The sequence below is a fragment of the Bacillus cereus group sp. N6 genome (assembly GCF_016483705.1).
In the GTDB taxonomy this organism is placed as follows: domain Bacteria; phylum Bacillota; class Bacilli; order Bacillales; family Bacillaceae_G; genus Bacillus_A; species Bacillus_A wiedmannii.
The window spans coordinates 57,672-99,105 of the sequence record NZ_JAEHBI010000016.1 but is presented as its reverse complement, the minus strand read 5'-3'; the positions used below and the strand labels follow the sequence as shown (position 1 = coordinate 99,105).

Sequence of the window (41,434 nt, the reverse complement as noted above, 5' to 3'; positions counted from 1 at the left end):
TACTCAGTATTTACAAATGAGAGGCATATGAAACTAGTAAAATTAAAAAAGCTTCCGTGAGGAAGCTGAGTAGTTACTAAAATTTGTCGTTCCATTTACAATTCCCATTACTTTCGTAATAAGATCTGAAGAAAGTCCTTCTACGATACTTCGTAAAATCGGAATCCCTCCGGCTACACTTGCTTCATAAAACAAATCTGCTTTATTATCTTTTGCTACCGCTAAGAGTTCCGCCCCATGTAACGCCATTAAATCTTTATTGGCAGTCACAACATGCTTCCCGCTCTGTAAGGCTTGCAAAATATATGCTTTTGCATCATCAATGCCACCCATCACTTCGATGACAACGTCAATATTTGGATTATCTAAAATTTCATTTGCATCTTGTGTTAATAGAGTAGAAGGTACCTCTACTTCTCTCTCTTTTTCAATATTTTGTACTAGTACTTTCGTTACTTTTACAGGACAACCTACTTGGTGGATAAGTCGCTCTTGATGATCTGTAATGATACGAACTACACCACTCCCAACTGTCCCAAGACCTAATAAACCAACTTGAATTTCTTTCATAATACTGTCCACCCCTCAAAAATTGTGTTTAGATGAAATTATATGAGTAAAAAATCTGAAAAACAATGTTTTTTGAACATTCGGAAAAATATGAGTTAATCTTTACAAAGAAAACGTTGCCACGTGTTACACAATCTTTTTTTATAATACATAAGGGGTTTCTTGATACACGTAATAATTCAGCCAATTAGAGAATAATAGATTCCCATGGCTTCTCCACCTTACAAGTGGTTTCTCATTTGGATTATTATGCTTAAAATAATTTTTCGGCACATCAATATTTAACCCTTTTTGGCGGTCCCGTTCGTATTCTTGCTTTAACGTATCACAACTATATTCACTATGCCCGAGCGCAAACACTTGCCTTCCTTCTTGCCCAATGACAAGGTGAACACCTGCTTCCTCAGAATTTGCTAATAATGTTAAGTCTGTCACCTTTCTAATATCACTCTCTCGTACTTCTGTATGACGAGAATGCGGGGCAAAAAACAATTCATCAAACCCTTGTAACAATTTCACATGTTGCTCACGAACTTCATGTTCAAATACACCGAACATTTTTTCCTTAAGAGGATACTTTGGAACACCATAATGATGATACAAGCCAGCCTGTGCCCCCCAGCAAATATGAAGCGTAGATGTTACATTCTTTTTTGAATACTCCATAATACGTTTAAGCTCTTCCCAATAATCTACCTCTTCAAAAGAAAGAGTTTCAACTGGTGCTCCTGTAATAATAAGTCCATCAAATTTCTCATTCTCAATATCACGAAATGTTTTATAGAAACTCGTTAAATGGTCCTGCGCTACATTGCGAGACAAATGTGATTCCATATGAAGTAGGTGAACATCTAATTGCAACGGTGTGTTGCCAATTAAACGAAGTAATTGCGCTTCTGTTTCTTGCTTTGTAGGCATTAAATTTAAGATAGCAATTTTCAATGCCCGGATATCTTGTGTTTCTGCTCGCTCCTTCGTCATTACAAAAATATTTTCCTTCTGCAACACTTTGCGAGCTGGTAAATCTCTATCAATTATGATCGGCATGTTCTTTGCCTCCGACTAGCGCTGCTTCTAAATCTGCAATAATATCAGAAACATCTTCTATACCAACCGATAAACGAATTAAATCTGATGTAACTCCAGCTAGACGCTGATCTTCAGCACTTAATTGTCTATGCGTTGTGCTAGCAGGATGTATAACACAAGTTCGTGCATCCGCTACATGCGTTACGAGAGTTGCTAGTTTTACATTTGCGATAAATTCTTTCGCTGCTTCTAATCCGCCCTTAATGCCGAATGTTAAAACACCACTAGCACCTTTTTTCAAATACGTTTGTGCTAACGAGTAATTTTCATTGCTATCTAATCCCGGATAATTCACCCATTCAATACGTTCATGGTTAGCAAGCCACTTAGCAACTGCGAGAGCATTTTCACTATGACGCTCCATTCTTAAATGTAGCGTTTCTAAGCCGATATTGCTAATATACGCATTGAATGGGCTCATACAGTTTCCATAGTCTCTTAATAATTGAACACGTGCCTTCACAATATACGCTGCTGCACCAAAATTTTGAACGTAACTTACGCCGTGATAACTTGGATCCGGTTCAACAAGTTCAGGATATTTCCCATTTGTCCAATCAAAGTTCCCTCCGTCAATGACAATGCCGCCTAAAGAGCTTGCATGACCATCAATATATTTCGTCGTAGAATGAACGATAATATTTGCTCCGTGCTCAAATGCTTGGCATAAATAAGGAGTTGCTAATGTATTATCCACGATAAAAGGTACTTCTAACTCTTTCGCTGCATCTGAAAATTCTTTGAAATTTAAAACGTTCATCGCTGGATTTCCTAACGACTCTGCATAAACAAGTTTCGTCTTATCATTAGCAAGGGCCACAATTTCATCAGCACTTAAATTCGGATTAAAGAACGTAACGTCAATACCAAGCTTACGCAAACTTACTCCAAATAAATTAAACGTTCCGCCATAAACTGTGGAAGAACAAAGCAAGTGGTCTCCGCTACTACAAATATTTAAAACAGCAAGCATAATAGCAGCCTGCCCAGAAGCCGTTGCAACAGCTCCTACACCACCCTCTAAATCCGCTAACTTTTGCTCAAATGCAGCTAAAGTAGGATTTCCAATACGCGTATATATATATCCTTCTGCCTCTAAATTAAATAGCGCTGCTAAATCATCTGAAGTATCGTATTTATACGTTGTACTTTGATAAAGTGGCAAAACACGCGGTTCACCATTCTTTGGTGTATAGCCACCTTGCACACAAATTGTTCCTTTTCCCCATGATTCTCCCATCTCTCATTCTCCTTTCTTTTATACAAAATAAAAAACTGCTCCTTTCCTGAAAACAAGAAAGGAGCAGTTTGAAAACACGCTCTAAAGGCTCTTTCTTATCTTTCAGGATTATTACCTGCAGGATTTGGCACAATTCCGTTATACGGCTGTTGCCAAGGTTTCATCGGGCCTGTCCCTCCACCTTTTCTTGATAAGACTATGCAATTACCGTTGATTTTATAGCAATAATTTCCTAATGTCAAACAGTTTTTCTGAATGTTCTAAATTAAATACAAAGAATTTGACATGCATAACAAAAGAAATATATTCCATATCCATTTGAAAAAGACCTTTTAAAACCCACGATTACTATATAAAATTAAGTAAGTAGTTTAACTGTATACATTTCAAATTCTCACGAGACCTCAATATATTGAATAAGCCCACCTCTCAAAAAGATACTATACATATTCCTTTCACAGTAGCATATTTAATCCTTTCGACATTAAAACTTACATAACGGAGGTATAACATGACAAACACAAAGGACATGCACTATATACTCGTCCTATACGGCATTCTTTTAGGCTCTATAGTAGGAGCTACAGTCTGGCTATTTTTAGTTACAATAAATATCGGCATTCACTTTATTTGGGGATACTTACCTACTATTTTCTCTTCTCCCCCGTATTACACTATTTGTGTAACAACTATCGGTGGTATTCTCGTTGGTTTAACCCAAAAATACTTCGGCATATATCCACGTCTTATGCCGGAAGTGATGGGTGAATATAAAAAAACTGGTAGAATTGAATACCGTTTTGTACATAAAGCTACTTTAACTGCGATTATCGTTTTAATATTTGGAGCTAGCTTAGGTCCCGAAGCAGCACTTGTTGGAATTATCGGTGGACTTTGTACATGGGTAGGGGATCGCTTTACATTTGCCTTAAAAGGAATGAACGAACTAACAGAGGTTGGAATTGGCGCTACTTTAAGTGTAATTTTTAACGCGCCATTATTCGGTTATTTAGCTCCAAATGAAAATGAGGGTGAGCAAATTAACGAATTTTCTAAAGGAAAAAAAGCAATTGTATATTTAGCTACCACTTTCGCTGGCTTTTCCGTTTATTTATTACTTAGTAAATTCGATAATCGCGGATCCTTTATCGTTGATTTTGGGGAAGGTTCCCTTTCTCTTAATGAATGGATCGCCTTTCTACCACTCGCTAGTATTGGTGCTATAGTTGGTTTCTTTTATTTCAAATTTGAATTCACATTAGAGAAATTAATCCATCCCTTCAGGGAATACAAACTATCACTTGGAATTATCGGTGGTATTTTATTAGGAATTACAGGAACTTTTCTCCCGTACACGTTATTCTCAGGAGAACACCAATTAAAAGATTTAGTCGTTGAATGGAGTCATTTATCTTTCTGGGTACTACTTCTTTCAGGTGTTTTAAAATTATGTATTACTGCCGTTTGTTTAAATACAGGTTGGCGCGGTGGACATATTTTCCCAATTATATTTGCTGGATCTAGTATCGGATATGCTATAGCTTCCATTGTCCCGATAGATCCAATCGCTTCGGTAGCCATCGTCACGACAGCAATTTCAAGCTATGCATTAAGAAAACCAATTGCTATAACATTACTATTACTCATGTTTTTCCCGCTCAATTTACTATTACCGATGCTTGGAGCGGCAGCGATTGGTAATGCATTTCCACTTCCTAAAAATAACGAAGCTGCAAACGAATAAAAATAGGCAGTAGGGACAAAAGTTCCACTGCCTATTTTTATTACACACGTTGCTTCAATAACGCGTATAACTCTTCAAAATTTTGTACTTCATATGTTGGCACAATCTCGCTATTATTTGATTTCTTTTCTGGATTAAACCAACAAGTATCAATTCCCGCTACATATCCACCTTTCATATCAGCACTTAACGAATCCCCAATAATGAGCCCTTCTTCAGGGGAAAAATTAGGAATTCGTTCAAAAACATAATCAAAATACTCTTTCATCGGCTTTTGGAATCCCGTATCTTCAGAAACGAAAATATCTTTAAACAAGGCATGTAATCCTGCATTACGTAAACGTTTATCTTGCGTCTTAGAAATACCGTTTGTCACTATATATAAATCGTACTCACTTTGAATTTGACTTATAAATTCAAACGCACCTTGCATAAGTTGGTCTCCTTCTTCTAAGTAGCTACGATAATTATTTTCGAATAATACTCCATCTACTTCTTCCCCGTACTCTTTAAACAAAATTGAAAACCGCGTATTTACAACTTCATCACGGTTCATTTCACCTTCCTCAAAAGCATCCCAAAGACTTTTATTAATTTTTTTATAGTGCCCTTCAACCTCGCTAGTTAGAGGAATCCCTTTCTCTTCAAACAGCATACGTAACGCCATTTTCTCCGCCTTCTGAAAATCTAACAATGTATCATCTACATCAAATAGCAATGTTTTATATTTTTTCATAAGCCCTTCACACTCTCTTTTCTACAAAAACAAATTTACGTAAATCGTATCATTCCTTCTTGTAAACATAATAGGAGATATCTCATACTAAACATGAGGTGAAAATATGAAAGTCAGCAAAAATAGCGAAGAAATCTCTCATTACATGCAAACTTACAACGTCCATACTCTTTTTTCTTTTAATGTCTTACCGTATGCTGAACTACATTCCTTTCAAAAGAGAGAAAGGATATGTAATGAAGGCGTTGATGTTCCTTATCTTTATTACTTAATTTCCGGAAAAGCGAAAATATATATGAGTCACAAAAACGGGAAGGTCTCCTTAATTAACTTTATTCAAGCACCTTCGTTCATTGGAGAATTAGGGTTAATTGGCGTTGAATCCGTTACGAAAACGGTGGAAGTGATTGAAGATTGTATGTGCTTAGCGCTCCCTCTTAAAGATTGTCAGCATCTTTTATTGCAAGATGCTACCTTTCTACAGAAACTATGTAAATTTATCGGCGAAAAAACAATTAGCCGAACAGAAAGTTACGCCAAAAACAATAGTTATCCGTTCGAAAATCGATTAGCGGCTTTTATTCTATTAACAGAACAAAATAACAGTTATACAGAAAAACATACCGAGGCTTCGGAATACTTAAATGTCAGCTACCGCCATCTTTTATACGTATTAAACCAGTTTTGCCAGCAAAATTACTTAAAAAAAGACGGAAGAACCTATTACATACAAGATCGAATTCAATTAGAAAAACTGGCTGATGAACTTAAAATATAAAAAAGTAGCATTAACGTTTACCTGTTAATGCTACTTTTTTCGAGTGACGATTCGATTTTCAATTAAAATTTACTTGCCACTTTAGCTGCTTCTTCAAGACCAGCTGTAATGATTTCTTCTGCTTTATCTGGGAATTGGTTATGTCCTTCAATAACTACTGTTTCCATATTTGTTGCACCGAAGAAGCCCATCATGCTTGCTACATATTTAACAGCCATTTCTACTTCAGCTGCTGGACCTTCAGAATATACGCCGCCGCGCGCGTTTAATAATGCAATCTTCTTATCTCCAATTAGACCAACTGGACCTTCTGGCGTATATTTAAACGTTTTGCCAGCTCGGTTTAAATAATCAATATATGTGTGTAGCACTGCTGGAATCGTTAAGTTCCATAATGGGAAACCGAAAACGACTTTATCAGCTTCTAAAAATTGATTTAAATACTTATCAGCAACTGCTACTGCTTTTGCTTCCTCTTCAGTTAAATCAAATCCTTTACCTGCTTTGAATGTACCATTAATCATATCTACGCCTACATATGGTAATTCTTCTTTATATAAATCAAGTTCTACTACTGTATCATTTGGATGTGCTTCTTTATAGTTTGCTAAAAATGCCTCGTATAATTTCACACTAACTGCTTGTTCCGCTGGGCGGTTGTTTGCTTTTACAAATAAAACTGTTGCCATTGTTTTTCCTCCTAGTACTCACTCTTCTGTTGTTATATGCTTTCAAAAAAGGTATCCCTTGTAATTGTTGTTTTGTTGCTTACAAACATATTTTATCTTTATATCAAGACAATTTCGTCCTCACATAGACGTATTTTTCCATAAAAAAAGTCCACCTTCTAAAGGCGAACTAGGTCTTACGACTTTTGTCTTATACAATTCCATTTTTCACTGCATATAATGCTGCTTGCGTGCGATCAGATAAATTCAACTTACTCAAAATACTACTTACATGAGCTTTTACCGTTTTTTCTGTAATAACTAAAACAGAAGCGACCTCTTTATTACTCATTCCTTTCGCTAATAGCTGCAACACTTCATTTTCTCTCGCCGTTAGCACATCCACTTGAATAGAAGGTTCTTCTTCCTTTTCTTCCACAGGTAATGTTTGAGAGAGAAGAGTATTTGCTATATCTGGATGTAATTGAATATTACCTTTATATGCGCTTCGAATAGCTTCAACAAGCTGATCGGGTTCTACATCTTTTAAAATATACCCACTTGCCCCCGCCCTTAACGCTGGTAAAACATGCGCCTGATCAGAAAAGCTAGTTAATACAATTACTTTCACATTTGGATATTCTTTTTTGATGCACGCCGTCGCCTCGACACCATCCATTTCGGGCATATATAAATCCATTAATACAACATCAGGATTCGTCTCCCCTACTTTCACTAACGCTTCTTTCCCATTATTTGCTTCTCCAACTAACGCTAAATCTTCCTGTGTACTTAAGAAAAATGCTAATCCTTTTAAAACAACTGTATGATCATCAACTAACAATACTTTTATTTTCACAAACTTCCCTCATTTTCACATCATAATGGTACATTTACTTTTACACTTGTTCTTTTCTTATCACTTACAATTTTAATTGTTCCACCGACTAATTCTACTCTTTCGCGCATCGTAGTCATACCGAGTGATTTCTTCTCTTTTATATCCTTCTCTACAAAGCCGTTTCCTTGATCGACTATTTCTAATGATACATTCTTCTCCGTCACTTTGAAATAAATCGCCGCTTCTCTGACATTCGCATGTTTACTTACGTTATTTAAAGCTTCTTGTCCAATTCGCCATAACGCTTCCTCTACTACGCGTGGCAAATCACGAACACCTGTAACTTGTTCCCGAATTTTCAATCCCAAACTTTCACCATATTGTTTTAAAGCTGGTAATAGTCCTTTCTCTAATCCCGCTGGACGTAGTTGCCAAATTAACGTCCTCATTTCTTTTAAAGCACCTTGCGATAACTCACGTATCTCATGCAAAGACTGATCTACCTTTTCGTTTTTCCCCTTTAAGACGGCTTCGGCACCTTTCGTCATAAAAGTTAATGAAAACAACTTTTGTGAAACAGAATCATGCAAATCTCTAGCTAAACGATTACGTTCTTCCAGTCGTACAAGTTCTCGGCGCTTTTCATTTAACCTTAAGTTCTCTATCATTAACGATATATGATTGGCTAACGCCTGTACTACATCTATCGTATTTATATCAAATTCTCCATTATTCGAACTTACACTTAGTACGCCAAATATATGATCTTGAATATGTATGGGAATGGCAATAACCGCACGATTAGGATGTACGATATTCCCAACCTGACTCTTTAACAAAACAGGCTCTTCTTTTTTCAGAGCTTCCTGTGCCGCTGACTTCAAATCCTCTTGTATCTCATCTATCTTACATGAGGCTCTTACAGCAAGTTCATTTTCTTCTCTAATAAAGAATACAACTTGCTCCCATAAAAATAACTTCCCTATTTGCTTTACAATCTCCTCTGGCAATGCATTAAATTTATGAATCGTCCTTAAAGCTTGAATAAAGCGGTCTAACTTTACATAATAATGAGCCCTTCTCTTTTCATTTTCATACAATTTTGTACGTTTTAATGCTGTTCCAATTTGGAAAGCAACTGATTGTAATAGCACTAACTCTTCTTCAGAAAAATGCGTTTTACCTGGACTAGCCACATTTAATACGCCAAATTCATCTCCCCCCGCTTTTAGCGGCACTGTCGCATGATGCACAATCCCTTCTGTATCTCCCCAGTTATATTCAATCGCATTATTAATTCTCTTACATTCAATAATATTAACGGCTTTCTCTAGTTTCCCTTCCACAAATCGGTGTAAACACCAACAATTCCCCTCACACATCGGTCGTTTATTTTCAAATCTTAATCCCTCTGGTAATTGATAATCAATTAATTTTGTATATCTGCCATTTTCATCCGCAAGAAATATCCATCCTGTCGTTAAACCTGTTACATTCAACAGTTTTTCCAACACAGCTTGCAGCACATGATATGTATCATTTGAGGTGTTCAACGTCTCTGCAATCTCTTTTAATATAACTAATTCATTTGTACGATTCTCTTGAAACATAATTCGTCTCCTACATACAAGATTTTAAATCGCCCCTAAAGTAAATCATCTACTTTTCACTTTGTACTTATTCGTAACATTGATATAATGGTGAAAACATAGTTTTCATTATATCACTTGAGGGGGATTTCATAATGACATTAAATAAAGCACTTACTATCGCTGGTTCTGACACAAGTGGCGGTGCTGGTATACAAGCAGATTTAAAAACATTCCAAGAACTTGGTGTATACGGAATGACATCTCTTACGACAATCGTAACGATGGATCCACATAACGGTTGGGCACATAACGTATTCCCAATCCCAGCTTCTACATTAAAACCACAATTAGAAACGACAATTGATGGTGTTGGAGTAGATGCTTTAAAAACAGGTATGCTTGGATCAGTAGAAATTATTGAAATGGTTGCTGAAACAATCGAAAAACATAATTTCAAAAATGTAGTAGTGGACCCTGTTATGGTATGTAAAGGTGCTGATGAAGCATTACATCCTGAAACGAACGATTGCTTACGTGACGTTCTTGTTCCAAAGGCATTAGTTGTAACACCAAACTTGTTTGAAGCTTACCAATTAAGTGGCGTAAAGATTAGTTCTCTTGAAGACATGAAAGAAGCAGCAAAAAAAATCCACGCTTTAGGTGCGAAATACGTCCTAATTAAAGGCGGTAGCAAGCTTGGTACGGAAACTGCAATCGACGTCCTATATGATGGAGAAACATTCGATCTTCTAGAATCAGAAAAAATTGATACGACAAATACACACGGCGCAGGTTGCACATATTCTGCTGCAATTACAGCAGAACTTGCAAAAGGAAAAACTGTGAAAGAAGCAGTAAAAACTGCTAAAGAATTTATCACAGCTGCTATCCGTTATTCATTCAAGATCAACGAATACGTAGGCCCAACACATCACGGTGCATATCGTAAATTCGTTGCATCAAAAGAACTTGTCTAACATATAAATGAAAACACCCACAGAGTTTATATATTTCCTCTCTGTGGGTGTTTTTTTATAAGCTCTTCTGGTCATCTTATCTTTAAGATGCAGAACTAACCTGATTTCTACCATTTCTTTTGGAGTAATATAATGCATCATCAGCAGCTTGAATAAATCGCTCTGGTGATTCTTCATACACTGAAATTCCTACTGAAACTGTAATTTTTATTTTAGTTCCATTTAGCAATTGAAATGGATGGTTTTCAACAGCCGTGCGAACTTTTTCCCCCATACGCATTCCATAAGCTAATCCTTTCTGCGGTATCAAAAGCGCAAACTCTTCCCCACCCTTTCGAAAAGCCAAATCTGGAAACATTGAAACTTCTCGTAAAATATGCCCCATTTGTTTTAATACTTCATCTCCCGCAGGATGCCCATACGTATCATTTACACACTTAAAGTGATCAATATCTATAAGTAGTAAACAAAGTGAATCATTTTTCATACGCTTATTACCAATATGACGATTCATCTCTAAATCAAACTGTCTTACGTTTCCTAAACCTGTCAGTGCATCTATCGTTGCGTATTGCTTCATCGTTTGAAATAACTCATTGGATTGCAATACATAATTTGCGCTTATAAATGTGATATATGCTGCAACACCACTACAAACTAAATATAATGCTACTATAGACATATCCTTAAATAAAATAGAAAGTGGAACCGTTAAAATAGATAAACTATATACATTAAACCAGATCCATCTTTTAAATATAGAAGCTTTCATCCGCCAAATGAAAATAATTCCAAAACCTATCAATACAATTGTATAACAAGCCAATTCAGAGGCTAAAGAGTACTCAGTAAAAAATAATCGGGTAATTAATATAATAGTAACTGTTATACTGCTAGCTATCGGACCTCCAATTATAATTGCCAAAATAACAGCTAAATAACGTAGATCCAACATAATATCTTCAATATGTACACCAAAATGCATCAACAGTACACTTAATATTCCAGTAAGAATACCTACTACACATTTCTGCCAAAAAGAGAACCCTCCTTTTAACGGTTTATCTCTTAAAAGCTGACCTCCAACAAAAATAAAGGAAAGAATAATTGTTGTGTTTACAAATAAGTCCCTTAACATAAAATAATCTCCCTACTTTTCTATCTATCCCTTTCCTTATTTTATTGTATACGAAATACCTATAATTCCCAAAGCTTTTTATTTATTTTTTGCTGTTCCACGTGAAACAGCAAAAAATAAAAAAGGACGAAAACTCGCCCTTTTCCTCAACAACACCTTGATATCTTTCCACCCTTTGCATTAAATCTAGCTTCTTGCGCTTCTGCAAAAAACTGTTTTTGACATACCACTTCTTCTTCTGGATGATGCTTTTTCATATGCTCTACATATGTTTCATAGCTTGGTACCCCAACGAGTAAACTAATAAAGTGTTTCCTTTTTCCCCATACTTTCCGTAGTCGTTTAAGCATAATAGTTCCTCGACTCACTTTCATCTCTAGAAATATATGGTGCCTCTTTTAGCGGCATCGGCTTATTTCTTAATACTTGAATCCAAATTCGAATCGCAGAAATTAATACAGCGATTACAACTATCATAAAAATTCCACAAAGCGCTGCATCAATATAATCATTGAAAATAATTTGTTTCATTTGAGCGACATTTTTAGCTGGTGCTAACACTTTCCCCTCATCTAATGCTCCCTGAAACACCTTTGCATGAGATAGAAATCCTATTTTAGGATTTTCATGAAATAGCTTTTGATAACCCGCTGTCATCGTTACAATAAGCAATCCGACAGTTGGAATAAGTGTCACCCAAACATATGCCTTTTTCCCCATTTTGAACAAAATTGTCGTTCCAAGTAATAATGCAATACCTGCTAACATTTGATTTGCAATACCGAAAAGTGGCCATAATGTATTAATTCCACCAAGCGGATCAACTACCCCTTGGTATAAGAAATAACCCCATCCTAATACGCATAACGTTGTAGCTATCACATTCGCTAATGTAGAATCCGTTTTCCCAAATGGCTTATATACATGTCCTAAAATATCTTGAATCATAAATCGGCCTACACGCGTTCCAGCATCAATTGTTGTTAAAATGAATAGAGCTTCAAAGAGGATTGCAAAATGATACCAAAAGGCCATCATGGCTGTTCCACCTATTACTTGTGAGAAAATATACGCCATACCTATCGCTAACGTTGGTGCACCACCTGTGCGTGATAAAATCGTTTGCTCTCCAACGTTTACAGCGAGATCTTTTAGTTCATTTGGTGTAATAGCAAATCCCCATGAGGAAATAACTTGAGCTGCCTGCGAGACATCCGTACCGATAAGCGCTGCGGGACTATTAATCGCAAAATAAGTTCCTGGTGTTAATACACAAGCTGCAATCATCGCCATCGCAGCTACAAATGATTCCATTAACATTGCCCCATAACCGATTGGCTGTGCGTGTCCCTCTTGTTCAATCATCTTTGGTGTCGTACCTGATGAAACGAGAGCATGGAATCCAGACACCGCACCACAAGCAATTGTAATAAATAAGAACGGGAATAAGTTTCCAGAGAAAACAGGACCTGTTCCATCGATAAATTTCGAAACTGCTGGCATTTGTAAATCTGGTGCTACAATTAAAATACCAATTGCTAATCCAACAATTGTTCCGACTTTTAAAAATGTGCTTAAATAATCACGTGGTGCTAAAAGCATCCAAACTGGTAAGGCCGATGCGATAAATCCATATACAATAAGCATAATAGCAATCGTTTCACCGCTAAACGTGAACATGCTTGCAAGCGTTGGATGCTCTGCTACATACTGTCCCCCAATAAGAGACAGTATAAGTAGAATAATTCCGATTACTGACCCTTCACCAACCCGGCCAGGCCTAATGTAGCGCATGTACACTCCCATTAAAATAGCAATAGGAATCGTTGCTGCTATTGTAAACATTCCCCAAGGACTTCCGACAAGCGCCTTTACTACCACTAATGCTAATACCGCTAATAAAATAATCATAATGCCTAAAATGCCTATCATTGCAATAAGCCCTGTAACAGGACCGATCTCATCTTTAATCATTTCTCCTAAAGATTTACCATTCCGTCTCATCGAAGCAAATAAAATTACAAAATCTTGTACAGCTCCAGCGACAACTACCCCAACAATAATCCATATTGTCCCTGGTAAATATCCCATTTGCGCTGCCAAAATCGGTCCTACTAAAGGGCCTGCCCCAGCAATTGCTGCAAAATGGTGCCCAAATAATACCCACTTATTTGTCGGAACATAATCTTTTCCATCGTTTAATGTATGGGCTGGCGTTTGCCGATTATTATCTAAACCAAATACCTTTCTCGCTATAAATCTACTATAAAAGCGGTAAGCAACTGCATACACACATACCGCAGCTACTAAGAGCCACACGGCATTAATAGTTTCACCTTGTGATAAAGCTATTACACCAAAAGCACCTGCGCCTACTGCTGCAATAACTCCCCATAGTAAAATCGACTTCAATGTTTTCACATACAATCCCCCCAATACTATCGCTTAGTGGGATTGTACTAAATTTTCTGAATATTTAATTTGAATCCTCCTTATCATGAAGGATTTTTAGTTTATCATGTTAAAAAATTCGCATTACCTACTATAATTCAATCTTATTTCGAAGTCGTTTCACATAATTACGACTAACTGGAATCGGTTGCTCATCATATTTATCTAAATACAGATTATATGTGCCATTATAATAAGGTTTTAGTTCTTGTACATATGACATATTAATTAAATAACTTTTATGCACACGTAAAAAATCATATACATTTAGCTTATTTTCCAGCTCTTGAAGTGTATATGTTGAAATATACTGATTATTTGTTGTATAAATTGAAACCGTTTTGTTTTCCTTATTTTTGCTTACATATACAATATCTTCAGGGAAAATATACCGAATTCCCTCTTGACCTTCTATCGGTAGTTTTCGCAAATAACTCTTTGCTTTCTCGCCTTGCTCTTTACACATTCTATATAAAAGGAATTGCAAATCTTCCTCACGAAATGGGCGTAGTAAATAATAAAATGCTTGAAACCGAAATGCCGTAATCGACTCTTCTATATCTTCACCCATAAAAATCAATTTCGTATAACAATTTACTTCCCGTAATAAACTCGCATATTCAAAACCAGTTCCATCTAGTAATTTTGAGTTCAAGAAAACAAAATCTGGTGTATGCTTTTTCATGATCAATAATGATTCTGTTCCCGTATTCGCTTCAAAACATTCTACATTCCTTATATTTTCAGTAAATTTTTCAGCTAAACTTCTTCGCTCTTCTGCTTCTTCCATGATCAGTAAAATTTTCATTTCTTCAACCACCTAATTCTTTTGTCCATATGTCTTGTTGTATACATTCGCTTTTATAAGAAACATTCCCTTTTTCTTACTATACCATTATTTATCTAAAAAAACAGAAAAAAGGAAACCACAACGGTTCCCCCTACCCTTTCATTCCATTATTTGTAGGAAGTAACACCCACTGAATGCGAAGAAATGATTGTTACTTCCCCAAAAACACAATTGGTGCTGGCTAATAATCAGTGGGGATAAATCCCTCACCGATTAAACTTTCACCTTATATTAATTCTCGTTGCTTCGTTTCTTGCCCAAGTACAATTACAGCAACTACGCCAATTAAAATTGATCCACAGAAAATCGTAAATATTAGTGATAGTGAAGCCTGTGAAGCAACTAAATATCCTACTAATAGCGGCCCAAGAATACCACCAATACGACCGAATGCTGCTGCCATCCCTGCACCTGTACCACGAATAACCGTTGGATACTGTTCCGGTGTATAAGCGTATAATGCACCCCAAGCACCTAAATTAAAGAAGGATAGTAACATGCCTGCTACGATTAATATCGTTAATGACTCTGCCACTCCAAACAAGTAAGCACTACATGCTGTACCGATTAAATACGTAACTAAAACGAACTTACGACCAAGTCGTTCAATAAACCAAGCAGCCGTGAAATATCCTGGCAATTGAGCTAACGTCATAATAAGTACGTACTGAAAACTTTTTATTAAACTAAATCCTTTTAATACCATTACACTAGGTAACCAAAGGAACATCCCATAGTAAGAAAAGACAACAGAAAACCATAGAATCCATAACATAATTGTTGCCTTACGATATTCACCAGACCAAACTAACTTTACATTTTCGATAACAGATGGTCTTTTTTCAGCCTTTTGAAATTTGGGAGAATCCGGTAAATTCCATCTTAAATATAAAGCATATAGTGCCGGAACCGCGCTCAATACCATTGCAACTTCCCAACCATATTTCGGAATAACAAAATACGAGATAAGGGCTGCAATTAGCCATCCACCTGCCCAAAAGCTTTCTAATAGCACAACTATTTTGCCACGTTCATGCGCTTCAACGCTCTCTGATACTAATGTAGATGCGACTGGAAGCTCTCCGCCAAGCCCCATACCAATTAAAAATCGTAAAACAAGGAACATCGCAAGTGTCGTCGTTAAAGCAGTTAAACCACTACCGATAGAAAATAGTAATAATGTAATAATAAAGACTGATTTCCGCCCTATTTTATCTGATAGTATTCCAAAAACGAGCGCTCCGACTGCCATACCAATCGAATTAACGCTGCCTATCCAGCCCATTTCTTGCGTACTTAATCCCCAATCTTTTTGCAGTGCTACCATTACAAATGAAAGCATTCCAACATCCATTGCATCAAATAACCATCCAAGCCCTGCTATACCAAGTAGCTTTCGCTTCGAAATTTCTTTCACCTTGCCCACAAGAAGTCCTCCTTACACAGCTGTCTTTACACATCATTTTACATGTGTGAATTGTATAAGTAAAATACTTTCGTTCAAAAAATTCTCCTTCATCATTCCCCAAAAGTAAAATACTTATCACACTATTTGAGGGCAGTAAGACTCCTACCTCAAAATTCAGCTGAAACAAAAAGGTTAAATTGAAGACCAACTGCCATTAAACGTCCAATTGGTGAGAGTTAACCATCAGTGGTGGATGAGCAAAACCTCACTTTATTAAAAATGACCAAATAAAAAAGTAGCGATATTCCGCTACTTTTTCGAACGCATGACTTCTTTTAAAAATTCCGCTAATACTAACTGACGACGCCAGCGCGTTGGATTACTACACAATCTATAAAACCACTCTAAGTTAATCGCTTGAATCCATTTTGGTGCACGTTTTACCTCTCCAGCCCATACATCTAAACTTCCGCCCACTCCAACAGCCATCTTCGTTTCTAAACGATGCTTATTAGTTTGGATAAAATTCTCTTGTCTTGGGAAACCAAGCGCGACAAGTAATAAATCTGGTTTTGCTTCTTGAATGCGAGAAACGATACTCTCTTCTTCTTCTTGTTTAAAGTACCCATCTTGTGTACCCACAATAGATACAGCTGAATATGTCTTCGTTAAATGATCTGCTGCAGCTTGTACAACATGCGGTTTTGCACCAAGTAAGAAAACAGATACCGGTTTATTCTCCTCTGATAACTTTGCAAATAGATTACACATTAAATCAAAACCTGCTACACGTTCCTTTACAGGTGTACCTAACATACCACTTGCTTTTACAACTCCAATACCGTCAGGTGTAATTAAATCTGTATTTAATAATGTTTTATGGAATGTTTCATCCTTTTTTGCACACATAACAATTTCAGGATTTGCTGTTACTACCTGAAAAGTATGAGTTCGCTCCAATTCTAGTTGTCCCTTCAAATATTGGATCGTTTCATCCATTGTCATTGTAGAAAAAGGAACACCTAGAATATCAACCGTTTTTACTTCCATGATTAACTATCCTCTCTATTTCAGTAAAAGTTTTTTATATGCATTATAAGTATCTTCATACAAATTCTTTAGCGAGAAATGAGTAGATGCATGATTATATAAACGATTTCCCATCGCTTCTAATTCACCATTCAACCATTTTTCATAAGCATTTTCTAACGCGTTTGCTAACGAATCCGCATCACCAATCGGTACAATCCATCCATACGTATCATCAACTATTAACTTTTTCATATCACCTACATTTGTTGCAATAGATGTTAAGCGTTGATTAGCCGCCTCTAATAAAACAAGAGGGAAGCTTTCGCTATAAGAGGTTAACAAATTAATGTGTGCAGATGCATATAATTCTTTTGAATCTGTACGAAAACCTAGAAAAATCACCTTATCCTCTAAGCCCTTTTGTTTCACCATCTCTTTTAATTCTGCTTCTATAGGTCCATCACCAAGCAAGAGCACCTTTATATTTGGAATTTTAATTTTTTGTAACGCTTCAAATAAAATATCATGACCTTTAACAGGATGAAGACGCGCTACTTGAACAGCTGTAAATACTCCTTCATCAATGCCAAATTCACTTTTATCATAAGGTTTTGCTGGAGTATTATCATACTCGATTCCATTATAAACCGTACAAATCTTCTCTTCTGGTACACCTAGTTTTATTATGTTTCTCTTAAAGTTTTCCGTAATTGCAAAGAATAAATCTACCTTCCTGAAAGAACGTAAATTTAACTTCGTAAATACCCATCCTTTTAATCCCCTCTTCATAAAATCCAAAGTTGGATCACTGTGGACAGTCATTATCCATTTCGCTTTTATACCTTTTTTCAAGAGGGAGAGATAGAAATTTGCTCGTGCGCCATGTGTATGCACAATGTCAAATTGATTTTCATTAATAAATGCTTTTATTTTTGAAAGAATTGATAGGTCGTACCGAGATGATTGGGTAAAAACATGCACTTGAATACCAAGGTTTCTCGCCTCTCTAGCAATCGCACCTTCTTCAAATACCATTAATTCCACTTCTTCCTTTGAAAATTGAGATAAAAGTGAAATAATATGTGTTTTCCCCCCACCTTCTTCTGCACCAGCATTCATATGCAACACTTTCATTTCTTACATCCCCCATTTTTTCTTTTTATTTACTATAACAAAATAAAAGCTAACATATGCTAGCTTTTATTTTTCTATCATTCAATTTCCAAGTCAACTATTAAATATGCCATGATTATTACTAAGTAGAAACTCACTCCAGGTGCAATTAAAATATGACCAGCCATGAATGAGATACCTAATCCGAGAAGTATTGCTGCAATCATCATTGCATATTTCACTGTGAATATTTGTTTAAATTTAGTAAATATACATGCAATAAATTTAATACCAAAGTATAAGAATGGAATTACAAGTAAAATGAACCCTATGATTCCGAAAGAATAGAACCAATCGTGGAAGTCACGTTCAATTAATTTCGGCTGTTCTTTATAGTTACCAGCATAACCCATTCCTAATAATTTTTGAGACATTGGGGCTTCATTATAGAAATCTTTATACATCTGTTCAAATAATTGACGCCCACTAAAAATAAGAGCTTGCGTTTCTTCTTTCTTCTCCGCTACTTTTTCTTTTGCTTTTTCTTTCTCTTTTTCTTGCTCTGTCACAGGAGGTTTGTGCTCTTTAGCTTCCTCCTTCTTTTTCTCTTCCTTTTTCGCACTCTGTTCTTGTTCAATTAATTGGAAATGGAATCCCATATTTTTCATAAACGGTGAAAAAGGTGTATATGCCAATATGCCTACAAATACAGTTATTGCAAGAAAACCATTTAATAAATAGGCATGTTTCTTTCCATCTTTACGCTGTGTGAATGCCTGAATAAAGCACATAACAACTGCGATAGCCATTGATCCAAAGATTGCTCCTACGCCAACCTTTGTCCCAATTGCAAATAGTGAATAAACAACTAAAATTGAAGGAATCCAATAGTACGCTTTACCTATACTTTTTGTTCTTTCAATTGAATACAAAATAACAATTGGACACATGATGGCTAAAATAGATCCTAGCTCGTTACCTGCATAAAACCAACCGCGTGATCCTAACTTTACCCATTCATAACTATTATAATCTGTTCCAGTAGTAATCGAAGCTACCATGACTACTCCTATAATTAGCGATGCATACGTAACATAGTCACGCATTTTTGAATTTGAATGGCTTTTCTCTTTTAAAGACTTAAATACAAATACATAACAAGTAAGCATAACAAACGGATATAATGCTTTTGCTATAAACTTAATTTCCTCTGTAAGTACCATAGGATCTTTTGTAAGCTTGTTATTTACCAATCCGATGGTGAAGACTATTCCTACTAAGATTATATACAATATATATTTTATATTTCCTTGTTTCTTCGTTTGAATTAAAATATATATCCCGCTTAGGAACATAACGAATAAGCGTGTAATAACTCCAATGGTCGTATCAATTTTTAAAACCATTATACAGAATGCCGTGAGCAAATCTAAAATTGGTTGCAACAAAATAAAGATTAATAGAAAATTTTCAAATTTATTACTTTTACTATTTTCGCTTAACATCTAGAACCTCCATAACTATTACCTAATTTCAATCTATACTGTTAATATTTTTTTCTTATCTCAAATATTTATTATAACATATATTTTTTAATTAAACGCCTCACATTTCTCCCCAGCCTTACCTTATAGAAAAAAGCATATTTGCATTTTCAAGCGCTTTCTTTCCTCATTTTTTCTTTTTTTCTACATGTAAAGAAAATGCATTGTTATTTACATAACTTTAGTGTATATTTTTTCTCTGGAACATCTTTAGGAGGAAGGGATTACAGCAATGTTATTAATCGACATATTTACGTTTCTTGGCATTATCGCCGCTGCTATTTCCGGTACATTAGTTGGTTTAAAAAAAGATTTAGATTTATTCGGTGTCCTTTGTTTAGCTGTAGCTACAGCGCTCGGTGGCGGTATTATTCGTGATATTATGATCGGTAACCTGCCTCCTGTCGCATTTGTTAAACCCATTTACTTTTTCGTAAGCGTATTATCAGCATTATTTACTTGTATGTTTTTTGAGCGTATCAATAAACTGCAAGTCGTTATTATGCTTTCTGATGCTGTTGGCTTAGGTGTTTTTACAGCTATTGGTGCAAATGCAGCAATGTCACATCATGTTGACGCCTCATTTTTAGTTGTTTCAATGGGAGTCATTACAGGTATTGGAGGCGGTATTTTACGTGACATTTGCGCTCAAGATATCCCCTACGTATTCCGAAAAGAGATTTACGCAATCGCTTCTATCTTAGGAGCAATTAGTTTCCTAATCACATATGCAATGGGGGCACACGTACTAGCTTTCTATGTTTGTTTATTAGTAACATTTATTATTCGTGTTGTCACTGTAATATATAATGTACATTTCCCTGTTTTCTTTAAAACACATGCTAAAATTAATAAAGGCCATTAAGAGAATTCTACACAGAATTCTCTTAATTTATATACTATTCTACACACTAATATAGAGTAATTGTATATAAAAATATATAATTATATTAGAACCAAAAATGAAAACGCTTTATACACAGGGGGAAGAACGATGCTTCGGTTTTTTAAAAAACATACAAATAAAACAAACGCCAGTATACTTGAATTAAGTAAGGATCAAAAAATCACTTTTAACGTGCCTACTAATTCTGAACTGAAAATTCAAATGGATATGCTACATATTTCAAAAGAAGATTTACAAATCGTAAAGGTACTACAGCCCTTTATTTATGAAGAAATTGATTGGATTACGGAAAAATTCTATGCCAATATTACAAAGCAGCCTAATTTAACTACTATTATTGAACGTTATAGCTCTATTCCAAAACTAAAGCAAACTTTAAAAACACATATAAAGGAATTATTCAGCAGAGATATGCACGAAGATTTTATTGAACAACGTGTTAGAATTGCCAAAAGACATGTACAAATTGGTTTACATAGAAAATGGTATACTGCCGCTTATCAAGAATTATTCCGCTCTATCATGAAGATTTTGCAAACAAAAATTACAACAATTGACGATTTTTCTTATTCTATAAACGTAATAAACAAATTATTCACCCTTGAACAAGAGCTCGTTATTGCGGCTTATGAATCTGAATATGAAAGAATGCAAAAAGAACATGAAAAAGAAAAAGAAATAACAGCTATGACCATTACGCATATTGCAACAGAACTAGCATCTGTATCTGAAAAAACGAGTGCTTCTATTCAACAGTTAACCGCTAAATCTGAAACTATTGTAGAAATTGCCAAAACAGGTACATCATTAGCTACAACATCAGAAGAAAAAGCGAATAAAGGGAAAGAACAATTAAATCAACAGAATAAACGAATGGAATATATTCAAACAAACATGGAAACGATTATTACAGATACTCATGAACTTCTCGATATTTCTAATAAAATTAACGAGATTATAGACATTGTAAAATCAATTGCAGAGCAAACAAATTTGCTCGCACTAAATGCTGCTATTGAATCTGCACGTGCTGGGGAATTTGGCAAAGGCTTTTCTGTTGTAGCTGGAGAAATTCGCAAGTTATCAGAGCAAACGAAAGAATCTATATTCAACGTTACAAAGCTCGTTGAAAAAACAAATGAACAAATTGTTCGTGTCTCTTCTTCAGTGAAACAAATTAGCTCCCTCGTATCTGAAGGAACGGATAGTATGTCTGCAACAGATCAATACTTCCAAGAAATTGTAAAAGACATGTCTAACTCGAAAGAACAGAATAAAAAAATTGAAAATGAGTTAGAAACCATTTCACAAGTAATGAAAGGAATTCAAGACGATTCCTCAAAAATGGCTCTAACAGCTGATAGTTTACAACTAGAACTGAATAGATAGGGTGAAGCTTATGTCAGTAGAGATTCTTCATCTCTGCTGACTCTTAGTCCTCATCTTCCATCCATAAAAAAAGAATCCAAACTGGATTCTTTTTATTTTCTGAAGAATATTTTTTGACAATAAACATAACTCATATAAACACCAAAGCTTTGCAAAATAAACAAGGCTGGCACAATAAGATTGTAATATGCCATATCTACTTGGAAGAGCCTTAACAATACGTATCCGCCAATTAACAAAACGAACAACATATATCCTTCGTTTTGTTGTTTCTTAATAAGAAAGTGTAATAAAGCTATCGACATAAATAATGTTACCGCTATATATATAAGTTTTTCACATTTAAATAGAATAGAATGTATTCCCTCACCTGAGAATTGATTAATTACTGGCTTTAAAAGTTTAAATCTTTCTTCTTCAATCTCTTTTAGCTTTTGATCAATATGCTCTGTTACGTTTTGATTCTTTGTTATTTTTTCCTCATTTTTACTTTTTCCAATTAAAACAGATTGAACATACGTCTCATTTGAAATTGTATATTGTGACATTCCCATTGTCTGAATTCCATAACTCACACCAAAATGAGCACTATAAAATAGAATAAGTATCCCTATCATCTTTAATAGTACTTTTTGCTTCATTGCTGATTGAAAGAGTTCAATTAACAACACATATACAGCAATAAAAATAGGAAGAAATAATCCTATTGGGAAAATCATATTACTGCATGCAAATAAAATTGCTGAAAGTACCCACATATAAGGATGATCTAAACCTTTATATAAAAGTATGTAGCAAGCCAAATAAAATAAAAATATTGCGAGCGATTCTGATGTTAATAAGGAACTCATAAATATATTCGGAATATATAAAGCGTAAAATACAGACGCAATACGGCCGCATTCTTCTCCGAAAACCATTGCTGCAATACGATAAATGAAAAATGCAGTCCCTGTGCAAAATAAAATATTAAATAACTGCAATGCGAATACTGTATCGCCAAATACACGAATAATTATTGATTCATAAATAATAAAAGGTAACTGCGCTATGCTCTCTACGTTATTACCAATTGCAATCTGCTTTGCAGACTCAAACATAGCTTTCATATCACCAATTATTGGAACGTCTACAAATAGAACCATACTAAGTCTCACAATTATAGATGTACTCATAAGAAAAACAAGAAATTGTTTTTCTGTAAAGCGATACTGTAAAATCGATGCCACTAACAACATAAGAATAACAAAAATAACCAATACAATTGTTACACTTGTTGTACTGTCGCCAAAAAATTGTTTACTTGTTTCAAACGCTGACCAACAACTATAAACAAAAAATGCGAGCATCGCACCAATCATTATTTTACTAAAAAAAGACGAAAAATTTGTTTGTATATGCTTCATATGTCCATTGCACCTCTATTTCCATTCATAACAAAACGATTCTATCATGAATAGGTACACAGCTGATAGGGAATTTCTATGACAAATACAGGGTCCTAATTTTTTCACTTGCAATGTAAGCGAATCCTCTTTTACACTACACTTTATATAGTAATAAATTTTCTTTCAGTTACATGAATACAAATACAGAAGTTTTACTAACCCTCTTCTGGAATTCTTTACTTCATTAAATATCTATTGATTTTTAATTTTTTGTACTCCACTTACAATACATGTCATTCTGATTGAAAACAGAAAATAGGGGCTGACCATATGGAAAAGAAATTCATGCGAGAATCCAAAGCAATTAAAACAACACGTGTTTTTCCGAATGATTTAAATAATCATCAAACACTTTTCGGAGGAAAATTATTAGCGGAAATTGATAGTATCGCTTCAATTGCAGCTGCAAGACATAGCCGTAAACATTGCGTAACGGCATCTATCGATTCTGTTGATTTTTTAACTCCAATTCACCAAGCAGATTCTGTTTGTTACGAAGCATTCGTATGTTATACAGGAAAATCTTCGATGGAAGTGTTCGTAAAAGTAATTGCAGAGAATTTATTAGCAGGCGAACGTAGAATAGCTGCAACATGTTTCATTACATTCGTTGCATTAAAAGATGGAAAACCTTCATCTGTCCCACAAGTACTACCTGAAACGGAAGAAGAACATTGGCTACACACAACTGGTTCTGAGCGTGCAGAAAGTAGAAAAAAAGGGCGTGTAAAAAGCAAAGAAATGGCTGAAGTTTTAACTTTAAGTAAACCTTGGAGTATATAGGCCTTCACCATTAAAACATCTTTTGAGCGAATAGCTATCACATATTCGCTCATTTTTTATAAACAATTTCACACCTTCATACAACCATTACTCCTTTTCACACATATTATGTAATATTTTTATACATACCCGTTCGCTATTAACTTTTTCTAATTGATAAAATCTCATTTATCCCGCTATTTTCGGGCTGTAAAACTACCGTGTAGCAAAGACTTTAGGCGGGAGCCCTGTTGCCCGTAAACGCCCAATTGATGAGTGCTGATAATCAATAGGAAATGTACAACCCCCCCCACTGATTAAAGTTTCACTTTATAATACAGTTCGATCCCATCAACAGTTGCTTTACAAAGTTTATGTAGGGTACACTTATACGGGTGGTCAACAAACAATTTAAGGATTTGTAAACAGTGTAGAAAACACCTTACACTTCATTATATTGAGAGAATTAACTCTAGTGAAAAAACTGGATTATTTTAATGGAAAGGTGAAATTATGCAGAAATCAATTGCTTCAAATATTTTTTATAAAATACTGCTCAACACGTTTAATATTATACTTCCAATTTTAGTTGGTCCTTACGCATATCGAACATTAGGGGCCAATTCAATCGGAACCGTTAACATTGCTGAAACTTTTTTCAATTACTTCTTCGTGTTCGCCGTATTTGGTGTATATCAATATGGTTTACGTGAAATTAGCTTAATTAAAAACGATAAAAAGAAAGTTTCTAAGTTATTTACAAGTCTCTATGTAATTAACTTCACAACTAGTATTTTAGCTTTATCAGGCTTTGTGCTCTTTAGTTATATTGGATACGGACATGAAAGTTTATTTCCTGTTCTTCTTATTTTCGGTTTTAATTTTATATCTAACATGTTTTATGTGGAATGGTTCAATGAGGCATATGAAAATTATGACTTCATCACTAAAAAAACAGTTATCGTTCGATTAATCTATGTCGTACTTCTTTTCTCTTTCATTCATGGGGTTGACGATTACAAAACATATGCTGGTTTATTAGTATTATCGACATTTTTAAACCACTCTATTAGCTTTATATATGTGAAACGCCAAGTGAAATTTGATTTTTCCGACTTAACAATTATTCCTCATTTAAAACCGTTACTATTAGTCTTGATTTTTTCAAATGCTAATATTTTATATACTCAATTAGATCGTCTTGTTTTAGGGGTATATGTTGGAAAAGAAGAAGTTGCATATTACGTAATGGCTTTTCAAATTATGATGATTATTAATACACTTATGTTAAGTGTTGTACAAGTAACCGTTCCAAGACTGTCTTATTTATCAGGAAACGCGTCTGAAATGGAATATGAGTCTTTACTAAATAAAATTTCAAAAGTATATTTCATTACCCTATTCCCTGCCGCAATTGGTTTAATGCTCATTGCTCATGGAGCTGTTGTTATTTACGGTGGACAACAATTTGCTGAGGCTGGTAATACATTAATTGTTTTCGCCTTCTATATGATTACAGTCGGTATTGAGTCCATTTTATCGAATCAAATTATTTATGTGAAAAAGAAAGAAAGCATTTTAGTGCGATTTTTATTCATTTGTGGATTTATCAACTTGGCATCCAATATTGCATTAATATTCTTCCATATACTTACACCAACAACCGCAATTTTCACAACAACAATTGCGAATTGTTTCTTAATCACATTTGAATATATTTATGTGAAAAAGAAATTAAAAGTGAATTATACGTTATTTGATATACAAAAACTTAAATATCTATTTTATTCCCTAACATTTGTCCCCATAGCATTCGTTATTGATATGATCGTATCTGGACAAATACTACAAGTTATCCTAGTCATAATAACGTGTGGATTAACGTATGCCCTTATCCTCTTTATAACAAAGGATGAAATTCTCTTTTCACTACTTGAAAAGATATTAGCACGATTCAAAAAAGCTTAAACGCAATCTCTAAAAGGAGCTGTTAAACTTGAAATTTTCTTTAATCATGGCTACTTGTGGCAGACGTGATGATATTCTTGACTTACTAAAATCACTTGAACAACAAACTTACAAAAACTTTGAACTTATCGTAGTAGATCAAAATGATACGCCAATCTCTGATTTATTTGATGAATATAAAGATAAATTTTCTATTAACTACATTTATACACCTATTAAAGGGCTATCGAGAGCTCGAAATGCAGGATTAAAAGTAGCAGATGGTGATTTCATCGCTTTTCCAGATGATGATTGTATTTATGAAACAAATGTTTTAGAGAGTATATTAGAAACTTTCAACTCTAATAAAGATGTTCATTTCATCTCGACAAACACTACAAATGTTGAAGGTACAGGTTCTTTAATACACGCACCGAATACAGACATTATTTTAAATAATAAGTATGGATTCATGGGGCCTTCTTTCACACTATTCTTCACAAAACAATTTGTACAAGCTGTAGGTACATTTGATGAAGATTTAGGTGTTGGTTCTGGCACGATTTATGGAGCTGGTGAAGAAACTGACTTTGTACTACGTGGGATGAAACAAAATTACACTGGTTTATTTAGAAAAGATCTGTTCGTATATCATCCTGTAAAAGAGGAAATTATTAATGAACAATCATTAAAACGTGCTATTTCTTATGCTGGTGGTTTTGGTAGGGTTATTCGCTTACACTATGGATTCCCTTATTTCATACGTGCTGTCGCTGCCGCAACATTCCGTATGACACAAAACATTTCTAATGATAAGCGTAAATTCCACGCAAATCGCTTACGCGGTATTGTTCGTGGATATTTAAAATAAAAAACAAGGTGTAACCACTTTTATTAAATGGTTACACCTTATTTTTTTATTTCTCTTGCATCGCTTGTTTCTTGCAAAGCAACCCATCATTCTTTTGTAATCGCATACCTTGCTTGTCAGTTACATTATATATTTTTGAAATGATAGCATTATATCCAAGAATTTAGTATCATGATTCAAGACACTATTTAGAAATGAACGGAGGACATTATGAGCTTATTAACTGTTGAAAAATTAGGCCATACATTTGGTGATCGTACATTATTTAGAGATGTATCCATGCGCTTACTCGCAGGAGAACACGTTGGATTAGTCGGAGCAAACGGTGTTGGTAAATCAACATTTATGAATATAATTACTGGTCAGCTTATCCATGACGAAGGTCGTGTAGAATGGACACCTGGTACAAATTACGGTTACTTAGACCAACATACGATTTTAACACCTGGTCGCACGATCCGTGACGTATTAGCAGATGCATTTTTACCTTTATTTGAAAAAGAAAAAGCTTTAAATGAAGTTGCAGAAAAAATGGGAACTGCTACACCAGAAGAATTAGAGGAACTTCTTGAACAAATGGCAGAAATTCAAGATGCCCTTGAAGCAGGTGGCTTCTATTTATTAGATATTAAAATTGAAGAAGCAGCGCGCGGCCTTGGAATTGATGCAATTGGTCTAGATCGTGATGTTGCGGCATTAAGTGGTGGACAACGTACAAAAGTATTACTTGCAAAGTTACTACTTGAGCAACCAGAAGTATTACTATTAGATGAGCCTACCAACTATTTAGACGTTGAACATATCCATTGGTTAACAAGTTATTTAAAAGAATATCCACATGCATTCCTATTAATTTCCCATGATACGGAATTTATGAATAAATGTGTCGATGTTATTTTCCATCTAGAATTCACAAAAATGACGCGTTATACAGCAACATATGAAAAATTCTTAGAGCTGGCAGAAATCAATAAAAATCAACATATCAATGCTTATGAAAAGCAGCGAGAGTTTATCAAAAAACAAGAAGATTTTATTGCAAAAAATAAAGCCCGTTACTCAACAACAGGCCGTGCAAAGAGCCGTCAAAAACAACTTGATCGCATGGAACGTATCGATCGTCCTGAAACAGCTATTAAGCCTGAGTTCTCCTTTAAAGAAAGTCGTGCAAGTAGTCGATTTGTCTTCGAAGGGGAAAATGTAGAGATTGGATATACACATCCGTTATTACCGAAATTAACAATGACAATTGAACGTGGTGAAAAAATTGCAATTGTTGGATGTAATGGTGTCGGTAAGTCAACACTGTTAAAAACGATTTTAGGTAAGATTAAACCATTAAGCGGAAAAACAAGTCTTGGTGACTTCTTAAACCCATCATACTTCGAGCAAGAAGTAAAAGCTGATAATATAACACCCATTGATGATGTTTGGAATACATTCCCTAGCTTAGACCAGCATCAAGTACGTGCAATGTTAGCGAAATGTGGTTTAAAAAACGAACATATCTCTCGTCCACTGAATCAATTAAGCGGTGGCGAACAAGCAAAAGTTCGTTTATGTAAACTAATGGGTGAAGAAAGTAACTGGCTACTCTTTGATGAGCCAACAAACCACCTTGATGTTACAGCAAAAGAAGAGTTGAAAAAAGCGATGAAAGCATACAAAGGAACAATTCTTCTTGTATGCCACGAACCAGACTTTTATGAAGAGTGGATAACAAAAACTTGGGATGTAGAGAAATGGGCCCAAGAAAATTCTTAATCCCCTAAAAAACATCCCTTTACACTGCTATTTAGCGTGTAAAGGGATTTCGTTTTAAAATAAACATACAGTATGATAAGGAGTTTTTAGTAATGCAACGTACATTCCCCCTAAAGCTTAATATATTTTTTGTAAAGTGCTTATTAGTACTATGTCTAATTATTTCTGCTGCTATAACGTGGCAATCAATAGTCGTAATTCAAGAAAAAACTGACACACATTCCTTTATTATCATCCCGATTATTATTCTAATAGGCCTTCTATTTTTGCTTATTGGCTATATTTCTAATAAGTATATGTCTACATTTATATTTATCGTTTCACTTATTGTTTTAGCTTTTTCTGTTCGATTAATTTGGGTTCTCTACGTTCCAACTCCTATCGAATCAGATTTTTCAGTGATGTACAATAGTGCTATTCAAGCTACTAAAGGCGATTTTAGTTTTGCACAAGATGACTATTATACTTCATGGGTTTATCAACTTGGATTTACAATGTACCAAGCCCTCATTATTAATTTATTCGGTGAAGGGCCTTTCCTTCTAAAACTTTTAAATATAATGTATTGCACAGGAACAACCTTGCTAATTTACAAAATAACTTCATATGTTTTTAATGAATGGTCTGGAAGAATGGCTGGATTACTATATGCATTATATATCCCAAGCATTGTAATGAGCTCATTACTAACGAATCAACATATTGCCACATTCCTATTTTATCTTGGGTTTTATTTATTAATTACAAAAGGCCTAACCCATAAATATATGTGGATTTTTATAGGGATCTCCCTAGCTTTAGGAGATATTATGCGTCCACTTGGCGCTTTAGTTTTGATTGCAGTAGCTCTTTATGTCTTTTTACAAGGTATATTAGGAAAATCAAAACAGGATATTTTAACTTCTATAAAAAAATTGTCTGGGATTTTCATCATTTTTTACCTTGTTCATTACATTATAAGTTCTTCATTTATATCTGCCGGAATTACCCAATATCCGCTATCTAACAGGGATCCTCTCTGGAAATTCACCGTAGGACTTAATCACGAAACAAGAGGTGGATATTCTTCAGCAGATGTAGAATATGTTATGTCCTTTGAGCTTGGAAAAGAACGAGAAGCCGTTGAGAAGAAATTGATTCAAGAGCGACTAGCTGATCCACAAAAGGTTTTATCTTTATTTAGTGATAAATTCACGATTATGTGGGCAGATTATGATTCCGCCCCAGTATGGAGTCTGGCAACACTAAGTAACACAGAGAATGATATGGTTACCTTGCAAGACGACCTTAAGACATACGATAAATATATATATATTACAACTATGTTATTTGGCACGTTAGCAACTTTTTATCTCATACTAACTAAGCAAAACAACACACATTACACACTATTTTTATTATTAATAATTGGCTATATAACGATTCACTTCTTAATCGAATATCAAACAAGATACCGATACTTTATCATCCCTAGCTTTACAATCATTCAAAGTTATGGACTATATGTAGTTTATCGTCTCATGTCTAAAAGAAAGACTACAAAAATATAAGATAAGGCCAAATAAAAAAGGCATGAGCTCGATGCAATACCGAGCTTATGCCTTTTTATTTATATCCTTTTTTTATTGTAAATATGATTAATGCCAAAAGCAGCTAAAAAGATCATAGGTATTGTAGCCGAATAATGATATCTCGGTGCTACTTCTACTATCATTTGTGCCATTGTTAGCCCAATCGTGTATAAACAAATAATGAGAAGTGAAGATTTATTTTTATTTTTTATAGCTACTAACGCCCCGAACAGTGAAGTAGCTAGTAAAAAGTAATAGAAAACATTAGAAATTATAGTATATCGTACTTTATGATCCATAATTGGATCTGCATATTTAACAGCTTGATCATCGTTCCCTAAAAAGATAATAAATTTATCATACATTAGTTTCCCGAAATCTATATCATCGTTTTTTATTCTCTTTTTCGCTTCTTCAAGCATTTGCTTTTGAACGTCCTGAGCACTCCATCCTGGTTGACCACTATAATGATATAGTAATGCTGAATCTCCTGGATTCCATGTTCCTGAAGCTCCCTTATTAAATCCTACATGAATATTGTATCCCGGCACTGTTGCTATCTCTTCACCTAAACGTAATGTTACATAATGATTTACCGCCGAAGACATCATTAAGTATCCAATAATGATAACCCCTACATATGCCACCTTGTTAATAAGTAGCTTTTTATTCCCAATATGCTTTGTATCTATAATAAACATCCATATTGCTAGGGCTATAATTGGCACTGCTGCAATTGGTCTTGCCATATTTATTAATACAAGTAATGCAGCTACTAGAATTGAATACATAAGAACCTTTGCAATCGTTATATTTTCAATTTTATCATAAACAATTATCATAATTGCCCAGGCCAATAACAATATTGTACAATACAACGGCTCTGAAAGTGCAAACATGTTATACATCGTTTGTGATGGCAAGAGAATCCATAAAACACTTGCTGTTATCGCTGTTCTCACTCCACCAATTCTTCTAGCTATAAAATATATTAATCCCATCGATATTGTAGTTAAAACAACATTAATAATTGGCGGAATCATAAAGTTTGCCCCAAATATTTTCAGGAAGATACTTAAGAATGAAGCATATCCAAAAATATGTGGAAATAATGCAACATATCTATCATGAATAACAAAGTTGTCACCTAATGCTTTTGCCGTATTAAAAAAGGCTTCATAATCACCAATCGGATCAATCTTATATGTAAGAATCCACGCTGTTTTCACTGCTACACAAATAATTAGCAGTACAAAAAAACATATTTTTTCATTTACTCTTTCAAGGTATAGCGATCCACTGCTAAGTATAAAGTTTCCAATTGTACATAATAATAAAACTCCAACTAATATCATTACATAATTATATTTTTGAGTATCTGAAAAATAATCAAAAATTAATATTGCAACGAAAAAGCTATAAATGCCGTATATGGCACGTGTAGAAAAGGTTGAAAACAATCCAGAAAAACGTTCCAAAAAAACTCACTCCTTAACATATTTATATGGGAAAACATTATATTTCCTAAAAAAATTACACTACCAGCTACTATACATTAATATTATCATGATTTCCATGTTTGCTTTTATATTTCCTAGTATACCAATTTAAAATAATCATTTTTATTATGAACAGATTTATTTTATATCCTAAAATGATATCTACCCAAAACATATAACATATTAGCATAAACTATGATATAATTGATAGTTGTTATGTACGAACAACCTTTTTACATTCCTGTTTTATTTATATATTTTATAAAGTTGAGGATACTATTATGGAGAAACTCTTAAAGTTTGGTTTAGTAGGAATCTTTAATACACTCATTACAATTATTAGCTTTTGGATATTATTAAAATTCGGGATGAACTACCTTATTGCGAATACCATTGCCTATTTAATTGGTGTTGCCAATAGCTACTATTGGAATAAAAATTGGGTGTTTAAACCTAATAATAAAAGCACGTCAATGTTCTTTAAATTTCTAACTGTAAATTTAATTGTATTGGCTTTTAATACATTATGTTTATTTATATTAGTAGATAAACTTACTTTTAATGCATTAATTGCACAGATCTTCGCAATTGGTGTCGGAATGGTTATAAACTTTGTCCTTAATAAAATTTGGACATTCAACCAAACCGAAAAGGCTACTAATTAAACTTGAACAACTTATTAAAAATACGGAGGATACAACATGCAAAAATTAATTTCGGTTGTAGTTCCTATGTACTTCGAGGAAGAAGTAGCACAGGAATGTTATAACCGTTTAAAGTCCGTTATGCTTCAAAATGATATTAATTACGAGTTTGTCTTTGTAAACGACGGTAGCACAGACCGTACAATGGAAATCTTATCTGAGATTGCAGCAAATGATTACCGTACAAAAATCGTTAATTTTGCACGTAATTTTGGACACCAAATAGCCGTTACAGCTGGTATTGCTGCTGCAAAAGGTGACGCTATTGTAATTATCGATGCAGACTTACAAGATCCACCTGAAGTTATTCCTGAACTTATTGCAAAATGGGAAGAAGGATATGAAGTTGTTTATGCGAAACGTAAACAACGTAAAGGTGAAACTTGGTTTAAACTTTTAACAGCTAAATATTTCTATAAATTCTTAAACTACATGTCTGATATCGATATCCCAAAAGATACTGGTGATTTCCGAATCATCGATCGCAAAGTAGCTGATGTTTTCAATCAAATGACTGAACGAAATCGCTTCATCCGCGGTATGATGTCTTGGGTTGGCTTCCGTCAAACGTATGTTGAATATGAACGCGATGAGCGCTTTGCTGGTGAAACAAAATATCCATTAAAGAAAATGATTAAATTTGCATCAGATGGCATTATTGCATTTTCAACAAAACCATTACGTATCGTTATGACTTTAGGCTTATTATCAGTTCTTATTTCAATAATCGTCTTACTATATACAATTACTGTAAAAATTATTGGCACTGGTACGCAAACAGGTTGGGCATCTATTATGGTTGCTATTACATTCTTTAGCGGTATTCAGTTACTTGGTCTAGGAATCGTTGGCCAATATATTGCTCGTATTTATGACGAGAGTAAAAACCGTCCGATTTATATCGTAAAAGAAACAATCAATATTGAGCAAGAAGAGACTACACAAACAAAAGAAAAAGTGAATGCATAATAAAAAAGGTAACAATGAAAACCATCATTGTTACCTTTTTATATTGTAATACCCCATAATCCTCAAACGAAATTCTTTTAAATTTGGATATATCTCTAAATTAGATAACATTCCTTGAATGACCGGTATCCTTGGATTTTGCAATCTCATTTCTGCCTCCAAAACATCTAATGTAACAAGCAATTCCTCATCTTCTAGTTGATCAGCTAATGTGCGTTTAAAAACAATAATTTCTTTTAAAAAGTGTTCCTTAACCTGCTCCTTACTAAGCTCTGATTTGCAAAGAAATTCCCCAAGCTTTTCTTCATGTAACACAGGTTCTTCCGAAGATTCTACCAATCCATCTACTAAATCATCTACTCTTTTCAAAATAAATGCAGAAACGTAAGATAAGTCAATTTCTGGTGCTTGTAAAATGATTAGTTCTAAATATCCACGGCATATACCTTCTACCATAATGACTAAATCTAATAAATAAGGCATAACCTTTTCACCATAAATAGACAATAAACTATTCCGATAAAATGCATGAGACTCTAACTTCATCCTCATCATAAACTCTTCTACTTCTTTATTAAAAGGTATAGCATTTTCCCTCGCATGCATAATAATAAATTCTTTATGCTTTTGTATATCGTTAAACTGACAACGCAATTGCTTTGCAAATTTTTCACGCGGCAATAACGATTCATTTTCAATATCCAGCATTTTATTTTGAATCTTGTCATAGTAATATCGAAGTGTTGCTAATAAAAGCTCATCTTTCGATTTAAAGTATAAATAGAAAGCTCCCTTAGATATGCCACAAGCTGTCACAATTTCCTGTACTGATGTCGCATTTACACCCTTAGTCGCAAATAACTTCATAGCCATCTCTATAATTAAGCGCTCTTTTTCTTTCATATCATGTCTCTCCTAAATTTAATCTCGCATCTTATTATGAATTTATTATACCATCCCTTTTCATTGACGACTGACCAATCAGTCAGTTATATTATGTATTAGACTGACCAGTTGGTCAATACAATACAAAGGGAGCGCAAACATGAACAAAATTATTAATTTCTCGTTAAAAAATAAGTTCGCAGTTTGGCTACTAACCATTATTGTTACCATTGCAGGTATTTATTCTGGGCTGAATATGAAGCTGGAAACAATTCCTGATATTACAACACCTGTTGTAACAGTAACTACGGTTTATCCTGGTGCTACACCAGAAGAAGTAGCTGACAAAGTTTCAAAACCGATGGAAGAGCAACTACAAAACTTAAGTGGTGTAAACGTTGTTAGTTCATCATCTTTTCAAAACGCATCTTCTATTCAGGTAGAATATGATTTTGATAAAAATATGGAAAAGGCTGAAACAGAAATTAAAGAAGCTCTCACAAATGTGAAACTCCCAGAAGGTGTAAAAGACCCGAAAGTTTCACGTGTAAACTTCAATGCCTTTCCAGTTATTTCGTTAAGCGTAGCAAGTAAAAATGAATCTTTAGCTGCCTTAACTGAAAATGTAGAAAAAAATGTTGTTCCCGGATTAAAAGGACTTGATGGGGTCGCATCTGTTCAAATTTCAGGTCAACAAGTAGATGAAGTACAACTTGTCTTCAAGAAAGATAAGATGAAAGAATTAGGTTTAAGTGAAGATACTGTAAAAAATGTAATTAAAGGATCGGACGTATCTTTACCACTTGGCTTATATACATTTAAAGACACAGAAAAATCAGTTGTTGTAGATGGAAATATTACAACAATGAAAGCATTAAAAGAATTAAAGATCCCAGCTATACCTTCATCACCGAGCGGTCAAGGTAGTCAAAACGCTGGAGCTGGTACACAAACACCGCAAATGAATCCAGCGGCTATGAACGGGATTCCGACAGTTACATTAGATGAAATTGCTGACATTAAAGAAGTCGGAAAAGCAGAATCTATTTCTCGAACAAATGGAAAAGAAGCAATTGGAATTCAAATTGTGAAAGCTGCTGACGCGAATACTGTTGATGTTGTAAATGCAGTGAAAGATAAAGTAAAAGACCTTGAGAAAAAATATAAAGACTTAGAGATTATTTCAACATTCGACCAAGGTGCACCGATTGAGAAATCAGTAGAAACAATGCTGAGCAAAGCTATTTTTGGTGCTATATTTGCGATTGTTATTATTATGCTGTTCCTACGAAATATCCGAACAACATTAATCTCTGTCGTTTCCATACCACTTTCTTTATTAATTGCTGTATTAGTCATAAAACAAATGGATATTACGCTTAATATTATGACACTTGGAGCAATGACAGTCGCTATTGGACGCGTTGTTGATGACTCCATTGTTGTTATTGAAAATATTTACCGACGAATGTCGTTATCAGAAGAGAAACTGCGCGGAAAAGATTTAATTCGTGAAGCTACGAAGGAAATGTTTATCCCAATTATGTCTTCTACCATTGTAACAATTGCTGTATTCTTACCGCTTGGACTAGTAAAAGGTATGATTGGTGAAATGTTCTTACCATTTGCCTTAACTATCGTCTTCGCTTTATTAGCATCGTTACTAGTAGCAGTTACAATCGTGCCGATGTTAGCTCACTCTTTATTTAAAAAAGAGAGCATGAGGGAAAAAGAAGTACATCATGAAGAAAAACCAAGTAAATTAGCAAACGGGTATAAACGCATACTTGCATGGGCTTTAAATCATAAAATCATCACATCAAGCATTGCTGTCCTTCTATTAGTTGGTAGTCTTGCACTTGTGCCAATTATCGGTGTAAGTTTCTTACCATCTGAAGAAGAAAAAATGATCATTACAACGTACAACCCTGAACCAGGTCAAACGTTAGAAGATGTTGAAAAAATTGCAACGAAAGCTGAGAAGCACTTCCAAGATAATAAAGACGTCAAAACAATTCAATTCTCATTAGGTGGCGAAAACCCAATGAGTCCTGGTCAATCAAATCAAGCAATGTTCTTCGTGCAATATGATAACGACACGAAAAACTTCGAAAAAGAAAAAGAGCAAGTCGTTAAAGATTTACAGAAGATGTCTGGAAAAGGCGAATGGAAAAACCAAGACTTCGGAGCGAGTGGCGGTAGTAACGAAATTAAACTATACGTTTACGGAGATAGCTCGGAAGACATTAAACCTATTGTCAAAGATATTCAAAATATCATGAAGAAAAATAAAGACTTAAAGGATATTGACTCTAGTATTGCAAAAACGTATGCAGAGTACACTTTAGTCGCAGATCAGGAAAAACTAAGTAAAATGGGTCTAACAGCTGCACAAATCGGAATGGGACTTTCTAATCAACATGATCGACCTGTTCTGACAACAATTAAAAAAGACGGTAAAGATGTCAACGTATATGTCGAAGCTGAAAAACAAAATTATGCAACAATCGATGACTTAACAAATCGTAAAATTACAACGCCACTTGGTACTGAAGTGGCTGTGAAAGATGTTATGACTGTAAAAGAAGGGGAAACTTCGAATACAGTGAAACACCGCGATGGCCGTGTTTATGCAGAAGTAAGTGCAAAACTAACATCTGATGACGTTTCAAAAGCATCTGCCGCTGTTCAAAAAGAAGTAGATAAAATGGATCTTCCTTCCGGTGTAGATGTTTCTATGGGCGGTGTTACAAAAGATATTGAAGAATCATTCAAGCAACTTGGCTTAGCGATGTTAGCTGCGATTGCCATTGTATACTTCGTTCTTGTCGTTACATTTGGCGGTGCCCTTGCACCATTCGCAATTTTATTCTCGCTACCATTCACAATTATCGGAGCTCTTGTTGCCTTATTAATCTCTGGTGAAACGTTAAGTGTCTCTGCAATGATTGGTGCACTTATGTTAATCGGTATCGTTGTAACAAACGCAATCGTGCTTATCGACCGTGTTATTCATAAAGAAAATGAAGGTCTATCAACACGTGAAGCTTTATTAGAGGCTGGTGCTACACGCCTTCGCCCTATTTTAATGACTGCAATTGCAACAATCGGTGCTCTTATCCCACTTGCATTAGGATTTGAAGGTAGCGGCTTAATTTCTAAAGGACTTGGTGTAACAGTAATTGGTGGATTAACAAGTTCAACGTTATTAACACTTCTTATTGTTCCAATCGTTTATGAAGTATTAAGCAAGTTCAAAAAGAAAAAAGCAAAATAATAAAAAAAAACCTCGCAGTTAGCGAGGTTATTTTTTATTCCCAAATACGATTAGAAAATCACCATATCCTTCTTTCTCTAATTCCTCTTTTCGGATAAATCGAAGGGCTGCGGAATTAATACAGTAACGAAGACCATTTGGTCCTGGGCCATCCGGGAATACATGGCCTAGATGTGAATCTCCCTCTTTGCTTCTCACTTCCGTACGCGTCATATTATGACTGACATCCATTTTTTCTTTCACACTTGCTGACATAACTGGCTTCGTAAAGCTAGGCCATCCACACCCGCTATCAAATTTATCTAAAGAAGTAAATAGCGGTTCACCTGAGACGATATCTACATAAAGTCCTTCTTCTTTATGATTCCAATATTCATTTTGAAAGGGTGGCTCAGTTCCATTTTCCTGTGTTACATAAAACTGCATCTCATTGAGTTTTTCTTTTAAATGAGTATTATCTTTTGGCCAATGTTGTTTAATAAAAGCATCTCGTCCCGATCCTTTACGGTATAACTCATAGCGGAATGTATTTTTCTTATGATATCCTTGGTGATAGTCTTCAGCTGGATAAAACGTAGCTGCTGGTAATATTTTTGTAGCAATTGGTTTTGAAAAGCGTCCACTCTTTGCAAGCTCTTCTTTTGAAGCCTCTGCTTTTTTATGTTGTTCTTCATTGTGATAAAAAATTACTGTTTCGTAAGACTGTCCACGATCGTGAAATTGTCCTCCTATATCAGTCGGATCAATTTGTCTCCAATATATATTTAATAACTCTTCATACGGCATTTTATTTGCATCAAATGTAATTTGTACTGCCTCATAATGTCCCGTCGTTTCTGAACATACTTCTTTATATGTTGGACTCTCTTTATAACCACCTGTATAACCAGAAACAACCTTTATAATTCCTTCCATCTCTTCAAATGGCGAAACCATACACCAGAAGCACCCTCCAGCAAATGTAGCTAACTCTACCTTTTCATTTACAGCCATTATTTCACCCCTATTCTATCTTCTGCTTACAGTATGGCATAAAAAACATCATGTTATAAAAGAAAAAGCATCGAACATCGATGCTTTTTCTTTACTTCACCTTATTTTTTCTGGCTTCATTCTCTATTTCATCACTTGTCACATCTAAGACATCTAATAAGAAAATGAAGATTGGAATACCGATAATTAATCCCCATACACCTAAGAAGTGTTCTGAGAAGATTAATACCATAAATGTATAGAAGATCGGTAAGTTTGTTTTTTGCGACATGAACTTCGGGTTTAACACGTAACTTTCAAGCGCATGAATTACTGTTACGATAATTAAAATATAAACAACGTACATAATACCGCCAATATTGTAAGCAATCATACAAAGCGGGAATAACGAAATGATAACCCCAGCTACTGGAATTAAACCGAGTAAGAAGATCATTAACGCTAAACCTAATAATTGCGGGAATCCTAATATCCATAGTGCAATAACGGATAAAACACAGTTAACAACTGCAATTAAAAATTGTGCTTCGATTACTTTTCCGAATGAACGTGCAAATTTCTTACCGAAGTACTCAATTTCAGTATAGAAAATTGCAAGTCGGCTTTCTTTAAATTTTGCAGTAAAAGCAACGATCCGAGCTTTCTCCAATAAGAAAAATAAACTTAAAATTAAAGAAAGTAACACTTGAAGGCCAAATTTCCCAACATTCGTAATCGATTTATACAAAATGTCAACGCCTTGTCCTACATATTTCGAAAGTTCCATATGATTGACAGCATTAACTGCATACTTAATTAATTCACTATCCGGTGGGTTTCTTAAAAATACGTTAAATTGATAAATCAATTGTGAAATTTGTATCGTTAATACTGGTAAATATTTAAATAGCGTAATAGCAATTCCACCAATTAACATTACATATAGAAACGCTATAATAATTTTTCGGTTAATGGGCATGAAATGATCTAATTTGCGAGAAATAAACTTTTGGAATCGATCCATTAAATATGTGAGAATAAACGTAATTAAAATTAAATTCAACATACTTTGCAGCCCGTATAACACGAGAGCAAGTATTACTAATACGAGAAACCTCTGAAATCCTTTGCTTTGAAACAGGTTTTTTATTTGCATAATCGACGAGTACTCTCTCCTGTCCTATAAAGTAAAACGTTAATAAGTAGATTTTTTCTCTCTTCTCTACCTTTAATTATTCATTCATATAAAGATTTTTATAAGCTTATTATAGATCTCTCTTAGCAGATCCTATAGTAGCTTACTTCTTATTTTACAATACAATGACCTAATTCAAAACGTATTCTACACAGTATTAATGAAGATTTAAGGAAACTTACATTTTATTAACATAGGTCTTACCACTACTGTAACATAAAAAGCAAGCTATCAGTAGAAATCTGTCCTACAAATAGCTTGCTTTTCTCGTTTTTTTAAGTAAGTTTTACTATCCAATGAATGGCATAAACATCGGTATGACAACTACAGTTACAACCCCAACTACTGTTACAGCAATACTTGCCATAGCTGCCTCTACTTCACCCATTTCAATTCCTACTGCCACTCCTAATGCGTGACCTGCTGTTCCAAGTGCTAAACCTTTTGCAATTGGATGTTTTACTCTAAATGTTTTTAAGAATAATGCTCCTAATGCGTATACAATAACTGCATTAAAAATAACTGCAAACGATGTAATTGCTGGTATACCACCAATACTTTCAGAGATTGGTAATGCAATTGCTGTTGTTGCTGCTTGTGGTAACATTGAATTCATTACTGCTGTATCTAAACCAATTGCTTTTGCAACAATAAACACGACAATTACTGAGCAAATAGATCCAACCACGATAGCCGATAAAATTTGCCACCAATATTTTTTTAACTTATCCACTTGTTTATATAATGGAATTGCAAACGCGATTGTTGCTGGTTCTAAGAAGAAGCTAATCATTTTTCCGCCAGTATTATATTCTTCAAAAGTAAAGTTACCTACTTTTAGAAAGACAATCCCTAATACCATCGCTACGAATAATGGTGTGAATAAGAAGAATCCTTTTGAATGCTTAAATAATAATGTTCCGATTCCGTATGCGATTAATGAAACGACGATTCCGAAATATGGAGTCATTGTGCTTGCCATGTTCATTCCCTCCTAGCAATATATACTAAATTGGTTACGCAACTTTTCCGTGCTTGCGTCCTTTATTTACTACTTTCAATTCTTTCGTATCTTCTATTTCTTTATCGTCTTTTCCTAAAATAAATTGTGCAAATAATCCTGTTACAGCGAGTAAAATAATTGTTGCGACAACAATTACAGTTAAAATTTGTACAAAATATTGTCCCATTACACCGAGAGAATTAATAACCGAAATACCTGATGGAACGAAAAGGAATCCGATAATACCTGTTAAAGCCGTTCCGAGTGATTCAACTTGTTCCAATTTAATAACTTTTAAACATAATAGGCTAAATAAAATAACTAATCCGATCACCGATGAAGGCATCGGAATTGGTAAATGCGTTGCAATAATATTAGAAACTAACATAATAGCTGAAAATATGAATGCTTGTGATAAGAAACTATATACTTTTTTCGTACTCATTTTGGCCACCTCTTTCGATTTGGTACCTTTATTGTATAAGATAAAAACAAAGCTG

General features: G+C 34.6%; 34 protein-coding genes, 2 pseudogenes and 1 riboswitch. Of the genes and pseudogenes, 14 read left to right on the top strand and 22 right to left on the bottom strand.

What is annotated here, in order from left to right:
- Window positions 1–78: 78 nt before the first annotated feature.
- The 3 genes and pseudogenes from JDS99_RS13995 to JDS99_RS13985 form a co-directional block, all read right to left on the bottom strand.
- Window positions 79–570: pseudogene (locus JDS99_RS13995) on the bottom strand (homoserine dehydrogenase); the annotation flags it as partial.
- A gap of 141 nt (window positions 571–711) precedes the next feature.
- Window positions 712–1,617 (bottom strand): homoserine O-acetyltransferase MetA, encoded by a 906-nt coding sequence (metA, locus tag JDS99_RS13990; RefSeq protein WP_088065059.1) that lies wholly within the window; start codon window positions 1,615–1,617, stop codon window positions 712–714.
- Window positions 1,601–2,899, bottom strand: coding sequence for a bifunctional O-acetylhomoserine aminocarboxypropyltransferase/cysteine synthase (locus JDS99_RS13985; RefSeq protein ID WP_000504750.1), 1,299 nt, complete (start codon window positions 2,897–2,899; stop codon window positions 1,601–1,603). The genes metA and JDS99_RS13985 overlap by 17 nt, the downstream gene beginning before the upstream one ends.
- A 92-nt stretch (window positions 2,900–2,991) precedes the next feature.
- Window positions 2,992–3,096: riboswitch (SAM riboswitch) on the bottom strand.
- Window positions 3,097–3,410: 314 nt separating this feature from the next.
- Between JDS99_RS13985 and JDS99_RS13980 the strand changes: the two genes are divergently transcribed.
- A complete protein-coding gene (locus tag JDS99_RS13980) occupies window positions 3,411–4,643 on the top strand; it encodes a chloride channel protein (protein WP_199695230.1) in 1,233 nt (410 codons plus the stop codon).
- 40 nt (window positions 4,644–4,683) lie between these two features.
- Here JDS99_RS13980 and JDS99_RS13975 read toward each other — a convergent pair whose 3' ends face one another.
- Entirely contained in the window at window positions 4,684–5,379 is a 696-nt protein-coding gene (locus JDS99_RS13975; protein WP_048542774.1) for a YjjG family noncanonical pyrimidine nucleotidase, read from the bottom strand.
- Between the two features lie 106 nt (window positions 5,380–5,485).
- On the opposite strand from JDS99_RS13975, the gene JDS99_RS13970 reads away from it, so the two are divergent.
- Window positions 5,486–6,157 (top strand): transcriptional regulator YeiL, encoded by a 672-nt coding sequence (locus JDS99_RS13970; protein WP_087981907.1) that lies wholly within the window; start codon window positions 5,486–5,488, stop codon window positions 6,155–6,157.
- A 62-nt stretch (window positions 6,158–6,219) separates the two neighbouring features.
- On the opposite strand, the gene JDS99_RS13965 is transcribed toward JDS99_RS13970, so the two are convergent.
- From JDS99_RS13965 to JDS99_RS13955, 3 genes are all read right to left on the bottom strand, one after another.
- Window positions 6,220–6,846, bottom strand: coding sequence for an FMN-dependent NADH-azoreductase (locus JDS99_RS13965; RefSeq protein ID WP_000246726.1), 627 nt, complete (start codon window positions 6,844–6,846; stop codon window positions 6,220–6,222).
- Window positions 6,847–7,036: 190 nt separating this feature from the next.
- On the bottom strand, window positions 7,037–7,684 hold the full coding sequence (locus JDS99_RS13960) for a response regulator (protein WP_088065061.1): 648 nt from the start codon (window positions 7,682–7,684) through the stop codon (window positions 7,037–7,039).
- Between the two features lie 20 nt (window positions 7,685–7,704).
- Window positions 7,705–9,276: a GAF domain-containing sensor histidine kinase gene (locus JDS99_RS13955; RefSeq protein ID WP_061671883.1), complete on the bottom strand. Its 1,572-nt coding sequence runs from the start codon at window positions 9,274–9,276 to the stop codon at window positions 7,705–7,707.
- Window positions 9,277–9,410: 134 nt separating this feature from the next.
- On the opposite strand from JDS99_RS13955, the gene pdxK reads away from it, so the two are divergent.
- Window positions 9,411–10,235: a pyridoxine/pyridoxal/pyridoxamine kinase gene (gene pdxK, locus JDS99_RS13950; protein WP_087981903.1), complete on the top strand. Its 825-nt coding sequence runs from the start codon at window positions 9,411–9,413 to the stop codon at window positions 10,233–10,235.
- An 82-nt stretch (window positions 10,236–10,317) separates the two neighbouring features.
- Here pdxK and JDS99_RS13945 read toward each other — a convergent pair whose 3' ends face one another.
- The 8 genes from JDS99_RS13945 to JDS99_RS13910 form a co-directional block, all read right to left on the bottom strand.
- A complete protein-coding gene (locus tag JDS99_RS13945; RefSeq protein WP_097906572.1) occupies window positions 10,318–11,373 on the bottom strand; it encodes a GGDEF domain-containing protein in 1,056 nt (351 codons plus the stop codon).
- A 146-nt stretch (window positions 11,374–11,519) separates the two neighbouring features.
- On the bottom strand, window positions 11,520–11,723 hold the full coding sequence (locus JDS99_RS13940) for a YbdD/YjiX family protein (RefSeq protein ID WP_000919820.1): 204 nt from the start codon (window positions 11,721–11,723) through the stop codon (window positions 11,520–11,522).
- Window positions 11,716–13,794, bottom strand: a complete 2,079-nt coding sequence (gene cstA / locus JDS99_RS13935; RefSeq protein WP_000854302.1) for a carbon starvation protein CstA — start codon at window positions 13,792–13,794, stop codon at window positions 11,716–11,718. Before cstA ends, JDS99_RS13940 begins: the two co-directional genes overlap by 8 nt.
- 121 nt (window positions 13,795–13,915) lie before the next feature.
- Window positions 13,916–14,632, bottom strand: coding sequence for a LytR/AlgR family response regulator transcription factor (locus tag JDS99_RS13930; RefSeq protein ID WP_048542790.1), 717 nt, complete (start codon window positions 14,630–14,632; stop codon window positions 13,916–13,918).
- Between the two features lie 268 nt (window positions 14,633–14,900).
- Window positions 14,901–16,100: an MFS transporter gene (locus JDS99_RS13925; protein ID WP_098082159.1), complete on the bottom strand. Its 1,200-nt coding sequence runs from the start codon at window positions 16,098–16,100 to the stop codon at window positions 14,901–14,903.
- A gap of 291 nt (window positions 16,101–16,391) precedes the next feature.
- On the bottom strand, window positions 16,392–17,132 hold the full coding sequence (locus JDS99_RS13920; RefSeq protein WP_046955475.1) for a WecB/TagA/CpsF family glycosyltransferase: 741 nt from the start codon (window positions 17,130–17,132) through the stop codon (window positions 16,392–16,394).
- 15 nt (window positions 17,133–17,147) lie between these two features.
- Complete coding sequence (locus JDS99_RS13915; RefSeq protein WP_088065067.1) at window positions 17,148–18,248, bottom strand: glycosyltransferase family 4 protein; 1,101 nt, start codon at window positions 18,246–18,248, stop codon at window positions 17,148–17,150.
- 77 nt (window positions 18,249–18,325) lie between these two features.
- Window positions 18,326–19,732, bottom strand: a complete 1,407-nt coding sequence (locus JDS99_RS13910; protein WP_088065068.1) for an O-antigen ligase family protein — start codon at window positions 19,730–19,732, stop codon at window positions 18,326–18,328.
- Window positions 19,733–20,003: 271 nt separating this feature from the next.
- On the opposite strand from JDS99_RS13910, the gene JDS99_RS13905 reads away from it, so the two are divergent.
- The 3 genes and pseudogenes from JDS99_RS13905 (at window position 20,004) to JDS99_RS32775 (ending at window position 22,067) form a co-directional block, all read left to right on the top strand.
- Window positions 20,004–20,636, top strand: a complete 633-nt coding sequence (locus JDS99_RS13905) for a trimeric intracellular cation channel family protein (protein ID WP_000924376.1) — start codon at window positions 20,004–20,006, stop codon at window positions 20,634–20,636.
- Window positions 20,637–20,765: 129 nt separating this feature from the next.
- Window positions 20,766–21,263, top strand: a pseudogene (locus tag JDS99_RS32780) (protoglobin family protein); the annotation flags it as partial.
- A 63-nt stretch (window positions 21,264–21,326) separates the two neighbouring features.
- On the top strand, window positions 21,327–22,067 hold the full coding sequence (locus JDS99_RS32775; protein ID WP_371399406.1) for a methyl-accepting chemotaxis protein: 741 nt from the start codon (window positions 21,327–21,329) through the stop codon (window positions 22,065–22,067).
- Between the two features lie 92 nt (window positions 22,068–22,159).
- Here JDS99_RS32775 and JDS99_RS13895 read toward each other — a convergent pair whose 3' ends face one another.
- A complete protein-coding gene (locus JDS99_RS13895; protein ID WP_088065069.1) occupies window positions 22,160–23,473 on the bottom strand; it encodes an ArnT family glycosyltransferase in 1,314 nt (437 codons plus the stop codon).
- A gap of 312 nt (window positions 23,474–23,785) precedes the next feature.
- On the opposite strand from JDS99_RS13895, the gene JDS99_RS13890 reads away from it, so the two are divergent.
- The 5 genes from JDS99_RS13890 (at window position 23,786) to JDS99_RS13870 (ending at window position 30,409) form a co-directional block, all read left to right on the top strand.
- Window positions 23,786–24,298 (top strand): acyl-CoA thioesterase, encoded by a 513-nt coding sequence (locus tag JDS99_RS13890; protein WP_000412135.1) that lies wholly within the window; start codon window positions 23,786–23,788, stop codon window positions 24,296–24,298.
- Between the two features lie 492 nt (window positions 24,299–24,790).
- Window positions 24,791–26,245, top strand: coding sequence for an oligosaccharide flippase family protein (locus JDS99_RS13885; protein WP_087981894.1), 1,455 nt, complete (start codon window positions 24,791–24,793; stop codon window positions 26,243–26,245).
- A 28-nt stretch (window positions 26,246–26,273) separates the two neighbouring features.
- Window positions 26,274–27,095 (top strand): glycosyltransferase family 2 protein, encoded by an 822-nt coding sequence (locus JDS99_RS13880; protein ID WP_087981893.1) that lies wholly within the window; start codon window positions 26,274–26,276, stop codon window positions 27,093–27,095.
- A 210-nt stretch (window positions 27,096–27,305) separates the two neighbouring features.
- A complete protein-coding gene (locus tag JDS99_RS13875; protein WP_087981892.1) occupies window positions 27,306–28,859 on the top strand; it encodes an ABC-F family ATP-binding cassette domain-containing protein in 1,554 nt (517 codons plus the stop codon).
- 92 nt (window positions 28,860–28,951) lie between these two features.
- Window positions 28,952–30,409, top strand: a complete 1,458-nt coding sequence (locus tag JDS99_RS13870) for an ArnT family glycosyltransferase (protein WP_199695228.1) — start codon at window positions 28,952–28,954, stop codon at window positions 30,407–30,409.
- Window positions 30,410–30,468: 59 nt separating this feature from the next.
- On the opposite strand, the gene JDS99_RS13865 is transcribed toward JDS99_RS13870, so the two are convergent.
- Window positions 30,469–31,908, bottom strand: a complete 1,440-nt coding sequence (locus tag JDS99_RS13865; RefSeq protein WP_088065071.1) for a glycosyltransferase family 39 protein — start codon at window positions 31,906–31,908, stop codon at window positions 30,469–30,471.
- Between the two features lie 302 nt (window positions 31,909–32,210).
- Here JDS99_RS13865 and JDS99_RS13860 point away from each other — a divergent pair, with 302 nt between their 5' ends.
- Together JDS99_RS13860 and JDS99_RS13855 are read left to right on the top strand one after the other, a co-directional pair.
- The gene (locus JDS99_RS13860; protein ID WP_000413281.1) at window positions 32,211–32,594 is read left to right on the top strand and encodes a GtrA family protein; all 384 of its coding nucleotides are present in this window, start codon (window positions 32,211–32,213) and stop codon (window positions 32,592–32,594) included.
- Between the two features lie 36 nt (window positions 32,595–32,630).
- Window positions 32,631–33,602: a glycosyltransferase family 2 protein gene (locus JDS99_RS13855; protein WP_001170707.1), complete on the top strand. Its 972-nt coding sequence runs from the start codon at window positions 32,631–32,633 to the stop codon at window positions 33,600–33,602.
- 30 nt (window positions 33,603–33,632) lie between these two features.
- On the opposite strand, the gene JDS99_RS13850 is transcribed toward JDS99_RS13855, so the two are convergent.
- Entirely contained in the window at window positions 33,633–34,505 is an 873-nt protein-coding gene (locus tag JDS99_RS13850) for a TetR/AcrR family transcriptional regulator (RefSeq protein WP_088065072.1), read from the bottom strand.
- Window positions 34,506–34,647: 142 nt separating this feature from the next.
- Between JDS99_RS13850 and JDS99_RS13845 the strand changes: the two genes are divergently transcribed.
- A complete protein-coding gene (locus JDS99_RS13845) occupies window positions 34,648–37,764 on the top strand; it encodes an efflux RND transporter permease subunit (RefSeq protein ID WP_088065073.1) in 3,117 nt (1,038 codons plus the stop codon).
- Window positions 37,765–37,791: 27 nt separating this feature from the next.
- Here JDS99_RS13845 and msrB read toward each other — a convergent pair whose 3' ends face one another.
- The 4 genes from msrB to lrgA form a co-directional block, all read right to left on the bottom strand.
- Entirely contained in the window at window positions 37,792–38,757 is a 966-nt protein-coding gene (msrB, locus tag JDS99_RS13840) for a peptide-methionine (R)-S-oxide reductase MsrB (RefSeq protein WP_097890084.1), read from the bottom strand.
- A 91-nt stretch (window positions 38,758–38,848) separates the two neighbouring features.
- Window positions 38,849–39,892 carry an AI-2E family transporter gene (locus JDS99_RS13835; RefSeq protein ID WP_088065075.1) on the bottom strand — a complete coding sequence of 348 codons (1,044 nt, stop codon included), beginning with the start codon at window positions 39,890–39,892 and terminating at the stop codon, window positions 38,849–38,851.
- 328 nt (window positions 39,893–40,220) lie between these two features.
- The gene (gene lrgB / locus JDS99_RS13830; protein ID WP_000168869.1) at window positions 40,221–40,913 is read right to left on the bottom strand and encodes an antiholin-like protein LrgB; all 693 of its coding nucleotides are present in this window, start codon (window positions 40,911–40,913) and stop codon (window positions 40,221–40,223) included.
- 34 nt (window positions 40,914–40,947) lie between these two features.
- Window positions 40,948–41,379: an antiholin-like murein hydrolase modulator LrgA gene (gene lrgA / locus JDS99_RS13825; RefSeq protein ID WP_000104908.1), complete on the bottom strand. Its 432-nt coding sequence runs from the start codon at window positions 41,377–41,379 to the stop codon at window positions 40,948–40,950.
- Window positions 41,380–41,434 lie beyond the last annotated feature (55 nt).

Bases quoted from the DNA above. Each gene is read 5' to 3' on its own strand.
- JDS99_RS13965 (WP_000246726.1), bottom strand. From the start codon at position 6,846: ATGGCAACAGTTTTATTTGTAAAAGCAAACAACCGCCCAGCGGAACAA.
- JDS99_RS13940 (WP_000919820.1), bottom strand. From the start codon at position 11,723: ATGCTTAAACGACTACGGAAAGTATGGGGAAAAAGGAAACACTTTATT.
- JDS99_RS13915 (WP_088065067.1), bottom strand. From the start codon at position 18,248: ATGAAAGTGTTGCATATGAATGCTGGTGCAGAAGAAGGTGGGGGGAAA.
- JDS99_RS13835 (WP_088065075.1), bottom strand. From the start codon at position 39,892: ATGCAAATAAAAAACCTGTTTCAAAGCAAAGGATTTCAGAGGTTTCTC.
- msrB (WP_097890084.1), bottom strand. From the start codon at position 38,757: ATGGCTGTAAATGAAAAGGTAGAGTTAGCTACATTTGCTGGAGGGTGC.
- JDS99_RS13920 (WP_046955475.1), bottom strand. From the start codon at position 17,132: ATGGAAGTAAAAACGGTTGATATTCTAGGTGTTCCTTTTTCTACAATG.
- JDS99_RS13985 (WP_000504750.1), bottom strand. From the start codon at position 2,899: ATGGGAGAATCATGGGGAAAAGGAACAATTTGTGTGCAAGGTGGCTAT.
- JDS99_RS13975 (WP_048542774.1), bottom strand. From the start codon at position 5,379: ATGAAAAAATATAAAACATTGCTATTTGATGTAGATGATACATTGTTA.
- JDS99_RS13890 (WP_000412135.1), top strand. From the start codon at position 23,786: ATGGAAAAGAAATTCATGCGAGAATCCAAAGCAATTAAAACAACACGT.
- JDS99_RS13955 (WP_061671883.1), bottom strand. From the start codon at position 9,276: ATGTTTCAAGAGAATCGTACAAATGAATTAGTTATATTAAAAGAGATT.
- JDS99_RS13855 (WP_001170707.1), top strand. From the start codon at position 32,631: ATGCAAAAATTAATTTCGGTTGTAGTTCCTATGTACTTCGAGGAAGAA.
- JDS99_RS13895 (WP_088065069.1), bottom strand. From the start codon at position 23,473: ATGAAGCATATACAAACAAATTTTTCGTCTTTTTTTAGTAAAATAATG.
- JDS99_RS13905 (WP_000924376.1), top strand. From the start codon at position 20,004: ATGTTATTAATCGACATATTTACGTTTCTTGGCATTATCGCCGCTGCT.
- JDS99_RS13870 (WP_199695228.1), top strand. From the start codon at position 28,952: ATGCAACGTACATTCCCCCTAAAGCTTAATATATTTTTTGTAAAGTGC.
- JDS99_RS13945 (WP_097906572.1), bottom strand. From the start codon at position 11,373: ATGTTAAGGGACTTATTTGTAAACACAACAATTATTCTTTCCTTTATT.
- JDS99_RS13860 (WP_000413281.1), top strand. From the start codon at position 32,211: ATGGAGAAACTCTTAAAGTTTGGTTTAGTAGGAATCTTTAATACACTC.
- metA (WP_088065059.1), bottom strand. From the start codon at position 1,617: ATGCCGATCATAATTGATAGAGATTTACCAGCTCGCAAAGTGTTGCAG.
- lrgB (WP_000168869.1), bottom strand. From the start codon at position 40,913: ATGGCAAGCACAATGACTCCATATTTCGGAATCGTCGTTTCATTAATC.
- JDS99_RS13875 (WP_087981892.1), top strand. From the start codon at position 27,306: ATGAGCTTATTAACTGTTGAAAAATTAGGCCATACATTTGGTGATCGT.
- JDS99_RS13910 (WP_088065068.1), bottom strand. From the start codon at position 19,732: ATGTTAAGCGAAAATAGTAAAAGTAATAAATTTGAAAATTTTCTATTA.
- JDS99_RS13885 (WP_087981894.1), top strand. From the start codon at position 24,791: ATGCAGAAATCAATTGCTTCAAATATTTTTTATAAAATACTGCTCAAC.
- JDS99_RS13930 (WP_048542790.1), bottom strand. From the start codon at position 14,632: ATGAAAATTTTACTGATCATGGAAGAAGCAGAAGAGCGAAGAAGTTTA.
- lrgA (WP_000104908.1), bottom strand. From the start codon at position 41,379: ATGAGTACGAAAAAAGTATATAGTTTCTTATCACAAGCATTCATATTT.
- JDS99_RS13980 (WP_199695230.1), top strand. From the start codon at position 3,411: ATGACAAACACAAAGGACATGCACTATATACTCGTCCTATACGGCATT.
- pdxK (WP_087981903.1), top strand. From the start codon at position 9,411: ATGACATTAAATAAAGCACTTACTATCGCTGGTTCTGACACAAGTGGC.
- JDS99_RS32775 (WP_371399406.1), top strand. From the start codon at position 21,327: ATGCAAAAAGAACATGAAAAAGAAAAAGAAATAACAGCTATGACCATT.
- JDS99_RS13970 (WP_087981907.1), top strand. From the start codon at position 5,486: ATGAAAGTCAGCAAAAATAGCGAAGAAATCTCTCATTACATGCAAACT.
- JDS99_RS13850 (WP_088065072.1), bottom strand. From the start codon at position 34,505: ATGAAAGAAAAAGAGCGCTTAATTATAGAGATGGCTATGAAGTTATTT.
- JDS99_RS13845 (WP_088065073.1), top strand. From the start codon at position 34,648: ATGAACAAAATTATTAATTTCTCGTTAAAAAATAAGTTCGCAGTTTGG.